This window comes from Arsukibacterium sp. (assembly GCF_041616895.1).
Lineage (GTDB): Bacteria > Pseudomonadota > Gammaproteobacteria > Enterobacterales > Alteromonadaceae > Alishewanella.
Genome location: NZ_JBFJPY010000015.1, coordinates 1 through 47,456 on the forward strand (window position 1 = coordinate 1; position 47,456 = coordinate 47,456).

The 47,456-nt window shown below is 47.3% G+C and carries 47 protein-coding genes and 5 tRNA genes; 31 read left to right on the top strand and 21 right to left on the bottom strand.

Annotated elements, in window-relative coordinates; translation table 11 throughout:
• Positions 1–96 precede the first annotated feature (96 nt).
• The 10 genes from uspE to ccoN all read right to left on the bottom strand — a co-directional run bounded on the left by uspE (position 97) and on the right by ccoN (position 9,001).
• A complete protein-coding gene (gene uspE / locus ABY802_RS04395) occupies positions 97–1,029 on the bottom strand; it encodes a universal stress protein UspE (RefSeq protein WP_372625797.1) in 933 nt (310 codons plus the stop codon).
• Positions 1,030–1,128: 99 nt separating this feature from the next.
• A complete protein-coding gene (gene fnr / locus ABY802_RS04400) occupies positions 1,129–1,833 on the bottom strand; it encodes a fumarate/nitrate reduction transcriptional regulator Fnr (RefSeq protein ID WP_372625798.1) in 705 nt (234 codons plus the stop codon).
• A gap of 40 nt (positions 1,834–1,873) precedes the next feature.
• The gene (locus tag ABY802_RS04405) at positions 1,874–2,548 is read right to left on the bottom strand and encodes a sulfite exporter TauE/SafE family protein (protein WP_372625799.1); all 675 of its coding nucleotides are present in this window, start codon (positions 2,546–2,548) and stop codon (positions 1,874–1,876) included.
• A complete protein-coding gene (gene ccoS / locus ABY802_RS04410) occupies positions 2,545–2,757 on the bottom strand; it encodes a cbb3-type cytochrome oxidase assembly protein CcoS (RefSeq protein ID WP_372625800.1) in 213 nt (70 codons plus the stop codon). The genes ABY802_RS04405 and ccoS overlap by 4 nt, the downstream gene beginning before the upstream one ends.
• Positions 2,758–2,760: 3 nt before the next feature.
• Positions 2,761–5,178 carry a heavy metal translocating P-type ATPase gene (locus ABY802_RS04415; protein WP_372625801.1) on the bottom strand — a complete coding sequence of 806 codons (2,418 nt, stop codon included), beginning with the start codon at positions 5,176–5,178 and terminating at the stop codon, positions 2,761–2,763.
• 24 nt (positions 5,179–5,202) lie between these two features.
• A complete protein-coding gene (locus ABY802_RS04420; protein ID WP_372625802.1) occupies positions 5,203–5,688 on the bottom strand; it encodes a FixH family protein in 486 nt (161 codons plus the stop codon).
• A 111-nt stretch (positions 5,689–5,799) separates the two neighbouring features.
• Positions 5,800–6,774, bottom strand: coding sequence for a cytochrome-c oxidase, cbb3-type subunit III (ccoP, locus tag ABY802_RS04425; RefSeq protein ID WP_372625804.1), 975 nt, complete (start codon positions 6,772–6,774; stop codon positions 5,800–5,802).
• Positions 6,767–6,949 (bottom strand): cbb3-type cytochrome oxidase subunit 3, encoded by a 183-nt coding sequence (locus tag ABY802_RS04430; RefSeq protein WP_372625805.1) that lies wholly within the window; start codon positions 6,947–6,949, stop codon positions 6,767–6,769. Before ABY802_RS04430 ends, ccoP begins: the two co-directional genes overlap by 8 nt.
• 5 nt (positions 6,950–6,954) lie before the next feature.
• Positions 6,955–7,563, bottom strand: coding sequence for a cytochrome-c oxidase, cbb3-type subunit II (ccoO, locus tag ABY802_RS04435; protein WP_372625806.1), 609 nt, complete (start codon positions 7,561–7,563; stop codon positions 6,955–6,957).
• A 10-nt stretch (positions 7,564–7,573) separates the two neighbouring features.
• Complete coding sequence (ccoN, locus tag ABY802_RS04440; protein WP_290609769.1) at positions 7,574–9,001, bottom strand: cytochrome-c oxidase, cbb3-type subunit I; 1,428 nt, start codon at positions 8,999–9,001, stop codon at positions 7,574–7,576.
• 276 nt (positions 9,002–9,277) lie between these two features.
• Here ccoN and ABY802_RS04445 point away from each other — a divergent pair, with 276 nt between their 5' ends.
• Both ABY802_RS04445 and ABY802_RS04450 read left to right on the top strand, forming a co-directional pair.
• Positions 9,278–9,685 carry a hypothetical protein gene (locus tag ABY802_RS04445; RefSeq protein WP_372625807.1) on the top strand — a complete coding sequence of 136 codons (408 nt, stop codon included), beginning with the start codon at positions 9,278–9,280 and terminating at the stop codon, positions 9,683–9,685.
• Positions 9,660–9,977, top strand: coding sequence for a hypothetical protein (locus ABY802_RS04450; protein ID WP_372625808.1), 318 nt, complete (start codon positions 9,660–9,662; stop codon positions 9,975–9,977). Before ABY802_RS04445 ends, ABY802_RS04450 begins: the two co-directional genes overlap by 26 nt.
• Here ABY802_RS04450 and ABY802_RS04455 read toward each other — a convergent pair.
• Together ABY802_RS04455 and gap are read right to left on the bottom strand one after the other, a co-directional pair.
• Positions 9,974–10,846: a D-hexose-6-phosphate mutarotase gene (locus ABY802_RS04455; protein WP_372625809.1), complete on the bottom strand. Its 873-nt coding sequence runs from the start codon at positions 10,844–10,846 to the stop codon at positions 9,974–9,976. The two genes, ABY802_RS04450 and ABY802_RS04455, sit on opposite strands and share 4 nt — an antisense overlap.
• A gap of 13 nt (positions 10,847–10,859) precedes the next feature.
• Complete coding sequence (gap, locus tag ABY802_RS04460) at positions 10,860–11,864, bottom strand: type I glyceraldehyde-3-phosphate dehydrogenase (RefSeq protein WP_372625811.1); 1,005 nt, start codon at positions 11,862–11,864, stop codon at positions 10,860–10,862.
• A 239-nt stretch (positions 11,865–12,103) separates the two neighbouring features.
• Here gap and malQ point away from each other — a divergent pair, with 239 nt between their 5' ends.
• The 6 genes from malQ to ABY802_RS04490 all read left to right on the top strand — a co-directional run bounded on the left by malQ (position 12,104) and on the right by ABY802_RS04490 (position 22,887).
• The gene (malQ, locus tag ABY802_RS04465; protein ID WP_372625813.1) at positions 12,104–14,293 is read left to right on the top strand and encodes a 4-alpha-glucanotransferase; all 2,190 of its coding nucleotides are present in this window, start codon (positions 12,104–12,106) and stop codon (positions 14,291–14,293) included.
• A gap of 41 nt (positions 14,294–14,334) precedes the next feature.
• Complete coding sequence (glgB, locus tag ABY802_RS04470; protein ID WP_372625814.1) at positions 14,335–16,527, top strand: 1,4-alpha-glucan branching protein GlgB; 2,193 nt, start codon at positions 14,335–14,337, stop codon at positions 16,525–16,527.
• A complete protein-coding gene (gene glgX, locus ABY802_RS04475) occupies positions 16,527–18,620 on the top strand; it encodes a glycogen debranching protein GlgX (RefSeq protein WP_372625815.1) in 2,094 nt (697 codons plus the stop codon). Before glgB ends, glgX begins: the two co-directional genes overlap by 1 nt.
• An 83-nt stretch (positions 18,621–18,703) precedes the next feature.
• Positions 18,704–20,233 carry an NADP-dependent phosphogluconate dehydrogenase gene (gene gndA, locus ABY802_RS04480; protein WP_372625816.1) on the top strand — a complete coding sequence of 510 codons (1,530 nt, stop codon included), beginning with the start codon at positions 18,704–18,706 and terminating at the stop codon, positions 20,231–20,233.
• Positions 20,230–21,432 carry a formate-dependent phosphoribosylglycinamide formyltransferase gene (purT, locus tag ABY802_RS04485; protein WP_372625817.1) on the top strand — a complete coding sequence of 401 codons (1,203 nt, stop codon included), beginning with the start codon at positions 20,230–20,232 and terminating at the stop codon, positions 21,430–21,432. Before gndA ends, purT begins: the two co-directional genes overlap by 4 nt.
• Before the next feature lie 120 nt (positions 21,433–21,552).
• Positions 21,553–22,887: an MFS transporter gene (locus tag ABY802_RS04490; RefSeq protein ID WP_372625819.1), complete on the top strand. Its 1,335-nt coding sequence runs from the start codon at positions 21,553–21,555 to the stop codon at positions 22,885–22,887.
• Here the strand turns inward: ABY802_RS04490 and ABY802_RS04495 are convergent.
• Positions 22,884–23,660: a glycerophosphodiester phosphodiesterase gene (locus tag ABY802_RS04495; protein ID WP_372625820.1), complete on the bottom strand. Its 777-nt coding sequence runs from the start codon at positions 23,658–23,660 to the stop codon at positions 22,884–22,886. The two genes, ABY802_RS04490 and ABY802_RS04495, sit on opposite strands and share 4 nt — an antisense overlap.
• Before the next feature lie 101 nt (positions 23,661–23,761).
• Between ABY802_RS04495 and ABY802_RS04500 the strand changes: the two genes are divergently transcribed.
• From ABY802_RS04500 to ABY802_RS04545, 10 genes are all read left to right on the top strand, one after another.
• Complete coding sequence (locus tag ABY802_RS04500; protein WP_217669373.1) at positions 23,762–24,025, top strand: hypothetical protein; 264 nt, start codon at positions 23,762–23,764, stop codon at positions 24,023–24,025.
• A 32-nt stretch (positions 24,026–24,057) separates the two neighbouring features.
• Positions 24,058–24,861 (top strand): alpha/beta fold hydrolase, encoded by an 804-nt coding sequence (locus ABY802_RS04505; RefSeq protein ID WP_372625821.1) that lies wholly within the window; start codon positions 24,058–24,060, stop codon positions 24,859–24,861.
• A gap of 50 nt (positions 24,862–24,911) precedes the next feature.
• On the top strand, positions 24,912–26,045 hold the full coding sequence (locus tag ABY802_RS04510) for a serine hydrolase domain-containing protein (RefSeq protein ID WP_372625822.1): 1,134 nt from the start codon (positions 24,912–24,914) through the stop codon (positions 26,043–26,045).
• 32 nt (positions 26,046–26,077) lie between these two features.
• Entirely contained in the window at positions 26,078–26,512 is a 435-nt protein-coding gene (locus tag ABY802_RS04515; protein ID WP_372625823.1) for a hypothetical protein, read from the top strand.
• 130 nt (positions 26,513–26,642) lie between these two features.
• Entirely contained in the window at positions 26,643–27,311 is a 669-nt protein-coding gene (locus tag ABY802_RS04520) for a LiaF domain-containing protein (RefSeq protein ID WP_372625824.1), read from the top strand.
• A gap of 181 nt (positions 27,312–27,492) precedes the next feature.
• A complete protein-coding gene (locus ABY802_RS04525; RefSeq protein WP_372625825.1) occupies positions 27,493–28,254 on the top strand; it encodes a hypothetical protein in 762 nt (253 codons plus the stop codon).
• Between the two features lie 232 nt (positions 28,255–28,486).
• Positions 28,487–29,008 (top strand): hypothetical protein, encoded by a 522-nt coding sequence (locus tag ABY802_RS04530; RefSeq protein ID WP_372625826.1) that lies wholly within the window; start codon positions 28,487–28,489, stop codon positions 29,006–29,008.
• 119 nt (positions 29,009–29,127) lie between these two features.
• A complete protein-coding gene (locus ABY802_RS04535) occupies positions 29,128–29,805 on the top strand; it encodes a hypothetical protein (RefSeq protein WP_372625827.1) in 678 nt (225 codons plus the stop codon).
• Between the two features lie 238 nt (positions 29,806–30,043).
• On the top strand, positions 30,044–30,433 hold the full coding sequence (gene msrB, locus ABY802_RS04540) for a peptide-methionine (R)-S-oxide reductase MsrB (RefSeq protein WP_372625828.1): 390 nt from the start codon (positions 30,044–30,046) through the stop codon (positions 30,431–30,433).
• A 131-nt stretch (positions 30,434–30,564) separates the two neighbouring features.
• The gene (locus tag ABY802_RS04545) at positions 30,565–32,019 is read left to right on the top strand and encodes a glyceraldehyde-3-phosphate dehydrogenase (RefSeq protein ID WP_372625829.1); all 1,455 of its coding nucleotides are present in this window, start codon (positions 30,565–30,567) and stop codon (positions 32,017–32,019) included.
• Positions 32,020–32,173: 154 nt separating this feature from the next.
• On the opposite strand, the gene ABY802_RS04550 is transcribed toward ABY802_RS04545, so the two are convergent.
• The 3 genes from ABY802_RS04550 to ald all read right to left on the bottom strand — a co-directional run bounded on the left by ABY802_RS04550 (position 32,174) and on the right by ald (position 34,308).
• Positions 32,174–32,383, bottom strand: a complete 210-nt coding sequence (locus tag ABY802_RS04550; RefSeq protein WP_019674402.1) for a cold-shock protein — start codon at positions 32,381–32,383, stop codon at positions 32,174–32,176.
• 289 nt (positions 32,384–32,672) lie between these two features.
• Positions 32,673–32,882: a cold-shock protein gene (locus ABY802_RS04555; RefSeq protein WP_372625830.1), complete on the bottom strand. Its 210-nt coding sequence runs from the start codon at positions 32,880–32,882 to the stop codon at positions 32,673–32,675.
• Positions 32,883–33,186: 304 nt separating this feature from the next.
• Complete coding sequence (gene ald / locus ABY802_RS04560) at positions 33,187–34,308, bottom strand: alanine dehydrogenase (protein WP_372625831.1); 1,122 nt, start codon at positions 34,306–34,308, stop codon at positions 33,187–33,189.
• Between the two features lie 136 nt (positions 34,309–34,444).
• Between ald and lrp the strand changes: the two genes are divergently transcribed.
• The 5 genes from lrp (at position 34,445) to serS (ending at position 41,071) form a co-directional block, all read left to right on the top strand.
• Positions 34,445–34,939 (top strand): leucine-responsive transcriptional regulator Lrp, encoded by a 495-nt coding sequence (lrp, locus tag ABY802_RS04565; protein WP_372625832.1) that lies wholly within the window; start codon positions 34,445–34,447, stop codon positions 34,937–34,939.
• A 214-nt stretch (positions 34,940–35,153) separates the two neighbouring features.
• On the top strand, positions 35,154–37,628 hold the full coding sequence (locus tag ABY802_RS04570) for a DNA translocase FtsK (protein ID WP_372625833.1): 2,475 nt from the start codon (positions 35,154–35,156) through the stop codon (positions 37,626–37,628).
• Positions 37,629–38,300, top strand: a complete 672-nt coding sequence (gene lolA / locus ABY802_RS04575; protein WP_372625834.1) for an outer membrane lipoprotein chaperone LolA — start codon at positions 37,629–37,631, stop codon at positions 38,298–38,300.
• A gap of 5 nt (positions 38,301–38,305) precedes the next feature.
• Positions 38,306–39,658, top strand: a complete 1,353-nt coding sequence (locus tag ABY802_RS04580; RefSeq protein ID WP_372625835.1) for a replication-associated recombination protein A — start codon at positions 38,306–38,308, stop codon at positions 39,656–39,658.
• A 123-nt stretch (positions 39,659–39,781) separates the two neighbouring features.
• Positions 39,782–41,071 (top strand): serine--tRNA ligase, encoded by a 1,290-nt coding sequence (serS, locus tag ABY802_RS04585; protein ID WP_372625836.1) that lies wholly within the window; start codon positions 39,782–39,784, stop codon positions 41,069–41,071.
• A gap of 42 nt (positions 41,072–41,113) precedes the next feature.
• On the opposite strand, the gene ABY802_RS04590 is transcribed toward serS, so the two are convergent.
• The 5 genes from ABY802_RS04590 to ABY802_RS04610 form a co-directional block, all read right to left on the bottom strand.
• Positions 41,114–41,455: a TusE/DsrC/DsvC family sulfur relay protein gene (locus ABY802_RS04590; protein WP_372625837.1), complete on the bottom strand. Its 342-nt coding sequence runs from the start codon at positions 41,453–41,455 to the stop codon at positions 41,114–41,116.
• Positions 41,446–41,712 (bottom strand): DsrH/TusB family sulfur metabolism protein, encoded by a 267-nt coding sequence (locus tag ABY802_RS04595; protein ID WP_372625838.1) that lies wholly within the window; start codon positions 41,710–41,712, stop codon positions 41,446–41,448. The genes ABY802_RS04590 and ABY802_RS04595 overlap by 10 nt, the downstream gene beginning before the upstream one ends.
• 1 nt (position 41,713) lies before the next feature.
• Positions 41,714–42,070: a sulfurtransferase complex subunit TusC gene (tusC, locus tag ABY802_RS04600; RefSeq protein ID WP_372625839.1), complete on the bottom strand. Its 357-nt coding sequence runs from the start codon at positions 42,068–42,070 to the stop codon at positions 41,714–41,716.
• A complete protein-coding gene (locus ABY802_RS04605) occupies positions 42,070–42,417 on the bottom strand; it encodes a DsrE/DsrF/TusD sulfur relay family protein (protein WP_372625840.1) in 348 nt (115 codons plus the stop codon). The genes tusC and ABY802_RS04605 overlap by 1 nt, the downstream gene beginning before the upstream one ends.
• A gap of 69 nt (positions 42,418–42,486) precedes the next feature.
• Complete coding sequence (locus ABY802_RS04610; protein ID WP_372625841.1) at positions 42,487–43,152, bottom strand: Bax inhibitor-1/YccA family protein; 666 nt, start codon at positions 43,150–43,152, stop codon at positions 42,487–42,489.
• 161 nt (positions 43,153–43,313) lie between these two features.
• Here ABY802_RS04610 and ABY802_RS04615 point away from each other — a divergent pair.
• The 8 genes from ABY802_RS04615 (at position 43,314) to ABY802_RS04650 (ending at position 47,408) form a co-directional block, all read left to right on the top strand.
• Positions 43,314–43,404 (top strand) — tRNA-Ser (locus tag ABY802_RS04615).
• Positions 43,405–43,586: 182 nt separating this feature from the next.
• Positions 43,587–43,677 (top strand) — tRNA-Ser (locus ABY802_RS04620).
• Between the two features lie 230 nt (positions 43,678–43,907).
• The gene (uvrY, locus tag ABY802_RS04625; protein WP_372625842.1) at positions 43,908–44,558 is read left to right on the top strand and encodes a UvrY/SirA/GacA family response regulator transcription factor; all 651 of its coding nucleotides are present in this window, start codon (positions 43,908–43,910) and stop codon (positions 44,556–44,558) included.
• Positions 44,559–44,562: 4 nt separating this feature from the next.
• Positions 44,563–46,380 (top strand): excinuclease ABC subunit UvrC, encoded by a 1,818-nt coding sequence (uvrC, locus tag ABY802_RS04630; RefSeq protein WP_372625844.1) that lies wholly within the window; start codon positions 44,563–44,565, stop codon positions 46,378–46,380.
• Positions 46,381–46,412: 32 nt separating this feature from the next.
• Positions 46,413–46,970, top strand: a complete 558-nt coding sequence (gene pgsA / locus ABY802_RS04635) for a CDP-diacylglycerol--glycerol-3-phosphate 3-phosphatidyltransferase (RefSeq protein WP_372625843.1) — start codon at positions 46,413–46,415, stop codon at positions 46,968–46,970.
• A gap of 132 nt (positions 46,971–47,102) precedes the next feature.
• Positions 47,103–47,178 (top strand) — tRNA-Gly (locus tag ABY802_RS04640).
• A 32-nt stretch (positions 47,179–47,210) separates the two neighbouring features.
• Positions 47,211–47,284 (top strand) — tRNA-Cys (locus ABY802_RS04645).
• A 37-nt stretch (positions 47,285–47,321) separates the two neighbouring features.
• Positions 47,322–47,408, top strand: a tRNA-Leu gene (locus tag ABY802_RS04650).
• Positions 47,409–47,456 lie beyond the last annotated feature (48 nt).

Consider the following 47,456-nt stretch of genomic DNA (forward strand, 5'->3'; position numbering starts at 1 on the left):
GCTTTTGCTTGCGCGGCATGAGACATAACGACAGTAACCCTACAGAAAAATGGCGCACATTATAACCAAGTGTGCGCCAATACCATAGGGCGGATTTTAGTGTTTTGCTAAAGGACTGACAAAGTTTGCTGGTTTTAACGCTAAAACATCACAATCAAGCTGATCAATCAGGTGTTCGGCAGTATTGCCGATGATGGCGGCAGAAAAACCGGTGCGGCCAATGGTACCGATCACCACCATTTCGGCATCCAGTTGTTTGGCCAGTGCCGGAATTATATCTTCCGGCATTCCTTCCAGCACGTGCGTGTCCTCTTCTGCCATGTCAAACTGACTGGCAAGCTCAGCAACCGCATTTTCATGATGCCGGCGCATTGCACTGTTATATTGCTGCGGGTTAAATTCGGGAATTTCGATAGCGATATTAATCGGGGTGCCGGGAAAAGCATTGACCATATGAACTTTACCTTGCAGCACCTGCGCCATCGCTTTGGCATTGCTGATCACCCGTTGGTTCAGGGACTGGTGATGATCCTGTTCACTACCGGCATTTACGGCTGCAATAATATTGCCGTTATCAGGCCATTCATGTTCTTTTACCAGCAATACTGCGCAGGGGCATTTACGCAAAATATGCCAGTCAGTAGGGGTAAAAATCATCGATTTGAGCACGTCATGATTATGGGTGCCCTTGATGACTAAATCAAAATTGTGTTCCAGCACTTCATGAACTATCGCTTCAAATGGCCGGTTATGCCAGACCACTTTTAAATTAATATCTATACCGGTATTTCTGGCATCGTTAATCAACTCGCCAACCCACAACTCGCGGTCATGGATCACGGCCTGACGCATCGATTCCCGTTCGTCACCGGATAGCATCGTGGTCATTTCATAGGAAAAATCATATACCGATAAAAAGGCGGTAAGTTTGCACGATTGCTTTCGCGCTAACTCCAGGCCACGCTGTAAGGCTTTGTGCTGGCTATCTGACGGATCTAGAACGATTAAAATGTTGCTGAAAACACTCATAGCTCACTCCCTGCTGTATTATTTAGCTAACTGATGATAAACAGTGTAGTCAATAAAAAAGCAGCGGGGGTAGCTTCAGATTGTGCTACATCAAAAAAACTAACAATTACCGGCCAATTGTTGCATTGCCGCTGGATTTTTAATACTTATCAACTTACCTTCGACGATAATAAGCTCTTCTTTATGCAATTTACTCAGCAGGCGACTGATGGTTTCCACTGTTAACCCCAGATAATTACCGATATCACTGCGGGTCATCGATAGACGAAAGGCTTTCTCAGAAAACCCCCGGCTACCAAAGCGCTGAGCCAAATGATTTAAAAAGGTCGCCAGTTTTTGTTCTGCAGTTTTTCGGTTTAATAACAACATCATTTGCTGATCAGCCTGAATATCCTGGCTCATCAGCCGCATCAACTGCTGACGCAGTTTCGGCAGTTGATCCAGTAATACTTCCAGATTCGGGTAGGGTATTTCACACACCATGCCGGTTTCCAGGGCTTCTGCATAGCTGTTATGCGTTTCTGCATTAATGGCATCAAAACCAATAACATCGCCAGGCAGATGAAAACCGGTAATTTGTTGTTCACCTTGCTCGGTTAAGGTAAAGGTTTTGAACGACCCGGACCGGATCGCATACAAAGCTGTTAAAGGTTTATTGCTTTCAAACAACATATCGCCTTTATGCAACGGCCTTTTTCGCTGAATAATGTCATCTAAGCGGGTGAGTTCTTGTTCACTCAACGAAAAAGGTAAACATAGCTGGCTAAACCCACAATCCTGACAGTTGATAGCTGATCGTTGCATAATCTTAGTTCCTGACCGTACCTGAAATTACTTATCCAGCTTAAAAAACAAGTCTTTTTAAAGCAAGGTATATCGTATAAATACCATATAACGCTAATAGTCCGGCAGCGCTGTATCGTACCGCGGGTTTATTTTTAAAGGTAGTTAACTGGCTAGCCAAACTGCCAAAAGTCAGTAGTGCCGGCAGAGTGCCGATACCAAAACTAAGCATAATAAGCGCGCCCTGGCTGGCGTTGCCACTGGCCAGGCTCCAGCCCAATGTTGAATAAACCAGGCCGCAGGGTAACCAGCCCCAGCATAGCCCATACAGGTAAGCCTTAGGCAAACTATCAAGTGGCATGACTTTCTGACTCAGCGGTCTGACCAATGCCCATATATGTCTGCCTGCCCGCTCAAGCGCGGTAAGCGCAAACCATAATCTGGCGATGTACAGCGCCATCAATAGTAACAGTATGCCAGCGAGTAAGCGCAACCAGATAAGCGAGATACCTGCCAGGGCCATTGCCTGTGCGCCAAAATAGCCCACCAGCGCGCCCAGCAGGGTATAGGTAGTGAGGCGGCCCAGGCTGAGTAGCAGTTGCATAGCCAGTTTCCAGCTGAAACTGCGCTTGGGCAGTGCCAGTTGCAACGCCGCAACGATACCACCACACATCACAATGCAATGACTGCTGCCCAGAAAACCAATCATGATTGCCGCGACGAGCTCTGCATTCATTGGCGGTTGTGGTCCTGATCTGGTCCGGGCGATGGATCTTTGTCGGTTTTCATCGTTTTTGGCTCAGCATGCTGTTCATCAAATAAAATGCTGAACCCTTCTTTATCCAAGTCTTCAAATTGCTTACTACGTACTGCCCAGAAAAAAATGGCCAGTCCTATCATGACAAACAAGATGGCAATTGGAATTAATACGTAAATAATGCTCATTATTCAGAGACTCTTGTTTTTTAACAGCCGCAGTGAATTCGATACGACCAGCAGGGAGCTGAATGACATACCCAGCACGGCAACATAAGGAGAGACCAGGCCCGCGACCGCCAGGGGGATGATCAGCAGGTTATAGCCTACGGCCCAGCCCAGATTTTGCCGGATCACCCGGGCAGTTTGCTTACCTGCACTTAGCAGAGTGGTCAAAGCGCCTATATCCGGTTGTAACAGTAACACATCAGCCTGGTTTTTTGATAAATCTGTACCGGACTCTACCGCTACAGAAATATGGGCCGCGTTAAACCCCGGGCTGTCATTGATGCCATCGCCGACCATTAATACGGTATGGCCCTGCGTCACCAGAGCGTTAATCGCAGCCACTTTATCTGCAGGGCTGCAACCCTGCTGCATAAAATCAAGCTTAAGTTCGCCGGCAAGCTGAGCGGCCTGACCCGAACTGTCGCCGCTTAGCATACCTACCTGATACCCTTGCTGCTGCAAGCGACTGATAAGTTGTTCCGTGCCTGCGCGTAAGCTGTCAGCCAGCGTTATTGCTGCCAGCAGCTGTTGATCCAGTGTAACAAATACATTGGCCTGACCTGTCAGGGCCCGTTGTGCTGCACTTACCTGACAAAAATCCGCGCTACCCACTTTCAGTAGTTGATTTTGCCAGGTGGCGCTGATCCCCTGACCGATATTAATGTCGACATCAGCAAGTGAGAGCTTCGATTGCAGACTGCCGGTAAACGCTCTGGCAATGGGGTGTTCAGAGTGTTGCTCGAGGTTTGCGATAAGGTTTAGCAGATTGCTGTCAGTAATAGCGTCGCCGGCAGAGCAGGGTATTCTGTTTATTTGCGTGATGCTAAAGCGGCCTTCGGTTAGTGTACCGGTTTTATCGAAAATAATATGACTAAGTTCAGGCAGGGTTTCCAGCGCCTGTGCGTTTTTCACCAATATGCCGTAACGATTAAGCCGGGCCAGGGCGCAGGTTACTGCCGTCGGAGTTGCCAGACTTAACGCACAAGGACAGGTGGCGACCAGTACCGACAAGGTAACCCAGAACGCCCGGTCAGCATCCAGATAAAAATACCATAAAGCAAAGGTTGCAGCGGCAATCAGCAGCAAACGCTCGACAAAATAACGGGCCAGTTTATCAGTTTTTTCGACCAGCCGCGGCTTGGTATGTAAGGTTTGTTGTTGTAACTGAATTATCTGGCCGAGGCGAGAGTGGGCCAAAGTTGCGCTGACCGTTACGGTTAACAAACCATCGTGGTTGATGGTGCCTGCCAGCACCGGTTGGCCTGGCTGGCAGCTGATCGCGGTGTATTCACCGGTAAGCATAGACTCATCAACCGTGCTGTTGCCTGTTAAGACCACACCGTCAGCCGGCAAGGTTTCGCCAGGCTTCACCAGTATAGTGTCGCCGGATTGGAGTCGGCGGGCCGATACGACGTGCTGCTGGTCGTCTTTGAGCAAGGTTGCTGACACCGGCATTATTTTCAGCAGATTACTGGTAGCATCCCGTGCTTGCGAGCGCGCCCGGTATTCAAAAAACTTACCCATCTGTAATAAGAAGGTGAACATGCAAACCGATTCAAAATAGACCTCACCTGTTTGGGTAACGGTAGCGTACGCGGAGGCAAAAAACGTGTAGTAAATAGCCAGGCTAACCGGAACATCCATGTTAAGTTGCCGGGCTTTAATACTGCGCCAGGCACTACTAACAAATGGCAGTGCGGCATATAACACCACTGGCAGAGTAAGCAGCATACTGATCCAGCGTAGATAACCCTGATGTGATGCATCAATACCACTGTACTCCCCAAAATACAGGGCAAAAGCCAGCATCATTACTTGCATGGTCATAATGCCAGATACCGCCAAACGCTTTAAAAAACGGTTCAATTCGGCTTTAAACTGACTTTCCTGTTCATCGGCAATAAAAGGACTGGCCTGATAACCCAGCTGACTGATCAGTAATAAAATCTCACTTAATGCCAGCTGCCCGGGTTGCCAGATAAGCAGCGCCCGTTGGGTAGAGGCATTAATACTGACTTTATGGATAGCGGCCTGCTTGCTGAGGTGTTTTTCAATTAACCAGGCGCAGGCCGCGCAGCTCATGCCGCCGATAGCTAGCTCAATTTCGGTGCCCTGTTGTTGACTCTGACTAATGTCGGCCATGACCTCCGGGCTGTCGTATTGCTGTAAATTGGCAAGCAGCTCGGTAGGGACCGACTCTGCTTTTGCTGCGGCTTTGGTGCGAAACTTATAATAATCATCAAGGCCACTGGCAATAATGGTCTGTGCTACAGCCTGGCAGCCCGCACAACAGAATAGTTCTGGCTTACCGGCAATAGTTAAACGAAAGCGCTCACCAGTGATAACGGGCTCTAAACAATGAAAACAGCTAATGGTTGCCAATCCGACCTCTGCAGCGCATTTTTACTAATATCCGAGCTTGATTTCCTGCTCAGCGGGCAGCTCAAAAGTGGCTCGTAATTTCCATTCAGCACTGTTATCGCTGACGTTTAAGCGCCACTTGCCTGTTGGGGTTAGCGGTAAGGTTGCAACATAGAGCAATTCGCCACTGCGAAGCGCATCAACAGCAAAGTCCTGAGCGGCCAGAGTAGGGTGGTAAAAATCCAGATGAACACTATCCTCTAGTACAGCATTTTCGGCAAAACGCACAACAGCGCGGTTGCCGGCAATTAACACAGTGGCATTTAAATTGCGTAGTGCTGCTTCCCGGTATTTAGCTAATTGCAGATTGATACTTTTACCGGCTTGGTAATAATCATCAACAACGAGATCAGGCTGTTGTTGGTTCATCAATACCACCGCATAAATCGCCCGCAATGCGGTTACCACCGGGATGGCAATCAGGATCCAGGGCCATACTTGTTTATACCAGGGTTTAGTATCCTGTTGCATTGTTACCTCTGTCTGGATAGTACTAAGCCCCTTTACGGGGCCTAGTGAGTTTTAGCCTATTTTTATCGCTTTACCTGTTAGCTCCGGGTTAAACGAAGTTAAACCTGTGGTTTAACGTTTATCTTCCGGATTAGATAACCGATAAACGTAAGCGGTTAAAATGTGTACTTTATCTTCACCCAGTGTGTCTTTAAACGCAGGCATTACGCCGTAGCGGCCTTTGATTAATGTCTCCTCGATTGCACCAGCAGAACCACCATATAGCCAGATATTATCGGTCAGGTTGGGGGCACCGAATGGCAGATTGTGCGCCACACTGCCTTTACCGTCTGCGCCATGACAGGCGGCACACAATGCAAACTTGGTCTTGCCAGCGGCGGCATCACGCTCATTAACGGCCCGGCCAGATAAGCTCAACACATAGGCAGTCATCTCTTTAATGCCTTGTTCACCCAGGGCGGCTTCCCAACCTGGCATGGCTGCTCTGCGGCCATACAGTAATGTTTCTTTAATTTTCGCTGTACTGCCGCCGTACAACCAATCATTGTCGGTCAAATTAGGATAGCCCCGCTGGCCGCGGGCATCAGAACCATGACAAAGAGCACAATTTTGCAAAAATAGCCGCTGCCCAATTTTAAGTGCGTCCGGATCATAAGCCAGATCCAGCACGTCACGCTGGGCAAACTGTTGAAATACCGGGCCATAGGTCTCTGCCGCGACTGCATTTTCAACATCCAGTTGCACATGGCGGCCTTCGGCTTTCGCTGCAACAATTGCTGCGCGAGATTCTTCCAGGTTTTTAATGCCCTGGTTTGAACTGGTCCAGTTTAAAAAACCGGGCCAATTCCCTAAACCTGGGTAGGCTGCCAGGTAAAATACAGACCAGATTAATGTGCCATAGAACATGTAAGTCCACCATTTGGGTAGTGGATTATTTACTTCTTTCAGGCCATCTACTTCATGATCGGTGGTTTCATCTTCTGGTACGCCGACGTAGTTGGTTAAATTCCAGCGCAGTAAAATAAAGCAGCCAATCAGCACTGGTAACGTTAAAACAATGATCCAAGCACTCCAAAAGCTACTCATGATCTGACTCCCGTTTGGTTTTCTGTTCTTTTGATTCAGGTTCGTCGTCAAACACCAGGTTGGCCGCTTCGTCAAAATCTTTCTTACGTTTTTTACTGTAAGCCCAGATAACGAAAGCGACAAAGGCGACGAACAGAATCACGGTTAATACGCTATGAACTGTTGCAAATTCCATAATGGTTACTTCAACGCTGTGCCAAGTGATTGCAAGTAGGCAATCAAGGCTTCCATTTCAGTTTTACCCTTTACTGCATCAGCTGCGCCGGCAATATCTTCATCGGTATAAGGCACGCCAAATTCGCGGAAGATTTCCAGTTTACGGGTAGTGTATTTACCGTCCAGTACATTGCGGTCTAACCACGGGTAGCCTGGCATATTCGATTGTGGTACCACCGAACGGGGGTCCATTAAATGGGCGTAGTGCCAGTCATCGCTATAGCGATTACCAACCCGGGCCAAGTCTGGCCCTGTGCGTTTGGAGCCCCACAAGAAAGGGTGTTCCCACACGCTCTCGCCTGCAACCGAATAATGGCCATAACGCTCAACTTCAGCTCTGAAAGGGCGGATCATCTGGCTGTGACAATTGGTGCAGCCTTCACGGATAAAAATATCCCGGCCTTCCATTTGCAGCGCCGTGTAAGGCGTTAATCCGTCAATAGGTTGCTTAGTTTCTTCCATGAACATCAGGGGTGTTATCTGAACCAGAGTACCGAAGCTGATGGCGATAACCGTAAAAATGCCCAGTAAACCGACGCTTTTTTCTATTTTTTCGTGATGATTTTTCGACATGTCAAACCCCTTATGCCGTGGCTGGCACTGCGTGTGCCACTTCATCTTTACTACGGACGGTTTTATAAACGTTGTACGCCATAATTAACATACCAACGACCACAAAGACCCCACCAATAAAGCGCATCAAATAGAATGGCATAGACGCTTCTAAGCTTTGCACAAAGCTGTACGTCAGGGTGCCGTCGGTGTTAACCGCACGCCACATCATGCCCTGCATAATACCGGAGATCCACATTGCAACGATGTACAGTACAACGCCAATAGTGTGCAACCAGAAGTGGGTGTTAATTAGTTTGGTGCTATACATACCCACCTTGTTGTAAACAACCGGAATAAGGTGGTACATGGCGCCGATGGAGATCATCGCTACCCAGCCAAGCGCACCTGAGTGAACATGGCCGATGGTCCAGTCAGTATAGTGGGACAACGCATTAACCGATTTAATCGCCATCATCGGACCTTCAAAGGTCGACATGCCGTAAAATGACAAAGATACAATTAAAAACCGCAGGATCGGGTCGGTTTTCAGCTTATGCCAGGCACCAGATAACGTCATGATGCCGTTAATCATGCCGCCCCAGCTTGGCACAAATAACACGATAGACATCACCATACCCAAAGACTGGGTCCAGTCGGGTAAAGCTGTGTAATGCAAGTGGTGTGGACCTGCCCAGATATATAAGGCAATCAGGGCCCAGAAGTGGACAATAGATAAGCGGTAGGAGTATACCGGCCGGCCAGCTTGCTTAGGCACAAAATAATACATCATTCCCAGGAAGCCGGCCGTCAACAGGAAACCAACCGCATTATGACCATACCACCATTGCACCATTGCATCGACTGCACCGGCATAGATGGAGTAAGATTTAAACAAGTTCAGTGGTACAACCATGCTATTCACGATATGCAGTGCAGCAACAGTGATAATAAAGCCGCCGTAGAACCAGTTAGCCACGTAAATATGGCTGGTTTTACGCTTTACCAGCGTTCCAAAGAACACGATTGCAAATGATACCCAGACCAGGGTGATCAAAATATCGATAGGCCATTCCAGCTCTGCATATTCTTTACTTTGGCTCATGCCCATTGGCAGGGTTATGGCAGCGGCGACAATAACAAGTTGCCAACCCCAAAAGGTAAACATAGCCAGTTTTTCAGCAAACAGCCGGGTTTGACAGGTTCGCTGTACCACGTAATAACAGGTGGCAAATAAGGCACTGGTACCAAAGGCAAAGATAACTGCGTTGGTATGCAAAGGCCGCAAGCGACTGTATGTCAGCCACGGAATATCAAAATTTAATGCCGGCCAGTAAAGCTGGGCTGCAAGTAATACACCCACCACCATGCCAACAATACCCCATAAAACGGTAGTGATGGCAAAGAGGCGGACAACGCTATAGTTGTATTCAACATTTAACGATTTGGTCTGGATCATGTTGAGTTCCGCTGCAGTTATGCTGGTTACTAAAATCCACCTTGAGGTGGCCCTTTCTTATAAAGTGGACAACTAACATCATGTTAACTTAGCTGTTGCAGCCACTGAATTTTGGGCGAAATGATACGAGTTTTGCCTTTTAAAAGATAGGTTAACTCGCCCATTTTATGACGTAGAACAAAGTCTCTGCTTAATAAACAGCCAATTGTAGTCACTATTTAGCCCTTTTGCCGAAAAGCCGGTACAATACCGCTTTTACTTATTCCCAGTCAGCCCATGCCAAAATGGATAGCCGTTGGTTTCAGCCTGTTAATATTGTTGGCCTGTCAACCGCCTGAGGCTGACAGCAGCGTGCTGGTTTTATATCGGCAAGCTGAATTTACCGTAAACTTAAGCCCGGCAGCTGCGCCAGTAGAAACACCATTACATATTACCGTGCAAAGTGAGCAGCCCGTTGCGGCAATCAGTGCTGAGTTTACCGGAGTTAGTATGTACATGGGGCTAATCCCATTGCGTTTTCAAAAGCTTAGTACGGATGACTTAGCGGGTTCAGAGCAATGGCAAGCCGTTTTTTTGCTGGGCGCCTGTGCTGATCCTGCTATGATTTGGCAACTGAACTTGACGGTCCAGTTGGCTGATGGTCAAAAACTTTTGATAAATGAGCGATTTAATTCAAGCTGGTAAAAAGGCTGATTTAAAGCTTGTCAGTTGGCTAAAATTTGTTCAGTATGGTCCGGCGAAACAAGCAGAGGCTAACGCTAATTTCATTCAGAGGTTAACCGCAATGACCAGTGATTTTGTCCGCAATATTCATTTAGCAACCGCTCAACAGTTACGAGATCAAGGCGCTGATTTAACAGTAATTTTAGAGCACTTTGATAGCGTTTTCCTGCCGCAGGATGAGCTGCCGGAAATGCTGGACCAACTTGGCTACCCGCAACAGGATCTTAAGCAGTTTTTACACGGCCAGTGTTAAGACGCCCGGAGCGTCTGGGCCAACGATAAAACGCTGACTTGGGTAATATTAAGCCAGGCGCTTTCTACACATACAAATTCGGTAAAGCCGTGATCTGCCATATCGGGCAGGTCTCGGCTTTTTTGTTGCCACGGGTTCCAGATAACGCTGGCATCATGACCTTGTTGAACAATCTGCCGTTGTTGCGTGTCATCCGATAAGTGTAACTGCGGGCCAGTATCAAAATAAATACGGTCGGTTTCAGCGTTAAAGTGGACGATGCCGTTTTGCTGCTGGCGTCTTGCGTTGGCCACCTTATCAAAATAATCGGGGCTTAACCCTGTTACTGAGGTTTGCTGCAGGTTGTTGACGCTAAAATAGCTGTGTAGCGCGCCTTGCTGGTATAAAGGATTATCGCATACCAGTTGCATGCTCAAGTTAGTAGAAGTTAGGGTAACCAGCAGGCTAAGCGTTACCGGTTGCTGTTCGCTGGTCTCGTGCCACAAACTCGCAGGGATATCGTCAACCGTTATGGTCAGAGTGACACAGACGGAATCTTCAGTTGTCTTGCTGTGTGAGAATTGCCACATGCGGTTGCGCACCAGGCCGTGATTAGGCAATTTAAGCTGCGTAGGGTTAAGTGTTGGGTCAACAGGGCCAAACCAGGGCCAGCACACCGGCACGCCGCCCCGAATGGCTGTGCCATTATGCCACTGCGCCTTGGCTGATAACCATAATAACTCGTTACCAGCGGTGGGCTGATAAGACAATACCTGACCGCCATACAAGGATATCACTGCAGTGGCGTTAGCACATTGCAGTGTCAGGCAAGGCAAATCAGATAACTGAGCAAAACCAGTATGCTGACTGACTGAGGGTTGTATGGTCATTAAGCAGGCATCTTTACTTCATTAATTCAACGACGTTATCGAGCATCCGGTTACTAAAACCCCATTCATTGTCGTACCATGACATTACTTTTACCAACCGGCCATTTACCCGGGTTTCAGAAGCATCAAAAATAGATGACATCGGGTTGTGATTAAAATCGACCGACACCAGCGGTAAGTCGTTAACGGCCAATACCTGATTCATCGGGCTTTGAGCAGCTGCGGCACGGATAATATCATTTACTTCTGCAATGCTGGTATCCCGACCGGCAATAAAGGTTAAATCAACCAGAGATACATTAAGTGTAGGAACCCGCACGGCGAGACCGTCAAACTTGCCTTTGAGCTCGGGCACGACTAAGCCTACTGCTGCCGCAGCGCCGGTTTTGGTTGGGATCATCGACATGGCGGCTGCCCGGGCCCGGCGCACGTCGGTATGATAAACATCGCTCAGACGCTGATCATTAGTGTAAGCATGGATGGTGGTCATTAAACCTGATTCGATACCCAGCGCATCTGACAGGGGTTTAGCAATGGGCGCCAAACAATTGGTAGTGCAAGAAGCGTTAGAAATAATAGTCATTTGCGGGGTAATGATCTGATGATTCACGCCATACACCACTGTCGCATCAACGTCTTTACCCGGGGCAGAGATAATGACTTTTTTGGCACCGGCAGTTAAATGGGCGCCAGCAGTTTTGCGATCGGTAAATAAGCCGGTACACTCTAATACAACATCAACCTTTAACTCGGCCCACGGTAGGTCTGCCGGGTTACGAGTGCTTAACGTTTTGATTGGGTCGTCGTTGACGTAGATAGCCTGCTCGTCATGGGTTACCGTAGCAGCAAAAATACCGTGCGCTGTGTCATACTTCAGCAAGTGTGCATTAATAGCCGCGTCGCCCAAATCGTTAATGGCTACAATCTTAATATCGTAATTTTTGCTGCTTTCATATAAAGCACGTAACACATTGCGGCCAATGCGGCCAAAGCCATTAATTGCAACCCTAATAGACATAGCGACTCCAGTATTAAATTTGAACCAGTAAAATGAGTAAGTGCAGAGATTGAAAACGTATTCATCCAATCGTATCAATCGTCATTGTGTAGTAAAATTACATTAAAACTGGCATTTTTCAAGTTTTAAACTGCATAAAATTGGTTTTTTGTAATTTAATAACGTAAATTAATTTGGTGTTGTTTTGATCTTTAACGGTAAAATAAAGCCAACTAACTGTTTAAACAAAGGAATATAAAATGGATGCCGCGCTACTGGCCGAACTGGTTGCTTTCTCAGGAATTGAAACTGAATTTAATGACGCCTGGGGTAAGCCCACCCAGGTTGCTGTTGCCGATCAGTTAGCCTTACTCGCCGCCCAGGGTTTTAATATAGCAGATGAGGGTGCGGCCAGAGCGGAACTTATTGAACGACAGCTTGACTTCTGGCAGCAAATTCTGGCACCAGTATCGGTACAGACGCTGGGTGAGCCTGTAACATTCGAGTTGCAGGTGCCGCTGGCACTGGCCAACCATGACTTTGATTTCTTATTACACACTGAACAGGGGCAGCGTTATCAGTTCAGCACCGAGCCGGTGGCAGGTGAGCTGGTACAAGTTGCCGTAATTGAGGAAGAGGAATATCAACAGTACCAGCACCAGCTGGATTATCCTATAGAGACAGGCTATCACCGCCTGATCCTTACCTGTAAAGACACTGAGTTTAGTTTTGAGCAACGTTTAATTATCAGCCCTGGCCGTTGTTATCAGCCACAGCAATTTGCTCACCAAAAGCAATGGGGCGTTTCGGTGCAACTTTATGGTTTGCGCTCAGCCCGCAATTGGGGTGTTGGTGATTTTACGGATTTAGCTACCCTGGTGAATTACCTGGCCGGGCAGGGCGCCGATTTTGTTGGCTTAAATCCGATTCATGCGCTCTATCCGGCCATGCCCGAAAGTGCCAGCCCCTATAGCCCGTCTTCCCGGCGTTGGCTGAATATTATTTATATTGATGTTACCGCAATGCCAGGTTATCAGCATTGTAGCGCGACCCGGGATAGGGTCAGTACCGCGGCTTTTAGCGAGGCGCTAATAGCGCAACGTGCCCGAGACTGGGTTGACTACAGCGCGGTATTGCGTCTTAAACTGCCGGTAATGCAAAATTTATATCAGTGGTTTGTGCAGCAAAGCGGAAAGAAAACCGATTTAGCGAGCGAATTTGCTGAGTTTAAGCGTAGCGGCGGCGATAGCTTGCAACAACTTGCACTGTACGATGCGCTGCATGCGTTTTTAATCAAGCAGGATAGCAACTACTGGGGATGGCCTAACTGGCCTGAGCAATATCGTGATTTGCAAAGTGACGCGGTACAACAGTTTGCAGAGGAACATCAGACAGAGCTGGATTTCTATTGCTATTTACAGTTTATAGCCCAGCAGCAACTTAACACCGTGCAGCAGCAAGCAAAAAACGCAGGGATGTTATTGGGGTTATATCGTGACTTAGCCGTTGGCGTCAGTGAAGCCTCCACCGAAATCTGGAGCAATGGCGATTTATATTGCCGCAATGCCAGTGTGGGCGCCCCGCCAGATCCATTAGGTCCGGCTGGTCAGAACTGGGGGCTGCCGCCCATGCTGCCCTATCAGTTGTTCAGTCAGGCGTATCAACCCATGGTCGATTTATTCAGGAGTAACATGCAGGATGCCGGTGCACTCAGAATAGACCATGTGATGGCGCTGCTGCGGCTGTGGTGGGTGCCAAAGTCTGCAGAAAATGCGGGTGGCGGTGCCTATGTTTATTATCCGATCATGGACTTACTGGGCATTTTGGCTCTGGAGAGTCAACGTCAGCAGGCCGTGATCATAGGTGAAGACTTAGGTACAGTGCCAGAGGGGATCCGGGAATTGTTGCAAGACTATGGCATCTACTCTTATCGGGTGTTCTTTTTTGAAACAGCGGCGGATGGTGGCTATATCTCGCCGGCCCATTATCCGGAGCAGGCGATGGCAACATTAAGTACCCACGATTTACCAACCTTAATTGGCTTCTGGCATTGTGAGGATCTGAAACTGGGTCAGCAGCTGGGCCTTTATAAAGATGAGCATCAGTTACAGGGCTTGTATCAACAACGTCATGCTAATAAACAACAAATTCTCGATTCATTGCACGGTCATGGCATGCTACCGGCCGATTATCCGCGTCAGGTTGATAGCCTTGGCATGGATCGCACCCTTAATTTTGCCCTGCAGCGCCATCTGGCAGCGGGGAGCAGCCAGTTGTTATGTTTACAGTTAGAAGACTGGCTGGAAATGGAGCAACCGGTGAATGTACCGGGTACCAGTGACGAATATCCAAACTGGCGCCGTAAATTAAGCCGCGAGTTGGAGCAGTGGACGACTGAACCTCATATTCAGGAACTGCTTGCCGAGTTAAGCACCGTGCGAGCCGGTTAACCTGTGTTGCAGCGAACAATAAAAAGATAAGGACATAGACCATGACATTAGCGCAATTAAACCAGGCAACGTGTAGCCATCCTTTTTCAGTGCTGGGCTGGCAGGCAAACAGCTACAGTGCCAAAGGCACTGGCATGCTGCTGCGAACCTTTTTGCCGCATGCGCTAACGGTAGAAGCTTTTGAGTACAAGAGTGATAAAAGCCTCGGTAAACTTACCGCACATCCTGATGTTAAAGGTGTGTTTGAATTAGTACTGGCTCGCAAAAGAAAAATAGGTACGTATTATCTGCAGGTAACCGATGCGCATAGCACCTATCGTTGCGTTGATCCTTATCAGTTTCGCGAGCAAGCGTTTTATGCGGTTCATCATGTGCATAGCCAACCTGAAAACCTGTATCGCCAGCTTGGTGCCCAGATCATCAGCTTAAAACCAGATGGTAAAGCGTTAGCTGCCACCCGTTTTGCCGTGTACGCACCCAATGCCCGCAGTGTCAGTGTGGTGGGCGATATGAATGGCTGGGATGGCCGTTGTCATCCAATGGAGCGCACTGATTGCGGCCACTGGGTGTTGGTAATGCCTGAGGTCGGCAGTGGTGTACGCTATAAATATGAAATTAAAGATAAAAATGAAAATGTATTGCCTCATAAAGCTGACCCAATGGCGTTTTATGCCGAGCAATATCCATCGCACGCCTCTTTGGTATATGACCATAACCGCTATCAATGGCAAGATAAAACCTGGCGTGAGCGGCCAGCTGCTGACCCTTATCAGAGCGCTATCAGTATATATGAGCTGCATATTGGCAGTTGGCGACGCAAAGAAGATAACCAGCCGCTGAATTATCAGGAACTGGCCGAGCAGTTAATTCCCTATTTGCTGGAGATGGGTTATACCCATCTTGAATTGTTACCTGTGATGGAGCACCCGTTCGATGGTTCCTGGGGCTATCAGCCACTGGGCTTGTTTGCGCCCACCTCACGCTTTGGTACTCCTGATCAGTTTAAAGCCTTTGTTGATGCCTGCCATCAGGCCGGTATCGGTGTTATTCTGGACTGGGTGCCTGCTCATTTTCCGGAAGATGGTCATGGTTTAGCTAAGTTTGATGGCAGCCATTTATATGAATATGCCGATCCCCGCCGCGGGTGGCATCCAGACTGGAATTCCTGTATCTATGATTATGGCAAAGACTATGTCAGGCAGTTTTTAGTCGCCAGTGCACTTTATTGGCTGGAGCATTTTCATATTGATGGCATTCGGGTCGATGCAGTGGCGTCTATGTTGTATTGGGATTATTCGCGCAACGAGGGGGAATGGGTACCTAATATTGACGGTGGCAACCATAACTATGAAGCCATCAGCTTGTTTAAATGGTTAAACACTGAGGTGTACGGCAAATTTCCGCAGGCCATGACGATTGCTGAAGAGTCTACCTCTTTTCCTCAGGTATCGCGGCCGGTTGACAGCGGTGGGCTGGGTTTTGGTTTTAAATGGAATATGGGTTGGATGAATGACAGCCTGCGTTATATCAGTAAAGATCCGTCTTATCGGAAGTATCACCACAGCGACTTAACCTTTTCCATGGTGTATGCCTATAACGAAAACTTTATTTTGCCGTTATCTCACGATGAAGTGGTGCACGGCAAAGGCAGTTTAATAAACAAAATGCCAGGTGATGAGTGGCAGCAAGCGGCCAATTTACGGGCCTACATTGCCTTTATGTTTGCTCACCCAGGCAAAAAACTGAATTTTATGGGTAATGAATTGGCGCAAAGCCGGGAGTGGAGCCATAACCAAAGCCTGGACTGGCATTTGCTTGCCTATCCTAAGCACAAAGGGGTACAGCAGCTTTACCGTGACCTTAACCACAGTTACCAGCGTTGCAAACCGTTACACGAGCTGGACTACCAGCAACACGGCTTCAGCTGGCTCGAACATAACGATTCAGAGCACAGCACCTTAAGCTTTGTCCGCCGGGATAACGCTGGCAACGCAATTTATGTAGTCGCCAATTTTACCCCAATACCACGCGATAATTTTATGTTGGGTGTAGAGCAGGCCGGTGATTATGAGGTTATGCTCAATACTGACAGTGAGTATTACTGGGGCGGTAATTACGCAGTGGGCAGTCATTTGCCTGCGGCAGCACCAGGGTGCCACGGTAAGGCTCAGGCCATCCGGTTAAACCTGCCACCTTTAGCCTGCTTATATTTACGAAAAAAGGATGACGCGTAATGAGTGCCAAGCTGGAAAATACCGCCTTGTCAGCGCAAATTAGCCATGGCAACAGTTACCCTTTGGGTCCAAGCCTGGTGGCCGACAATTGTTGGAATTTCGCGGTATTTGCCCCTGATGCTGCTGCGCTGGTGCTATGCCTTTATCGACCTGATACTGAAGAGCAATTGGCAGAGCTGGTGTTTACCGGCCGTACCGGCAGTGTCTGGCATGTGCAGGTAAGTGGGATTGTTGACGGTACCTTGTATGCGTTAAAAGCCGACGGCACCTTTAACAGCAGTGCTGGCTTGCGCTTTGATAAAGAGCGCGTGCTGATTGATCCCTATAGCCGAAAGCTTAATCGCCCTCAGGTTTGGCAAGCAGAGCAATATTTACAAAAAAGCCATCTGGCGTTAGCCAAAGGGGTGCTGGACGTTGCTGCCTACAGCCGGCAAGACACCGGCTTTGACTGGCAAGGTAGCTGCAAACCCAATATTGCCCGCGAGAAAACGGTTATTTACGAGGCGCACGTCAAGGGCCTGACTATGCAACATCCCGATGTGCCCGATGCCATCAAGGGTACTTATCTTGGGGTGTGTCATGCCAGTATCATCCGTCATTTAAAGCAGCTTGGTATTACCAGCGTCCAACTGTTGCCTGTGGCCGCTTTTATGGCAGAACCCAGGTTAACCGGCCTTGGCCTGACCAATTACTGGGGCTATAACCCGGTTAATTTTTTTGCGCCGGATCCACGTTATCAGCGGGAGGATGCGGTTGCGGAATTTAAAGAAATGGTGCGAACCCTGCATCAGCATGGTTTGGAAGTTATCCTTGATGTGGTGTTTAACCATAGCGCCGAGGCGGGCGATGACGGTCCGGTACTGAGTTTTCGTGGCCTGGCCGATCGCCATTATTATTTGTTTCACAGCCACGCTGATCTGGTAGATTATCAAAACTATTGTAACTTTACCGGCTGCGGTAATACCTTCAATATTGCCAACCCGGCCACTCAGCGGCTGGTAATGGATGCCCTGCGTTATTGGTTAACCGAGATGCAGGTTGATGGTTTTCGCTTTGATTTAGCGGTCACGCTGGGTCGCGAACATAAACGTTTTAATCCTTATGCCAGCTTTTTTCAGATCGTTGCGCAAGACCCGGTATTATCTCAGGCAAAACTGATTGCCGAGCCATGGGATGTCGGGCCTTTTGGCTATCATCTGGGCCAGTTCCCAGCCAATTGGTCAGAACTAAATGACAAGTGCCGTGATACCTTTAGGGCGTTCTGGCGCGGCGATAAAGGGGTCTTAGCAGAATTCGCTACCCGGCTGCTGGGATCACGCGATATTTTTCAGAAGCATCATAAACCCGCCAGTTGCAGTGTAAATTACCTGACTTACCATGATGGTTTTACCCTGGATGATCTGGTGAGTTACAGCGATAAGCATAACTGGCAAAATGGTGAGCAAAACCGCGATGGACATAGCCATAATTTAAGTTGTAATCATGGCATAGAGGGCGCCACGACCAATCCGGTTATTCTGGCCCGACGTTATCAGCACAAACGCAATCTGGCCGCGACTCTGTTACTCAGTCAGGGGATGATCCACTGGTTAGGTGGCGATGAGCTTAGCCATACTCAGGGGGGGAATAATAACGCCTATTGTCAGGATAATCCGATAAGCTGGCTGAGCTGGCAGCTGAATGGCCAGCAACAAAAATTTCAGGATTTTATCTGCCAGCTACTGCAACTACGTCGAAAATTCAGTTGCTTACAGCAGTTATCATTGCAAGATGATCAATACCAATTGCATGGTGATAAACACCAGGTATGCTGGTTTTTAGCTGATGGCACTGAAAAGCAACAGCACGACTGGCATGATCCGCTGCGAGCTGTCTGTATTTTCCGGATTAGTAATCGTCGAACTGGCGAAGCACTATTATTTGTGTTTAATGGTGCTGAGCAGTCAATTGAGTTGACGTTGCCGACAGAAAAAGCGGAAGGCGGCTGGCAACGGGTGTTTGATACTGCTCATAACGATGGACTTAAGGACAGTAATACCGCTTTACATCGTGACTATTTGCAAAGTGCACATAGTATATCGGTGTGGCAATAGGTTTATCAGCGCTTATACCGTATAATGCGCGCCATTTTCCGAGCCTGTTGTTGGCTTAGCAACATTACGTAAAGGATCGTCAGATGACAGATACAGCGCCACTTTGTGATATCGGTTTTGTCGGAGCCGGGGTGATGGGTAAAAACCTGATTTTAAACCTTGCTGATAATGGCTATCGGGTAGCCGCCTTCGATTTAGATCATCAGAAACTGGAAGCGGTTCTGGCACAAGATAAAGCAGAGCGTGGCGATAAGCCAGCCCGCGTTATCGGTTGCAGCTCATATACCGAATTATTATCACGTTTATCCGCACCACACTTAATTGTACTGTCAGTTCCTGCCGGTAAGCCGGTCGATGATATTTGTCACAAGTTAATTGATGCCGGTATTCAGGCAGACGATATTATTGTTGATACCGGCAACAGTCTTTGGACCGATACGGTTGCCCGTGAAAAACAGTATGAAGGCAAATTTATTTTCTTCTCTACTGCAGTCTCGGGCGGGGAAGTCGGTGCCCGTTTTGGCCCTTCCTTAATGCCAAGTGGCGACCCATATGCCTGGACCCGGATTAAGCCTTTGTGGCAGGCTATCGCCGCCAAAGTAGACCCTGAGACCGGTAAGCCGATAGAGCGTTTTGAGCCTGGCAACCCGGTTACTGAAGGTGAGCCTTGTGCGACCTATATCGGCCCCAGTGGGTCGGGCCATTATGTCAAAATGGTGCATAACGGTATAGAGTACGCCGATATGCAGTTAATTTGTGAAGCGTATCAGGTTATGCGTGATGTCCTCGGCATGACATCCGCTGCCATTGCTGAGGTTTTCAAACAATGGAATGAAGGCCCCCTGAACAGCTATTTAATTGGCATTAGTGCCGAAGTGCTTGCTACCAAAGACTCAGAAACCGGTTTGCCGCTGGTTGATGTGATTATGGATAAAGCCGGCCAGAAAGGCACCGGTCTGTGGACTGCGGTTAGCAGCCTGCAACTGGGTAGCCCTTCGCCCACTATTGCTGAAGCCGTTTACGCCCGTTCGTTGTCGGCGCTGAAACATGAGCGGGTTAAAGCCGCTACTGTGCTGGCGGGGCCAGCTCAGAACCTCATCTCTGCAGAGCAAAAAGACGAGATAATTCAGGCACTGCAGGATGCGCTGTACTGCGCCAAAATTTGTGTGTACGCGCAGGGTTTTCATTTAATGAAAACGGCGGCAGACGAGCACGGCTGGCAACTAAACTTTGCAGAAATCGCTAAAATATGGCGTGCCGGTTGTATTATCCGGGCGGTATTTTTGCAATCGATTACCGACGCTTACGAGCGCAATGACGAGTTGGAGAACCTGCTGCTTGACCCGTTTTTTGCCAAACAAATATCGGTTTATCAGCAAAATTGGCGCAAAGCAGTGGCCAATGCCACCCTGGCCGGTATTCCGGTCGCTGCATTAAGTTCGGCACTGAGTTATTACGATTCATACCGAACTGCGGTATTACCAGCAAACTTGCTGCAAGGCCAACGTGATTATTTTGGTGCTCATACTTTCGAGCGCACCGATAAAGCCAAAGGTAAAATGTTCCATGTAGACTGGAGTAACCCGACACGGCCAATGGTGAAAATAAAATGACGATAACTCATAATATCGAGAAAATAGGTACGCCGGGTACAGCGAGTAGCACCAAGGTGTTGTTGTTAGGTGCCGGTGAGCTTGGCAAAGAACTGTGTATTGAGCTTAAACGCTACGGCTGTGAAGTCATCGCGGTAGACCGTTATCCGAATGCACCGGCAATGCAGGTCGCGGATAAAGCGGTAGTCATGTCGATGCTGGATAACGCAGCACTGCGCCAGTTGGTGATCAGTGAAAAGCCGGCACTGATAGTGCCTGAATTGGAAGCCATTGCCACCTCGGTGTTAATTGAACTGGAAGATTGCGGCTTTAATGTGGTACCCAGCGCTAAAGCGGTTAATCTGACCATGAACCGGGAAGGGATCCGCCGTCTGGCTGCAGAAGAGTTAAAGCTGGCAACTTCGCCATTTCAGTTTGCCAGTGATAAAGACAGCTTTATTGAGGCAATTGCCGCTATTGGTTACCCCTGTGTGGTTAAACCGATTATGTCGTCCAGCGGCAAAGGCCAGAGTGTAGTTCGCAGCGAGTCGGATATCGATGCGGCCTGGCTGTATGCTCAGGAAGGTGGCCGGGCGGGCAAAGGCAGAGTAATTGTTGAAGGCTTTATCGACTTTGATTATGAAATTACCTTGCTAACCATTAATTCGCTGACCGGGATTCAATACTGCGATCCTATTGGCCATCGTCAGGAAAAAGGTGATTACCGGGAGAGCTGGCAGCCACAAGCGATGAGCGACAGTGCGCTGACTGAGGCCAAACGCTACGCGAAAGCTGTGGTAGAGGCACTTGGCGGCCGTGGTTTATTTGGGGTAGAGCTGTTTATTAAAGGCGATACGGTGTATTTCTCTGAAGTGTCCCCCCGGCCACACGATACCGGAATGGTCACCCTGATTTCCCAGCAGCTGAGCGAGTTTGCATTACACGCGAGGGCTATTCTGGGTTTGCCTATTCCTGTTATTAAACAATACGGTCCAGCGGCATCTGCGGTACTGTTAGTTCCCGGCAACAGTGCGGATATTCAGTACCAGGGCTTAGCGAAAGCGTTAAGTGAGCCAGATACAGAGCTGCGTATTTTTGGCAAGCCGGAAGTGCAGGGTGAGCGGCGGATGGGCGTAGCCTTAGCGCTTAGCGATACCGTAGAAGCGGCTACCGACAAAGCGTTAAAGGTTATCAGTCAGCTGAGTGTTACGCTGAAATAAGCCCTGATGCTAAAGCCGCAACTAAAAAAACCACCTGCAGGTGGTTTTTTTATTCAGTCATCTTTATCTGCTACAGTGAGTGCAATTACGTTGCAGCATAACGACTAAAAACAGGCCTTTATGAATAGCACGATACCGTTGGCACCAAAGCGGGAAATATTTGGCTGGTCGATGTTCGATTTTGCCAATCAGGCGTATACCTTGCTGATCATTACCGTGATTTTTGGTGATCTATTCACCCGGGTCATCGTTGCGGATGCACCGGATTACCGGCTAGGCAACTTACTGTGGAGTATCTCGCTGGCGGTCAGTTATTTATTGGTGGTGGTGGCAAACCCGCTATGTGGCGCCATGATGGACTACTCGGTCAGCAGAAAGCGCTACTTATTTTTTAGCTATCTGCTTACCGTGTCAGCGACGGCCTTATTATATTTTGTCGAACCAGGCTGGTTTTGGCCGGCAATGCTGCTGATCATTGTTTCAAATTTTGCTTACGCTATTGGTGAGGGCTTTATTGCCAGCTTTTTAACCGATTTAGGCCCGCGTAAAGCGCTAGGCTGGATATCTGGCCTTGGTTGGAGCCTGGGGTATATTGGCGGTCTTATTGCCACCGCTTTTGCACTGTTATTTTTAGGCGAGGTATCGGCAGATAACTACCAGACCATTCGCTGGGTAGGGCCTTTTGCGGCAGGCTTCTTTTTACTGGCGGCCATTCCAACTTTTGTCTGGTTGCGCGAACGGGGCGTCAAGCGTCAGTTGCCTGCGGGTCAAAGTCTGCTGAGGATGGCGATTAACCGACTCACGGTTACCTCTCAGGCGCTGCATCAATTTCAGGATTTACGTACCTTATTGGTCTCAATTTTTTTCGCGATGGCGGGCGTATATATCATTATCGCGTTTTCATTTATTTATGGTGCCCAGGTTATTGGCTGGGATGAGCAGGTGCGGGTGCTGATGTTTGTTACCGTGCAAATCACCGCGGCGTTGGGTGCGCTTGGTTTTGGCTTTCTACAAAGCCGCATAGGCGCAAAAGTTACTTACATAATGACGCTTAGCTTGTGGTTGCTAGCCATTCTGGCTATCTGGCAAACCCCATATATAACCGAGCTGTGCCGGCAGTGGTTTGGGGTTAATTGGCAGGCACAATATGTGTTTTTAGTCGCCGGCGTATTGGCGGGCGTTAGTTTAGGTTCTTCGCAGTCGGCAGCACGGGCACTGGTGGGAGTGTTTACGCCACTGGCTAAATCGGCGGAGTTTTTCGGGTTTTGGGGTATGGCAACCAAGCTGGCAGCAGTATTTGGTATGTTGGGTTTAGGACTGATGCAATGGGCTTTTGGTCTGGCCGATGCCATTGTTTTCTGTTTATTGCTGTTTGTCCTGGCAATCGTCGCAGTCTTACCGGTGCAGGAAGCACGCGGCAGTACCGTGGCCGATAGCTGGCAGGATAAGCGTTAATCCAGCAAGTGCAGTGGTTTGTCGGTAAACAGCCAGTCGACGCCACGGGCGGCTTCGCGATTCATGATATCGGGCAGGTTAATCTGGCCTGTGCCCACTTGTTTTCCAGCTAGCTGCAGTCGGCGGATCGTGGCATTGCCAATCAGCGCAAAAGAGCCCGCCACCGCGCCATGCCCCAGCGCCTGGTTCTGGCGCAGAATGTCACTGACATTAGTAAGGGCCACATCTACTAACGCGGCTGGTGGCAGCTGTCGAAACCCTTCCAGGTGATCCGGTTCAAGGCTCAATAGGTGATAATCCTCGGCAGGTTCAAGCGCTGTTAATAACCTGGTTAGCTGAGGCTGCAATGGTTTGTAATCACGCCAGGATACTTTTAGCTCGATCATCAGGTGTAGTTGCTTGCCATATTGCTCAATCACTTCCTGTAAGTGCGGTATTTGCGGCAGTTCGCGGCGCAGTGTGGCAAAAGTAGTGTTAGCAATCTGTAAATCAGGCCGCTGAAATAGCCGGCCACAAGCCGGATCATGATGCACCACCGGCTCGCCATCCTGAGTCAGCCGCACATCCAGTTCAATGCCCCAGATGTTGTGCTGAAGGCAGCGGTCAAAGGCTGCCAGGGTATTTTCTGGTGCCAGGCTGTTAATGCCCGCAATATAAGCACCACGATGCGCCACCAGCTTTAAACGGCCAGGGTCAGCCGTTATCCGGCAAGCCGGGCTCAGCCGCCATAGCTGGTTGGCCAGAGTATTCAAATGTTCAGTCCAGTCGGGCACTGCATTTCGCCATTACTTAGAAACAAGTTGTTCACTTTACGAATAAAATCCACTAGCATCAAGCGCGTTGTAATTAGCAGATGATAACGGGATGTCCGGCCATGAACAATAAACAACAACGGCTTAAAGCTATTGAGAAAGAGTTAATCATCGCCGGTATTCTTGATGTTCCGGGGACCTTGCTGTTTGCTGCAGGGCTATACGCCACCTTTACGCCAGAAGGCGAGGCGTTTTTACCGGTATTAAATAACCCAACAGTGGTAACCAGCTGTCTGGTATTCGGTGGTGGCATGATGCTATGGGGCGGGTATAAGTTGTTTACGCTACTACGCGAAAAAGCACAATTATTGAAAATGCCGGGCTAGCGGAATATAGCGCAGTTTTTTAAGGATCTATTTTGAAATTTTTTACACTTCTGTTGGTGACACTCTCTTTCAGTGTTTTCGCCTTACCTACTCAGTTTATTAAGGTTAATGAATTTGAGCTGGAGTATGAAATTGCCGGTAGTGGTAAGCACGTCGTATTGCTTGAAGCCGGTGGCAGATCGGCGATGACAGATTGGGATCCGGTTTTTAGCCAGATAACAGAGAAGGCAACAGTTATTCGCTACTCCCGGGTTGGTAATGGCAATTCAACCCAGATTAAACGCCATTTTACCTCGCGCGATTATGCAGACCATGCCAGTGAGTTGCTGAAAAAATTAAATATCGCAGAGCCGGTTATTCTGGTCGCGCATTCCTATGGTGGCAGTGTGGCACGGGACTTTGCCGCTGCTTACCCTGAAAAAGTGAAAGCCTTACTTTTATTGGACCCGTCTTCTGAGCATGATGTTGATATATTGCGAGCTGTTAATTTAGAGCAGGGCAACCTCGAAATAGCCCAGATTAAATTGGACGATATGAAAGACGGTATGTCAAACCAGTATCTGGATTTTTGGAGTAAAAGGCCTTTGCCAGATTATCCCCAGATTAAAGCAATGCCAACTACAGTCATTGTTTCAGTGAAAAAGGTAGAAAACCCAACCAACTTATTTTTTACTGATCAAGGCCGCAAGCTTTGGGGTGAGCATTGGCACAGCTGGGCTGCAGCTTTTCCACAAGGGCGGGCTGTGTTAACTGAGCAAAGCGGCCACTATGTCCAGTTTGATGAGCCGCAATTGGTTGTGCAAGAGTTAACACGATTGGTTGAGCAATTGGATTAACCGCTAACGAATTAAATCAAAAAATGATTTCTGAATGCCACGGAGGGTAAATGTACTTTGAAAAGATAAGAAACTATCTGCCTTACATGCTACTGGGTGTTTGCAGTATAGTTGCAATGCCCACGCTAAGTTCTGAACCTGCACCCGGACCATTGCAGCACTGGCAGCAGCAAGCTGTTGCTGAAGGTTTTGACGGTCAGGTAATGGTAAGTCAGGCGGGTGAGATACTGTTTCGACATGCTTTTGGCACAGCTGATTACGAGGCCAATCGCGCGTTTACTACCGATACCGTATTTGATATTGGTTCTCTCACCAAACAATTTACTGCTGCCGCTATTTTAAAACTACAAGAGCAGGTAAAACTGCAGTTAACCGATACGGTGGGCCAGTTTTTTTCAGAGGCGGGTAATGACAAAAAAGCCATTACTTTGCACCAGCTGCTTACCCATACTTCTGGCCTGGTAAATAATTTATCTGGTGGTGATTACAGTAAAGTTAGCCGCAACACCTTTATCAAGCGCTTGTTTAGCTCAAAACTCGATGCAACGCCGGGCACAGAGTTTTCATATTCTAATGCTGGCTATGCCTTACTGGGATTAGTCATTGAGCGGGTATCCGGCCAGAGCTATGAGCAGTATGTGCAGCAGCATTTGTTAAAACCAGCTGGATTATTGCATACAGGTTATCGGATCCCTGACTGGTCGGGCTTACCAATAGCAACTGGGTATGAGCTAAAACGCGATAGCTTTTTCGGTGGTAAAGCCGATGGCAGCAGCGTGCGCTGGGGCACGCCATTGGAGCAATACTGGGCCAAAGACGGCCCCTGGTGGAATTTACATGCTAATGGCGGTTTTTTATCTACAATGAGCGATCTAAGTCGCTGGCTGAAGGCACTACAAAGCGAAGCCGTTCTTAACCAAGCGTCAGTTGCATTATTATTTACACCTCATGTTATGACGCCTCGCGACGGGGTGTTTTACGGTTATGGCTGGATTGTTGAACCCGCCAGCCCTGTCGGTAACGTGGTGCGCCACGGAGGTAGCAACGGTATCTTCACTGCTGATTTTCGCTATTATCCGGACAAGCAAGTGCTGATTATTTTTATGACCAACAATGACAGCAAGTTTTTTCCAACGTATCGGGATAGCTTAGTAGACGCAGTGCTCAGTTCTTTTAAGCAGTAATGTCGTTTCAATAAACAAGGAGTTTATTTATTTTGTCAAAAAATCGTTTTCTTATTGCTGGGGCGCTGTGTTGCATTATCGCCGCTGTGGCTCATCTGGGGTGTATTGTTTTTGGCGGCGACTGGTATCGTTTTTTTGGTGCAGGTGAGCAGATGGCGTTGCTGGCAGAGCAGGGCGATCCGCATCCGACTATCGTAACGTCTGTCATCGTGACGGTACTGCTGATCTGGGCACTATTTGCCTTATCGGGAGCCGGGGTTATCCGCCGTTTACCATTACTGCGCACCGCGCTCTGTGTGATCTCCGCTATTTTCTTGCTACGTGGTCTGGCGTTCGTCGCTATGATGCCGCTGTTTCCCGGCAATAGTCTGACATTCTGGTTAGTTAGCTCGGCTATTTGTCTGATTATTGGCTTGCTCTATGCAATTGGTACGGTGCAGGCCTGGCGCCAACTGAGGGCTGTTTAACAAAACCGGAGCAGTAACAAAGTGGGTTAGAAACATGCTCTATTTACATTTTGATACCAAAAACTGATATCGGCCAACGTAAACTATGCTAACGTTTTAGCAATAAAACAGCTTGAACAGGAATTCATTAATGGCGATTGATACCAGTGGGGTAAAACTTGAGGATCGGCCCTTTGATCAGGTACGACAAGAGGCTATCGATCAGCTTATTATGAATTACAGTCATGGCGTGATATCGGCAGAAGCCTTTGAGCGGCGCCTTGATGTTGCTTCTGACGCTACGAGTGTTCAGCAACTGATTGATGTGGTTGCCGACTTATCATTACATCCAGATAAGCAGTATCGGCAGCAACGCGATCAAAGCTTTACGCCACGCTACCAGGCTGGAAACGATACCCGAAACGAAAAAATTATTTGTGTTCTGTCATCCAATCGGCAAAACGGTCAGTGGCTCGTTCCCGCTGAAATGCGGGTTGTCAATGTCGTAGGTTCTGTCGTGCTTGATTTTTCAGAAGCCGTTTTTCAGCATCAGAACATTGTTATCCGGGTAAATAACTGGATTGGCAGTTTAACCATTTTGGTACCTGAGCAGGTTAATGTAGTGTCGAATATGTTTAATATTATTGGTAGCACTGATAACGGTGCGCCAAGTATCGGCGATCGGCAGGCGCCACAAATTGTGGTAGAGGGCTATTCTATTCTGGGTTCGCTGGATGTAAAACTGAAAAAAACCATGAAAGAAAAGTTTACGGCCTTTGCTGACCAATGTCGTGCCATGTTTGGTTTAAATAAGTCATAAGCAAACGGTGTGGTGAATGAGTTTGTTTGTTGTGCTGCGCTGTGTAATATTTAATCAGTACATATTTAACTAATTTTTTCAAAACAGTTAAATGAAGTTGAACGTGCTAACCGAAGCGCGCCCACGTTATGGAGAGTAGCCCAGTGGGGGCAATTTTTCTGTAACGTGTGGAGAGTCACTAATGCTCAGTAAAGTATTGTTTTTCGTTTTGTTAATTAGCACTCCTTTTAGCCTGATTGCGGCACCAAAGCTTACTATTTACGATGATGGCCGGTCTTGCCCGGCAAATTGTGATGCCCATGTTGTGGTTCATCGAAGTTTAAATGGCACCAAGTTTGTTCACAGCCCGGATTCTGATGATGACAATCCGGTAGCCTGTAAAATTAATACTGCCTGTGAAATTTGTTTTGATGATAACGCCACCGAGTGTTTAATTACCCAATACCGGGGTTCTGGACCGGGGAAGAATACCTTTGATCTGACGCCGGCTTTTTATCAGGAGTGGTGTGCAAAAGACGCACTACCAGGCGCATTACAGTCAAAATGTCTGGCACTGCAACAAATTGAGCGCAAACTGGATGGTAGAGTCAATTGTATTAAAGAACCTGATAACACGTTATGCGTCACCTTAATCGCCGAGGCAGAACACGCACAGGCACTTGATACACCAAAGTATGAACAGTGCCTGCAGGTTAGCCAGACTACCTATAACCGCGATAAGCAAAATGCAGAAAAAAGGCAACATCATTGTGCCTATGAGTATGAATCTAACGGTGGTCCGAATAGCCGTGGGTTAAAATGGAAACGATTGCTTCCGGGTGCATGTCGTCCGGGCACCTATGTCGGGCGCGACGGATTAGACTGTTGTTCTGGAGTGGCGTTTGCTGATGCTGCGTTTGGTTCAGAATGTATCCATTTTTATCCAAAAAAACCATTACAGTAACCGGCTTACCGGTGTATTGCCTATCCGGGAGGGAATGTTCCCGGCTAGCTTTTGCTATAGTGCTATTGTTACTAACCTTCATTATTAAGCCTGGCATAATGCTGTTTACCAAGCTTAAATTAGTTAAATTTGATTTATCAATTGCATCGCCAGAGTAATCCATCTATAAATAGAAGGGCGTATATGCTTAATTAATGTACGTGAAGTAAAGTAGTGTAATGGAGGACGCGGTGTGATTTTAATTAAAATGCCAGTTGTGTGGGTAGTTGTTGGCTTGTTGTTAGTTCCTTTTAAGCTTGCCGCTGAAGTAACAATCCAATTTAATTCAGAGCGAAATGCCTCTTGCATTGCGCTTATTGAGCAAAGAAAACCAGGTTTCTGCCGGCTCTATTTTCAGTTCAGTGGTAGCAAGCCTGACACCCTGTATGCTCAGCAAAACCAGCTTAGTCGCTCAGTTAGTGAATATCCTGCAAAACGAAGTAGTTATCCTACTTCATTTCAGCAGCTGGAATACGCATTACAGTTTTTTAAATACAGTGCTGAAAAGTTCAAAATTCGCAACAATCTGGTATTTATTCGCTCTGATGATGGCTCCGTACAACTTAATATGGGTATTTTAACTTCTGCCAGCGGTGGTTACAGTTATTTGCTGGCTGACACGGATAGTCAAATTAAACAGCTGCTTACTGATCTGCAAAATCTGGATTCCTTGTCTACCCGATATCAACGTAGTATTGAACAACTATTTCAGTAGCGAGTTGGGCAGCGGAAAATGCGGTGTCAGTTTAGAGGTTAACCGCCCTGATATTACCTTTTGCATTATCAGGTAAGCTTTAAGCTGACAAGATTACGCGTTGGGTTGTAAGGAGAGGAATGGATACCAACATTACCTGGCGGGCTATACTGCCAACAGAAGCCTGGTCTGAGTTCGATATCTGGTTTCTCGTTCTTATTAATTTACTTTGGTTTGCCCTCTGGTGTTTTAGCAGACATACAAGCAATAAGCGTTTCCTGCAACTGAAACATTCATTAAACCTTGAGCTGGAGCGTCGCCGTAAAGTTTACGAACTTAAAATCTGTCAGTATGAAGACTACTGGCATGAGCTGGAGGCATTTCATCTTAAGCATCAGAATGATTACCAGAATGTTTTTCTGCCCCTTTTTACCGAATTTAATAACCGTTATCAGGCCGCTGAAGCGGCGCAGGACACTGCTGCTGCCTCATTAGCTACCTTATGGTTTTCCGGAGAAATTCAGCAAGTTAGCAGCATCAATAATACCGAACTGCAAGCACTTGATAAACAGACTGCGGTACTAACGCTAAGTGCTGCTGATGATGTTGTCGAGATTTTGCTGGAAATTCAGCAGTTGTATCAGGCATTGTTGGTCGTTTCTACCGGGCAGATGAACAAATTAGTGGCTATTACGCTAAGCAAAGACTACCAAGCAGTTAAATTCATCGGTGAGGAGCTACAGCAGGTTGGTAATCAACTACAACAGAGCAGCCAGCGCCTGATGCAGGCTATTCGGCAGGATTTACTTAGCTTCTGAAGTAACAGAATTATATTTTTAATACCAGAGTGAACCATAATAGTGGCTTTTGCATAATCCTTCGCTTTGACGTGTCGAGTATAACCACCAGGTTTACTGCTTGTTTAAGCACAGCAGCAAATTTTATGACCAGCGGTGTTTTGTTGTAAATTAGAGGCAAAATGCCACAATAACGCTACGCTATGAATAACGTTAACTGGCATTAAGGGTGAAGTGCCAGCATAAACTAGAAGGTGATATGAAGTTAACAGAGCAACAATGGCAACAACGTTTGACCGATGAGCAATATCGGGTAACCCGGTTAAAAGGCACTGAATACCCCTTTACCGGCAAGTTACTTCATCACACTGCTGATGGAACCTATCATTGTATCTGCTGCGGCGCGGTGTTATTCGCATCTGACACCAAATTTGATGCAGGATGTGGTTGGCCCAGTTTTTCAGAAGCGCTGGAGGGCAGGGTTAAGTATGCTACTGATACCAGCCATGGTATGCAGCGCACTGAGATCTTGTGCAACAATTGCGATGCCCACCTTGGCCATGTCTTTGACGATGGACCGGCACCAACCGGACAACGATTTTGTGTAAATTCAGTGAGCTTAAGTTTTCAGCATGTGACAAAAGCCTGAAAATGACCTGTTGTGGTTGTGGTAAGGTTTCAATATCTATTACAATGTGCCGCCTTTCGTAAACAAGCTGTACCCTACAAAACAGCACGAGGCTCCGATTAATTCATTTTATTGAAGTAAAAGGCCGACACATGACCCTATCACACGCAGAGCAATACCAGAAAAGCTGGCAGGAACGCCAAGAATATGCCGAAAATATGCAGCCTATTATTGGCCGGCTATATCGTAACAAGGGAATAGAAGTGGTGGTGTATGGCCGCCCGCTGGTAAATGCTACCACTATCGATATTATAAAAGCGCACAAAACTGTAGAGCGGTTTGAAGGCAAAAAATTGCGGCTACGCGAAAGCTTTCCGTTACTGGAAGCTATCAGCAAAATGAATCTTGCCCCTGGCCGGGTCGATATTGGTAAGCTGGCTTACGGTTTTCTGTTTAAAAACTCGGGAGCGGGTTTAGATCTCGAGCAATATCTGGCGCGCGAGCTAAGTGACATTCTTGATCACGAAGATAAAGTCAAACCAACTGACGTTGTCTTGTACGGTTTTGGCCGGATCGGCCGATTACTGGCGCGTTTAATGCTGGAACGGTCAGGGCCAAGCAGTAAATTGCGTTTAAAAGCCATTGTGGTGCGTGGCGGTAAACAAGGTGATTTGGAAAAAAGGGCCAGCTTGCTGCGTCGTGATTCAATTCATGGGCCTTTTAATGGCAGCATTACCGTTGACGAAGAAAACCAGGGTATAAAAGCCAACGGCACCTTTATTAAGGTGATTTATGCCAGCTCACCTGAGCTGGTCGATTATACCGCTTATGGTATCGATAATGCGCTGGTGGTTGATAACACCGGGATCTGGAAAGATGACAAAGAGTTGGCTATCCACTTCCAAAGCAAAGGTACTGCCAGGGTGCTGTTAACGGCACCAGCAAAAGGTGAAGTGCCCAATATCGTGTATGGTGTTAACCAGCATATGATTATGCCGGAACACAAGTTTGTGTCTGCAGCCAGCTGTACAACTAACGCCATTACGCCGGTGCTTAAAGCGCTGAACGATGAGTTTGGAATCCGTAATGGCCATGTTGAGACGGTGCATTCTTATACCAATGATCAGAATCTGATTGATAACTTTCATAAAGCCGAACGTCGGGGCAGGGCGGCGCCACTGAATATGGTGATAACCTCAACCGGTGCTGCCAGCGCAGTCGCCAAAGCACTGCCAGAACTAAAAGGCAAGCTGACGGGTAACGCCATTCGCGTGCCAACCCCGAATGTGTCGATGGCAATTCTGTCATTAAACCTGACAAAAGAAACCAGCCGTGAAGAGATGAATGCCTTTTTACAGCGCACGTCATTGTTTTCTGAATTACAGGATCAAATTGATTACACCAGCTCAACGGAGATTGTTTCCTCTGATTTAGTAGGTTCACGTTACGCTGGGGTTGTTGACTCACAAGCGACGATTGTCGATGGCGATCGCTGTGTACTTTATGTTTGGTATGACAATGAGTTTGGTTACAGTACTCAGGTAATACGGGTAATGAACGATATGGCCGGGATTAAATATCCGACATTGCCTGTAGCGAAAGACTAAGCAGGACAGTAAATCAGATAAAAAACGTCGCCTTTCGCGGCGTTTTTTTTCGAAACGGTATTTGACGCGATATTTATATCGTTATTTTATTAATTTTCGGCAATAAAAAACGGCCGTTAAAACGACCGTTTTTTTAACTGAAAGTGTCTGGAAATTACAGCAGAGTCACGTTAGCAGCTTGTGGGCCTTTCTGGCCCTGTTCGATTTCGAAAGCAACGCGCTGGCCTTCGTTTAAGGTTTTATAACCTTCAGTCATGATTGCACGGAAGTGAACGAACGCATCAGCGCCGCCGTTATCCTGAGTAATGAAACCGAAACCTTTATCTGCGTTGAACCACTTTACTACACCAGTTACTTTAGCCATGAATGACTCCTAAAATTAATATAAGAACGTTTTGCATAATGGGTTGATAGCCTGACTGTTACTCTACTTATGCGGCCAAACGTGCGTGAATCTTCAGGGACATGACTTACTATGAAGCTGTGTAGCGAAGTGTTCAAAAACATGTTGTTACATAGGTCTGCTCTCCAGGCCGGAAGTTATATTATCAGGTCTGAAAAGATTGTATAGTTTTTTTAAACAACCCAGTTAAATAAAGAAAAACAAAAAACCGGCTAAAAGCCGGTTTTTTTAAACTGAACGAACGGTACTATTAAAGTACAGATACGTTGGCAGCTTGAGGGCCTTTCTGGCCTTGTTCGATTTCGAACGATACGCGCTGACCTTCGTCTAAGGTTTTGTAACCTTCAGTCATGATTGCACGGAAGTGAACGAACGCGTCAGCGCCGCCGTTATCCTGAGTAATGAAACCGAAACCTTTGTCTGCGTTGAACCACTTTACTACACCAGTTACTTTAGCCATGAATGACTCCTAAAAATTTTAATGATACTAAATTACGCTTAATGCGCTGTTAGCCTGACTGTTAAATTTACTTATGCGGGCAAACGTGCGTGAATCTTCAGGGACATGACTTACTATGAAGCTGTGTAGCGAAGTTTTCAAAAACATGTTGTTACATAGGTCTGCTTTACAGGCCGGGAAGCACTTTAACACTTCTGGGCTGAATGTATAGCTTTATTATTAAAATAATAAAATTAATTACCGATAGCATAAAAAAAAACCGGCATTCAGCCGGTTTAATTTCATCAAATAACGCTTTGGCGGCTTATTTACCGGCAATAGCCTGTTCTGGTGCCGTATAAGCAAACCCCAGGGCTTCTGCAACGCTTTGATTGGTTACTTTACCGTGGTATACATTTAAGCCTGCCAGCAAATGCTTGTCATCGGTCAGTGCCTGCTTATAGCCTTTGTTCGCCAGACGGATAATAAATGGCAGGGTTGCGTTGTTTAACGCAAATGTTGATGTACGAGGCACAGCGCCTGGCATATTCGCCACGCAGTAGTGCACGACTTCATCAACAATGTAAGTTGGATCAGCGTGAGTTGTCGCTCTTGACGTTTCCACACAACCGCCCTGGTCAATGGCAACATCGACAATGGCTGAACCTGGCTTCATTCGTTTAATATGCTCTGCAGTGATTAGTTTAGGAGCAGCTGCTCCTGGTACCAATACACCACCAATAACCAGATCGGCGGCCAGCACTTCCTGTTCCAGCGCAGCAGCGGTTGAATAAATCGCTTTTACCGCACCATTAAACTGGGCATTGATCCGACGCAACACATCAACATTACGGTCCAGTACTGACACATCAGCACCCAGGCCAACCGCCATCTGTGCAGCATTGGTACCAACCATACCACCACCAATAACCACTACTTTTGCCGGAGCAACGCCTGGCACGCCACCTAATAAGACGCCGCGGCCACCACAAGATTTTTCCAGTGCCCGGGCACCCGCTTGAATTGACATTCGTCCTGCTACTTCTGACATAGGAGCCAGTAGCGGTAGTCCACCTTTACTATCCGTTACGGTTTCATAAGCGATACACACAGCTTTTGATTTTATTAAGTCTTCAGTCTGCGGTAAATCAGGGGCCAGGTGTAAATACGTAAACAGGATCTGACCTTCACGCAACATCGCGCGCTCGGCAGCTTGTGGCTCTTTGACTTTAACGATCATTTCAGCCTTAGCGAATACTTCTGCGGCAGTCGCTAACACCACGGCACCCGTGTCAGTGTAATCTTCATCGGTAAAACCAATGCCAATACCGGCGTTATGCTCTACATAAACACTGTGTCCATGGCCAATCAGCTCGCGAACACTGGCTGGTGTCATACCAACACGATACTCGTGATTTTTTATTTCTTTTGGTACGCCGATAATCATGATATTCCGCCTTGTAGGTTGTAGGTAAAATTTATGCGCAGTATACAGGCTAAAAAACAGAATTAATGCTTGTTTTAATGTGCTTATGTAGTGCAAAATTCTGTCTATATTTTTATAATAGATGGTTTTCACTACCATGTACTCTTTAAGTAAGAGCATCAAGAAGTTAGATCGAATTGATCGTAAAATACTCACTGAATTGCAGCACGATGGCCGCCTGGCCAATGTAGAATTAGCCAGACGAGTTGGCTTAAGTCCCACACCTTGTCTGGAGCGGGTGCGCAAACTTGAAACTGAAGGTTATATTATAGGTTATACGGCGCAGGTTGATCCCCATAAAGTGGGCGCCGCCTTGCTGGTGTTCGTGGAAATAACATTAAGTAAAACCTCTCCTGAAGATTTTGATGAGTTCAGTAAGGCAGTACAAAAACTGGTCGAAATACAAGAGTGTCATCTGGTTTCTGGCAGCTTTGATTTTTTGTTGAAAACCCGGGTAGCGGATATGGCAGCCTATCGTGAATTGTTAGGTGAAACCTTGCTCAGATTACCAAGCGTGCGTGAGAGCCGCACTTATGTTGTGATGGAAGAAGTGAAACAAAGTAGCTTTGTAGCAATGAGTATTTCCCGATAACGTCATTGTAAGTTGACGCAATAAGTTAACCATCCCTGATAGGTAAAGCGGGGGTTAATTTAAGCCCCGTTACGCTAGATAAAAGGGGGGTAGTTTTTTGGTGAAACGCTTACCAGAGTCAGGTGCTAAGTAAGGATGCTAATGCACTTTTTTGCTGGCTCTGGTATGGTAGTAAGGTCTGCGCAGACAGTATAAAAATAATGAGGCCCATCATTTGCAAAGCAAACAATTATTTCCGTTAAATGGCGTGCAGCGCTTGCTCGAAGTGGGATTAATCCTGTTCTGGGCCCTGGCGTTATTTTTACTTTTAGCATTATTTTCGTTCGATCCCGCCGATCCAAGCTGGTCGCAAACTGGTTATCAAACTAACGTTAATAATTTTGCCGGGCTTATTGGCGCCCGAGTCGCTGATGTATTGTTATTTAGTTTTGGCTGGGTGTCTTACCTTATGCCTTTTTTGATCGCCGCCTTTGGCTACTTACTATTTAAACGGTATCACGACATTTTTGCTCTTGATTATCTTATTCTTGGACTGCGGCTAATTGGTCTGGTATTAACTCTGGTTTGTGCCACTGCAATAAGTAGTATGAACTTTAATGACATTTATTATTTCTCTTCGGGTGGGGCAGTAGGGGATGTGACCACCAGCGTACTATTGCCCTATTTTAATTTTATCGGCACCAGCTTACTGTTGCTGGCGGGTTTTGCGACCGGTCTGACCTTAATGACCGGCATTTCCTGGTTAACTGTTGCAGACTATCTTGGTATCGCCTGCTTTAAGGTTGGCCAATGGCTGGCACTAGCGCCCGGTTGGCTGAGCGAACGTTTTGGCAGTGCACCACCCGATACGGATGATACTGACGCTGCTGAACCTGCACCGTTGCAACTTAATCACGCGCAGCATAAATCGTCCGGTCAGCGATCTGAACCTGCGCTTTTTGGCGAGCCAAAAGTAACGGCGCCATTACCTGTTAAACCGTTAAATCCAAAGACAGAAGCGAAATCCTATTACAGTATGGACCAGTTAGCAGATGAGCATTTGTCGTTTAGTGCGGTTGACGAACCAATGAATGCTGAGCACATTTCTAAAACGCTGGCTCAGCTTGAACCGCAGGAATCGGCAGACCCGTTAATGCAATTTCCCGAGGATGAAGATGATGCTGATGATAGTGAAGAAGTTCAGCACACCATGGAAGAGCTTCCCTCATTAGCGTTACTCGATCGTCCTGATAAAGCGCAGAATCCCATTGACCCTGCTGATCTTGAGCGTGTTTCCAGGCTGGTTGAAGCCAAGTTACTTGATTTTAATGTTGAAGCACGGGTAGTCGGTGTCCATCCGGGGCCTGTGGTAACCCGTTTTGAACTGGATTTAGCCCCAGGGGTAAAGGTTAGTAAAATTACCGGCCTGGCCAAAGATTTAGCCCGTTCGTTATCTGCAATCAGTGTTCGGGTAGTTGAGGTTATTCCGGGAAAATCATTTATTGGTTTAGAGCTGCCTAATCAGCACCGGGAAATAGTACGTCTATCCGAAGTTATTGGCGATGAGGTTTTTACTGAATCAAAATCCGCGTTAACCATGGTACTAGGTAAAGATATTGCCGGTAAATCAGTGGTTGCTGACTTAGCAAAAATGCCACATTTGCTAGTCGCCGGCACGACCGGTTCAGGAAAGTCAGTTGGCGTTAATGTTATGATCTGTAGCTTACTGTATAAGTCGACGCCGGATGATGTGCGTTTTTTGATGATAGACCCAAAAATGCTGGAGTTATCTATTTATGAAGGAATACCACACTTACTGACCGAAGTGGTTACTGATATGAAAGATGCGGCGAACGGCCTGCGCTGGTGTGTAGGGGAAATGGAGCGTCGTTATAAGCTGATGTCTGCCCTGGGCGTACGGAATTTAAAAGGGTATAACCTGAAAGTAAAAGAGGCAATTGCTGCAGGCGAGCCATTAAAAGATCCACTTTGGAAACCTTCGGATGATATGCGCAGCGAAGTACCGTTGCTTGAGAAGTTACCGGCAATTGTCGTAGTCATTGACGAGTTTGCCGACATGATGATGATTGTTGGTAAAAAAGTGGAGGAGCTGATTGCTCGGATCGCCCAGAAAGCCAGGGCCGCTGGTATTCATTTAATTCTGGCGACGCAGCGGCCATCGGTGGACGTCATTACGGGGTTAATTAAAGCCAATATTCCAACCCGGATTGCGTTTCAGGTATCGTCAAAAATTGATTCCAGAACGATATTGGATCAGCAAGGTGCAGAGAGCTTGTTGGGGCAGGGCGATATGCTGTATTTGCCGCCAGGTTCTGGCGTGCCGAATCGGGTGCATGGGGCTTTTGTTGACGACCATGAAGTGCATGCGGTTGTTGCTGATTGGAAAAAACGTGGTAAGCCAAATTATATTTCTGAAATTTTAAGCGGTGAAACCAGCGAAGAAAGTCTGTTACCGGGTGAAACGATGGAAGGCGATGACGGTGAAGCAGATCCGTTATATGACCAGGCAGTTGCGCATGTGATTGAAAGTCGCCGGGCATCTGTATCCGGGGTGCAGCGTAAATTCCGCATTGGTTATAACCGCGCAGCGCGGCTTGTTGAACAAATGGAAATGAGTGGCGTGGTCAGTGGACCTGGCCATAATGGTAATCGTGAAGTCATGGTTCCGGCACAACCAAAAGGGTACTAAATGAAAAAACTGGTGTTAGTGGCAATACTGTTCAGCAATCTTTGTCTGGCGCAACAAGCGGCCACTGTTGATTTTGCGCCGCATTTAAAACAGGTACAGGTGCAGCGATTAAGTGCGCCGGATGGCAGTGCTGAGTTGCTTGCTGAGTTGGCTAAAATCAGCAGTTTCTCTGCGCGGTATCAGCAACAGGTTTTTGACGAACAGCAGCAGTTACTGCAACAAGGTCAGGGTAGGTTACTCTTGAAAAAAGTAGCGCAATTCAGGTTTGAAGGTGAAGAGCCTGAACCGGTGTTACTGGTAAGTAATGGCGATAACCTGTGGTTTTATAACGAGCTGCTTGAACAAGTCAGCATTTATGACGCTAAAGCACAGGTAGGCCAGACGGCATTTGCGCTGCTGACCACAACCGATCCTCTGCTATGGCAGCAATATCAGGTTATTGCCCGGCCAGATGTCTTTCTTATTCATCCGATTGACAGCAACAACCCGGTACAACAACTGACGTTAGCGTTTGATAAGAACGGTATCAGTGAAATGACGGTCATCGATATTAACCAGCAGCAAAGTGTGTTTCGTTTTACCGATGCCCGCTTAAACCCAGAGATTGCTGATAGCCAATTTAGATTTACCGTGCCGGATGGCGTTGATGTTGATGACCAACGTCAGCGTTAAGGGTTATGGCTAATTTACCGCTCGATTTCAGCGACGATATCAGGCCACTTGCGGCCAGGCTAAGGCCAATAGTACTAAGTGAATACGTTGGTCAGCATCACCTGATAGGGCCAGGTACCCCGCTGTACCAGGCAGTGCTAGCCGGAAAAGTGTATTCACTTATTTTATGGGGCCCGCCGGGTACCGGTAAAACGACGTTAGCAGAGCTGATTGCTACTCATGCCAAGGCGACACTGCAAAAGTTGTCTGCCGTAACCAGCGGCGTAAAAGACATTCGGCAGGCAATAAGCGATGCCCAGCAGCGCCAGCAACAATATCAGCAGCGCACGTTGCTATTTATTGATGAAGTACATCGCTTTAATAAAGCCCAACAGGATGCTTTCTTACCCTATATTGAAGATGGCACTATCATTTTTATTGGCGCCACTACTGAGAACCCTGCATTTGCACTAAATAATGCCATTTTATCCCGGGCGCGTGTTTGTGTGTTAAAAGCACTGACAGACACAGACTTGCAGCAAGTGATAGAACGGGCGCTGACTGACCGCAAGCTGGGCCTCGGTACCATGCAGCTTACGATTGAAAATGATGCTAAGCAGTTATTGTTGCAACTGGCTAATGGTGATGCACGTAAGCTGTTGAATATTCTGGAACAAGCGGCTGATCTTACCTTGGCAGATGAGAATACTGGTTCGGGCCGGCAAATTAGTGCTGCCGTTATTAAACAAGTTGTGCCCAGGCAATTACCCGGTTTTGATAATCAGGGCGATATGTTTTATGACCTGATCTCCGCCTTTCATAAATCCGTCCGCGGTTCCGATCCTGATGGGGCATTGTATTGGTATTGCCGGATTTTAGCAGGCGGTGGTGACCCGCTTTATGTTGCCAGGCGCTTACTGGCAATTGCCAGCGAAGATATTGGTAATGCTGATCCAAGGGCGCTTACCCTGGCCCTGAATGCCTGGGATACGTTTAGTCGGGTGGGGCCGGCAGAAGGCGAGCGGGCCATTGCCCAGGCTGCGGTGTATCTGGCGCTGGCGCCAAAAAGCAATGCGGTATATCAGGCGTTTAACCAGATGAAACAATTCGCCGAAACGTTGCCCGATTACCCGGTGCCGCTGCATTTGCGCAACGCGCCGAGTAAATTGCAAAAAGAACTGGGGCATGGTGAGGGATACCGTTATGCTCACAACGAGCCGGGCGCTTACGCTGCAGGCGAAAGCTATCTTCCGCCCGAACTTGCTGATAAAAGAGTATATCAACCGACTGAACGAGGTATGGAAAAACAGTTGGCAGACAAACTCGCTTATTTACGCCAACTTGATTTGCAAAGCCCACAGCAACGCCATAAAAAATAGGCTTTCTTGCAACTAAGTCGTACTAAGGCATTTCAATTTAAGGCGGAGCTGGTTAATATTCGTGGCTATTATTTTAACCTTGTCTGCCAGTTTTGGCTTCAGCCGACAGAAGTAACTACTATTATGTTAGATCCAAAATTTTTACGTACCGAATTAAATGAAACTGCGGCCCGCTTAGCCAGTCGTGGATTTACGCTGGATACTGATAAATTCAGTGCACTGGAAGAGCAACGCCGGGTGTTACAGGTGCAAACGCAGGAACTGCAGAACCAGCGTAACAGTAAATCTAAAGGCATTGGCCAAGCGAAAGCGCGTGGCGAAGATATCAGCCCGTTATTAAAAGAAGTGGATGGTTTAGGGGCAGAGCTTGATGCGGCCAAAGCTAAATTAGATGCCGTTTTAGCTGAAGTCGAGCAACTGGCATTAACTATCCCAAATCTACCGGATACCTCGGTACCTGTTGGCAAAGATGAAACCGAAAACCAGCTGGTTCGGCAACACGGTGAGCCGCGTAAATTTGATTTCACGGTAAAAGATCACGTTGAACTTGGTGAGGCGTTTGCTGAGGGGCTGGATTTTGCTGCAGGGGTAAAGTTATCCGGTACCCGTTTTATTGTCATGAAGGGTCAAATGGCCCGGCTGCATCGGGCGTTGGCGCAGTTTATGCTGGATTTACACAGTAATGAACATGGCTACACCGAGCTTTATGTGCCGTATCTGGTTAACCATACCAGCTTATTTGGTACCGGTCAGCTACCTAAATTCGGTGCCGACTTGTTTCATACCCAGCCAGCTACCGAGGAAGGTCAGGGCCTGGCGCTGATCCCGACAGCAGAAGTTCCGGTAACCAACCTGGTGCGTGACAGCATTGTCGATGGTGCGCAACTGCCGTTAAAGTTTACCGCCCATACGCCGTGCTTTCGTAGCGAAGCCGGCTCTTATGGCAGAGATACCCGGGGTTTGATCCGGCAGCACCAGTTTGACAAGGTGGAATTGGTACAGCTGGTGCAACCGGAGCAGTCAATGCAGGCGCTGGAGCAACTCACCAGCCACGCAGAGAAAGTGCTGCAACTATTAGGATTACCTTACCGGGTGATGCTGTTATGTACCGGAGATATGGGGTTTGGCGCCAGCAAAACCTATGATCTGGAAGTATGGTTGCCAGCGCAAAATACTTATCGTGAGATTTCATCCTGCAGCAATATGGCCGATTTTCAAACCCGTCGGATGCAGGCACGTTATCGCAGTGCTGATATGAAAAAACCAGAATTGTTGCACAGTTTAAATGGTTCAGCACTGGCGGTAGGGCGTACCTTAGTTGCGATTCTGGAAAACTACCAGCAAGCAGATGGTACGATTGAGATCCCAGCAGTATTGCAACCTTATATGGCAGGGCAGACGCATCTTAAATAATAGATAGTTTGGCAGGTGGCTTACTAGATCTGCTCGATACCGTTAAAGGCAGCGAGCAGGTTTAGGCAATCCCGCCAGGCGTGTCGCCTGCTTGGCAGGCCCTTGTGGAAATAACATAAATAAATATTTGCTGTTGCCTTTTTCAGGCCCAAATTGGTTTGCCATCGCTTTTACCAACACCCGGATAGCAGGGGAAGTACCAAACTCCTGATAAAACTCCCGTACAAACTGGATCACCTCCCAATGCGCCGCGGTTAAGCTGATTTGCTCAACTTGCGCAAAATACTCTGCAACACCGTTGTGCCAATCGTTTAGATCAGCCAGATACCCATGTTTATCCAAAGCGAGTTGCTTGCCAGCAACTGTTATATAGCTTATTGCCATAACATTACCTGCGTTGCGCTCGCAGTCAGTTCTACCCACTGTGCATCGTCAATAATGCTAATGCCAGTCGTCGGGGTGATTTTTCGTACTTCCAGATCAGATTTTAGCACCGTTACGTTCTGGCATGGCCAGCGAATATCGCTGCGCCTTGCCAGGTATACGGCGTCCTGGCGCAGCAACAGGGTATCGCCTTTATCGCAAAGCGTTGCTAACTCAGCGATAGTAATTTCTGGATTTATCAAAGAGATCAGTTTCATATTAAATACACACTATCTGTTGCTGCTTAGCTAGCAGTTGCTGCAACGCTATGGCATCAAGTTGCTGCGCGGCAAAGGCTAAATCCTTGAGTTGGATCTGGCGCTGTTGCATGGAGTGTTGGCAAATATAAAGCTGCTCTATCTCGTATAAGCCAAATAACTTAAAGCCTTGCTGATAGCGTTTCAAGCTAAAGTCGTTGTTCAGGTTTACCGGCAGCAGCTGATAAATGCCATCACCACTGAAAATGACGGTTAGCTGATGTTCGACGGCGGCAAGTGCCAATGTTAAATCAAGCGCTTCACGACCGCCACTGCTGTTATACGGGCTCTGCCGCTGAATAATGGCGATATGTTGCATTAAAATTGCACCAGTTTGCTGTTGGTTAAGCGCATCGCGAATTCGGCCAGGCCAGCGCCGATAAAGCTGCTACCCGGATCAAGCATGCCACGTTTTTCAGCCGCGGTAACACAATACAGTAAGGGGATATGGTTCTGCTGGCAGAAAACCGCCAGCAGCTGGCTCAAATTTGGTTCATCTGCCGGCAAATCTATCTCAGCCGAAGCCGCAAATATCGCATCCTGATATAAAAAAATTTGTTCAATCTGATAACCCGCAGCCACAGCCGCATTACAAAACTGCAATGCACTGGCAAAGCTCTGACTGGCCAGAGGGCTGGTGGTTAGTAACAGGCTAAACGTGGTCACAATGGCCTCATAAAAAAATACCCCGTGCAAGACGGGGTATTTTAGCGGAACTTCCCGTTAGGGCAAGAGTTACTCGTCGCCCATAATTCCTAACAAACTTAGCAAGTGGACGAATATATTAAATATGTTCAGATACAGGCCGACAGTCGCCCGGATATAGTTAGTTTCACCACCGTGAATAATCCGGCTGGTATCAAATAAGATAAAACCAGACATGATTAAAATAACAGCAGCGCTAACCGCCAGGCTTAAAGCTGGTATATCCAGGAAAATGTTGGCAATAATGGCAACCATCGCGACAATCAAACCTACCATCAAAAAACCGCCCATGAAGGAGAAGTCTTTGCGGGTAGTCAACACATAGGCTGATAGTGAAAAGAAAATAACAGCGGTACCGCCTAGAGCCTGCATAATCAGACTTGGCCCGTTCGCCAGACCTGCGTAAGCATTCAATAACGGACCAAGCGATGCTCCCATGGCACCGGCAAAGCCAAACACCCAGAAGATACCACTGGCAGAATCCGCTTTCTTGTTAACGACAAACAACATAATAAAGCCGGCAACAAAGCAGACAATAGAGGCCAACGGCGATAGATTCATGGCCATCGCAATAACTGCTGTTAAAGCACTAAATGCCAGAGTAAGCCCCAGCAAAAAATAAGTATTGCGAAGCACTTTATTAATTTCAATACCGCTGCTGACGGTATTGAGTGTACTGGTTTCTCTGTACGACATATGCAGTCTCCTGTTAGCTGAATGTTATGCCTTTCTGATAGTTATCATACTGATTAAGTTCCCTCAGCTCCAGTGGTTATCGGATAAAAAACAGCATTAACTAAAATTTTTTAACTTTTGGCTTTCTTTTCCCAGACAAACTGATTAGTATACGCAGCGCTGGAGGGATGGCAGAGCGGTTTAATGCACCGGTCTTGAAAACCGGCGTGGGTTAATAGCCCACCGAGAGTTCGAATCTCTCTCCCTCCGCCACTTATTAATACGCAAACCACCGCAAGGTGGTTTTTGTTTTTAGTGGCGTTAAAATAGTAATGTCTCTAAGGTAAAGCTTAATAAATAGCGGATTGCTGGCGGATTAATAACCAAACAGCCAAAACTAGGAAAAAAGCGCTTTACAAAGGCGAGGGGAGTTCTTAATATTCGCCCCGTACCGCGGAGGGATGGCAGAGCGGTTTAATGCACCGGTCTTGAAAACCGGCGTGGGTTAATAGCCCACCGAGAGTTCGAATCTCTCTCCCTCCGCCACTATCTTTCAAATGTCTTCAAGTAAAACCCACCCTCCCTTATGCCTAAAAAACTATCAACGATAAGTTAAATAGTTAAATGTTGTTTCCTATTTTTTACCTTTCTGGCACACTAAATACGCTAATAGATAACGCCAGTAATTATGGCGTCCAACAGTTAGCGCAAACGCTCAGGCTCTACTATGCTAGCTGCATAATAATTCTAATAACCAGTGAGACGGAGAAGCCAGGTTGATTAACGTGTTGTTAGTTGATGATCATGAACTTGTACGAACCGGGATCAGTCGCATACTAATGGACGAGCGCGGTATCAAGGTGATTGGCGAAGCAGGTTCCGGCGAAGAAGCGCTGCAATTTTGTCGTCAGCATGAACCTGATGTTGTGCTGATGGACATGAATATGCCTGGTATGGGCGGCATGACTGCGACCAAGCGTATTTTACATTTCTGTCCTGATATTAAGGTGCTCGCGTTGTCCGTATCTTGTGAAGAGCCGGTGCCCACCAAGGTGATGCAGCTTGGTGCGGCAGGCTTTATTTCAAAAAATTCCGCCCCGAAAGAAATGGTAGCGGCAATTCGCAAAGTGTATAGCGGCGCGCGGCATATCTCTGATGAAGTCGCGCAGAAAATGGCGTTATCAAAGGTGAATAACCATAGTGAAAACCCGTTTGAAGGACTGTCTGACAGAGAGTTGCAAATCATGCTGATGATTACCCGCGGCCAGAAGGTTAATGATATCGCGGAGCAGTTAAGCGTCAGCGCCAAAACAGTCAATTCATACCGTTATCGAATGTTTGAAAAGCTCGCTATCAGCGGCGATGTTGAATTAACCCATTTGGCTTTGCGCCACGGCATGATAGATATTGCTAAGGTTTCCTCCTGATTTGATGTTTGACTCTAAAACGTTTTTGGCTTCAGTTCCTGCCCAGCCCGGTGTTTATCGAATGTTTAACCAGGCTGAACAGGTGATTTATGTTGGTAAAGCCAAAGATCTTAAAAAACGCCTCAGTAGCTATTTTCGCCAGCAGGTCGACAGTATTAAAACCAGGGCGCTGGTCGCCCAGATTGCCAGTATTGAAATTACCGCTACTCATAGTGAAACCGAAGCACTGATCCTGGAAAATAACCTGATCAAACAGTTCATGCCGAAGTACAATGTATTACTGCGTGACGATAAGTCTTACCCCTATATTTTGATTTCCAACCATAAACACCCAAGAATTACTTCACATCGCGGCCCAAGAAAACAGACTGGTCAGTACTTTGGACCCTATCCAAATGCTGGGGCGGTTTGGCAGAGTTTAAAAACCTTACAAAAGATTTTTCCTATTCGCCAATGCGAAGATGGTTTTTATAGAGCTCGAACCAGACCCTGTCTGCAATATCAGCTCAAGCTTTGTTCCGCCCCCTGTGTTGGCAAAATTTCAGATGAAGATTATGCTGAGCAAGTGCAGCTTGCCAGTTTATTTCTCAGCGGTAAAAACCAGCAGGTTGTTGAGCAGCTGGTTCAGAAAATGAATGTGGCCAGTGAGCAACTTGCTTTTGAAGCGGCGGCTAGTTTTCGTGATCAGATTACCGCTTTGCGTAAAGTGCAGGAACAACAATATGTGAGCGGTGAGCATGCGGAACTTGATATTATCGGTTTTGCCAAGTCAGGTCAGGTGGCCGTAATTCACGTTTTGTTTGTTCGTCAGCAGAAAATTCTGGGTTCAAAATCTTACTATCCGAAAGTACCCGCTAATACCGACCCGGTCGAAGTTCTGAGTGCCTTTTTGCTGCAGTTTTATCTTAGCGGTAGCAGTGGCCAGCAAATACCTCCGGAAATTGTGTTGCCAATGCGGCTTGATGATGCTGAGTCATTGGCTCTGGCCGTATCCGAGGCTGCCGGACGCAAAGTTAGGATCACGGCGGCTAAGCGGGGCGAGAAGTCTCAATATCTTAGTCTGGCTCAAAAGAATGCGGAAATTGCCTGTGACAGCAGACAATCTGCCGGTCAGAAAATGCAGTTACGGTACACCGCATTGCAATTGTTGCTGGCACTTGACGATGGTATTCAGCGGATGGAGTGTTTTGATATTAGTCACACCATGGGCCAGGCAACCATTGCATCCTGTGTGGTGTTCGATGGTGAGGGCCCCTTTAAGCAGGAATATCGCCGATATAATGTAACCGGTATTACCGGCGGTGATGATTACGCCGCCATGCAGTTCGCTCTGGACAAGCGGTACAGCCGATTAACAGATGAAACTAAAATTCCTGATATAATTTTTATTGATGGCGGTCAGGGCCAGTTAAATATTGCGCTGGCGCAGTTTGCGAACTGGCCATTTAAAAAGTTGCCATTATTAATTGGTATTGCCAAGGGCGTTAGCCGCAAGCCGGGCCTGGAGACGTTGTTACTTTGGGATAGTGGTAAGCAGTTGCATTTGGCTCCAGACAGTCCGGCGTTGCATTTAATCCAGCAAATTCGGGATGAAGCTCATCGTTTTGCCATTACCGGGCATCGTAGTAAACGGGGCAAAAGTATCACGAGGAGCCCGCTGGAAAACATAACGGGTGTTGGTGAAAAGCGCCGACAGGCGTTATTGCAATATCTGGGGGGCTTACAAGGCGTAATGAAAGCGTCGGTGACAGAATTAAGTTCGGTGCCAGGTATTTCTCGTGCGCAAGCAGAAAAGATTTACCAGGCTTGCCATAACAAGTAGCATAGCGACATTGTTTTTGTGAGAACGGCTCTATGTGGAATATCCCTAATTTATTAACGTTGTTCAGGCTTCTGCTGATCCCGGTGTTTATCTTCTGTTTTTATTCTGGCTGGGAGCATTACCGGTTCTGGGCTGCACTGGTGTTTTGTCTGGCGGCCATTACAGATGCGCTGGACGGTTACCTGGCCAGGAAGTTGGAACAATCCACGCCATTTGGTGCGTTTTTAGATCCTGTTGCTGATAAGGTGATGGTCGCCGTCGCATTAGTGGTAGTCGCCATTCATGAACAGTCTCTATGGTTCAGTATTCCGGCTATTATTATTATTAGCCGGGAAATTGCCATATCGGCGCTGCGCGAGTGGATGGCAGAAATTGGCAAGAGAGCGAATGTGGCGGTCTCTAATATGGGCAAATATAAAACCATCGCGCAGATGATTGCATTAATCGGTTTAATTTGGCAGCCGCAAATCAGCTTATTAGCTTGGTTTACGCCGGTAGGGTATGCCATGCTTTATTTTGCGACGCTGCTTACCTTAGCATCAATGTATCAATATTTAACTGCAGCCTGGCATGATTTATCTCAACAATAAGTCAATTGCGGTTAATTGACTCAAGTCAGTTAAAAAATAAGCAGTCAGTTGTAAAACTACTAATTTGTTATTGACTGGGTTAATTAAAACAGTAGAATGCGTCACGTGTTAAGGCACATGGCCATAAGGATTGCGAGTATAGCTCAGCTGGTAGAGCGCGACCTTGCCAAGGTCGAGGTCACGAGTTCGAACCTCGTTACTCGCTCCAACTCTTATTAAGAGTAATGTGTTGTGTTATTTGGCGGGTTGGCAGAATGGCCATGCAGCGGATTGCAAATCCGTCCATCTCGGTTCGACTCCGGGACCCGCCTCCATAATACTGATACGTTAAGAAGGTTACAAAAGTTGTCTGCCCGGGTGGTGAAATCGGTAGACACAAGGGATTTAAAATCCCTCGCTCGAAAGAGCGTGCCGGTTCAAGTCCGGCCCCGGGCACCATTTAGTACCAGATTTATGCGAGTATAGCTCAGCTGGTAGAGCGCGACC

Bases quoted from the DNA above. Each gene is read 5' to 3' on its own strand.
- uspE (WP_372625797.1), bottom strand. From the start codon at position 1,029: ATGAGTGTTTTCAGCAACATTTTAATCGTTCTAGATCCGTCAGATAGC.
- fnr (WP_372625798.1), bottom strand. From the start codon at position 1,833: ATGCAACGATCAGCTATCAACTGTCAGGATTGTGGGTTTAGCCAGCTA.
- ABY802_RS04405 (WP_372625799.1), bottom strand. From the start codon at position 2,548: ATGAATGCAGAGCTCGTCGCGGCAATCATGATTGGTTTTCTGGGCAGC.
- ccoS (WP_372625800.1), bottom strand. From the start codon at position 2,757: ATGAGCATTATTTACGTATTAATTCCAATTGCCATCTTGTTTGTCATG.
- ABY802_RS04420 (WP_372625802.1), bottom strand. From the start codon at position 5,688: ATGCAACAGGATACTAAACCCTGGTATAAACAAGTATGGCCCTGGATC.
- ccoP (WP_372625804.1), bottom strand. From the start codon at position 6,774: ATGAGTAGCTTTTGGAGTGCTTGGATCATTGTTTTAACGTTACCAGTG.
- ABY802_RS04430 (WP_372625805.1), bottom strand. From the start codon at position 6,949: ATGGAATTTGCAACAGTTCATAGCGTATTAACCGTGATTCTGTTCGTC.
- ccoO (WP_372625806.1), bottom strand. From the start codon at position 7,563: ATGTCGAAAAATCATCACGAAAAAATAGAAAAAAGCGTCGGTTTACTG.
- ccoN (WP_290609769.1), bottom strand. From the start codon at position 9,001: ATGATCCAGACCAAATCGTTAAATGTTGAATACAACTATAGCGTTGTC.
- ABY802_RS04445 (WP_372625807.1), top strand. From the start codon at position 9,278: ATGCCAAAATGGATAGCCGTTGGTTTCAGCCTGTTAATATTGTTGGCC.
- ABY802_RS04450 (WP_372625808.1), top strand. From the start codon at position 9,660: ATGAGCGATTTAATTCAAGCTGGTAAAAAGGCTGATTTAAAGCTTGTC.
- ABY802_RS04455 (WP_372625809.1), bottom strand. From the start codon at position 10,846: ATGACCATACAACCCTCAGTCAGTCAGCATACTGGTTTTGCTCAGTTA.
- gap (WP_372625811.1), bottom strand. From the start codon at position 11,864: ATGTCTATTAGGGTTGCAATTAATGGCTTTGGCCGCATTGGCCGCAAT.
- malQ (WP_372625813.1), top strand. From the start codon at position 12,104: ATGGATGCCGCGCTACTGGCCGAACTGGTTGCTTTCTCAGGAATTGAA.
- glgB (WP_372625814.1), top strand. From the start codon at position 14,335: ATGACATTAGCGCAATTAAACCAGGCAACGTGTAGCCATCCTTTTTCA.
- glgX (WP_372625815.1), top strand. From the start codon at position 16,527: ATGAGTGCCAAGCTGGAAAATACCGCCTTGTCAGCGCAAATTAGCCAT.
- gndA (WP_372625816.1), top strand. From the start codon at position 18,704: ATGACAGATACAGCGCCACTTTGTGATATCGGTTTTGTCGGAGCCGGG.
- purT (WP_372625817.1), top strand. From the start codon at position 20,230: ATGACGATAACTCATAATATCGAGAAAATAGGTACGCCGGGTACAGCG.
- ABY802_RS04490 (WP_372625819.1), top strand. From the start codon at position 21,553: ATGAATAGCACGATACCGTTGGCACCAAAGCGGGAAATATTTGGCTGG.
- ABY802_RS04500 (WP_217669373.1), top strand. From the start codon at position 23,762: ATGAACAATAAACAACAACGGCTTAAAGCTATTGAGAAAGAGTTAATC.
- ABY802_RS04510 (WP_372625822.1), top strand. From the start codon at position 24,912: ATGTACTTTGAAAAGATAAGAAACTATCTGCCTTACATGCTACTGGGT.
- ABY802_RS04520 (WP_372625824.1), top strand. From the start codon at position 26,643: ATGGCGATTGATACCAGTGGGGTAAAACTTGAGGATCGGCCCTTTGAT.
- ABY802_RS04525 (WP_372625825.1), top strand. From the start codon at position 27,493: ATGCTCAGTAAAGTATTGTTTTTCGTTTTGTTAATTAGCACTCCTTTT.
- ABY802_RS04535 (WP_372625827.1), top strand. From the start codon at position 29,128: ATGGATACCAACATTACCTGGCGGGCTATACTGCCAACAGAAGCCTGG.
- msrB (WP_372625828.1), top strand. From the start codon at position 30,044: ATGAAGTTAACAGAGCAACAATGGCAACAACGTTTGACCGATGAGCAA.
- ABY802_RS04545 (WP_372625829.1), top strand. From the start codon at position 30,565: ATGACCCTATCACACGCAGAGCAATACCAGAAAAGCTGGCAGGAACGC.
- ABY802_RS04550 (WP_019674402.1), bottom strand. From the start codon at position 32,383: ATGGCTAAAGTAACTGGTGTAGTAAAGTGGTTCAACGCAGATAAAGGT.
- ABY802_RS04555 (WP_372625830.1), bottom strand. From the start codon at position 32,882: ATGGCTAAAGTAACTGGTGTAGTAAAGTGGTTCAACGCAGACAAAGGT.
- ald (WP_372625831.1), bottom strand. From the start codon at position 34,308: ATGATTATCGGCGTACCAAAAGAAATAAAAAATCACGAGTATCGTGTT.
- lrp (WP_372625832.1), top strand. From the start codon at position 34,445: ATGTACTCTTTAAGTAAGAGCATCAAGAAGTTAGATCGAATTGATCGT.
- lolA (WP_372625834.1), top strand. From the start codon at position 37,629: ATGAAAAAACTGGTGTTAGTGGCAATACTGTTCAGCAATCTTTGTCTG.
- ABY802_RS04580 (WP_372625835.1), top strand. From the start codon at position 38,306: ATGGCTAATTTACCGCTCGATTTCAGCGACGATATCAGGCCACTTGCG.
- serS (WP_372625836.1), top strand. From the start codon at position 39,782: ATGTTAGATCCAAAATTTTTACGTACCGAATTAAATGAAACTGCGGCC.
- ABY802_RS04590 (WP_372625837.1), bottom strand. From the start codon at position 41,455: ATGGCAATAAGCTATATAACAGTTGCTGGCAAGCAACTCGCTTTGGAT.
- ABY802_RS04595 (WP_372625838.1), bottom strand. From the start codon at position 41,712: ATGAAACTGATCTCTTTGATAAATCCAGAAATTACTATCGCTGAGTTA.
- tusC (WP_372625839.1), bottom strand. From the start codon at position 42,070: ATGCAACATATCGCCATTATTCAGCGGCAGAGCCCGTATAACAGCAGT.
- ABY802_RS04610 (WP_372625841.1), bottom strand. From the start codon at position 43,152: ATGTCGTACAGAGAAACCAGTACACTCAATACCGTCAGCAGCGGTATT.
- uvrC (WP_372625844.1), top strand. From the start codon at position 44,563: ATGTTTGACTCTAAAACGTTTTTGGCTTCAGTTCCTGCCCAGCCCGGT.
- pgsA (WP_372625843.1), top strand. From the start codon at position 46,413: ATGTGGAATATCCCTAATTTATTAACGTTGTTCAGGCTTCTGCTGATC.